Source organism: Marinobacter sp. F3R11 (genome assembly GCF_003318275.1).
Lineage (GTDB): Bacteria > Pseudomonadota > Gammaproteobacteria > Pseudomonadales > Oleiphilaceae > Marinobacter.
Window position 1 is genome coordinate 831,923 of sequence record NZ_QOCH01000015.1, and the last position, 57,671, is coordinate 889,593.

The window sequence follows — 57,671 nt, forward strand, 5'->3', positions numbered from 1 at the left end:
ACCAGAAATTCAAATGTACCCAGTCCGGCATAGTTGACGTGTCTGGCCATTCGTAATGCCGCATCCAGCAGGTATTCTCGGGTAGTGGCCGCCAATGTCGGACTGGGAGCAACTTCAACCAGCTTCTGATTACGTCGCTGTAGACTGCACTCCCTCTCCCACAAGTGAATGGCATTACCACGGCCATCACCGAGTACCTGCACCTCAATGTGCCGGGCTTTCCGGACCAGGCGTTCGACGTACAATCCATCGTCTCCGAATGCCGCTGCGGCTTCACGGGCACACGCCTTGTAAGCCTCCTCAAGGTTCTCGCCCGGCAAAACAATCCTCATCCCGCGACCGCCGCCACCGCAAATGGCCTTGATAACTACGGCCACATCACTATCCAGGCTTCCAACAAAATCTCTGGTTTCAGCCAGTGACGTACGACCCTTGGTGCCCAGAACAACTGGAACCTCACAGTGTTCTGCAAGCGTCCTGGCGGCCGCCTTGTCTCCAAGCATTGCAAGTGTTTCCGGATCAGGCCCGATAAAGGTGATGTTGCTGCTGGCACATTGGCGAGCCAGGTCGGCGTTCTCACTCAGGAACCCGTAACCCGGATGCAGAGCGTCCGCCGAAACCTTCCTGGCAACTTCAACAATTGCATCGATATCCAGATATGCACGGGCGCCTATTCCAGGCAGGAGTACCGTCTGATCAGCATAAGCGAGATGGAGGGAGTTTCGGTCATCCTCAGAGTATATGGCCACGGTTTCCAACCCCATCTCGGCAGCAGCCCGGGCAATACGAATAGCAATTTCACCACGATTGGCAATCAGCAACTTATTGAACTTCACAGGATGACCTCTTCAGATTATTGGCTTTGTTATCAGATCGGTAGCAATGATCAAGGAACTGTTCACACGTGTCAGATTCCCTGAAATTTCTGAGCCCGCCTGCTTGACGACCTGCGGAATAGCTACCATCCTATTACTAACTTACACGTCAGTCAGTTTTAGTCAAAAAAAACTAACTTGCAAGTAAGTCGGTAATTGGCAATGATAAGACCCATACCGTTAATCGCTACCGGAGGCACTATGCCTACAACTGAATCAACAACTGTGCGCACCAAAGCCTGTGATACCCGGGTACGCATCCTGGAAGTCGCAAGGCGCCTGTTCATTACGCGGGGGGTCGATGCGGTCAGTTACGGCGATATTGCCAAGGAAGTCGGTTCAACCCGGGCCAACCTGCACTATCACTTCGGCAACAAGGCTGAGTTGGTCAAAGAGGTATTTGCCGACACCTTCGAAGACGTGCGCAAGAAGCTTGAAAGCATATGGCTGAAGCCGGGGCTTTCCTTGGAGGAACGGATTGACCTTCTATTTGAAGATGCACAGGAGCGGTTTCACGAATTCAATCAGGCGGGCGAGCAGAAGACTCCATGGAGCCTGTCCTCCCGTGCGAGGTTTGACTTCAGCTCAGTAGATACCGAAGTGATGGCAGGTATAGGCGAAATGTCCCGCTATTTCGAGGAATGCGTGACACACGGTGTGCAGCTGGCTATTGGTGCCGGTGAATACCGGAGTGACATGCCGGTTAAGGACGTGGTTCTTATGATTACCCCGCTGTGGTATTTCGGTTCACCCATCACCCAGGTCTCCGGGATAAAAAGACTGAAAAACCATTACGCAGCTACAAAGAGAATGATAAAAGCTGCCTACGGTGCCTGAATGCCCTGAACGTTTGCTCGGCACTACTCTACGAAACAAAAACAACAGCCCGAACTTAGTTCGGATGCGTGGAGGAAACATGTTAGTTGCATCAAATAACACGGCTGTGGGCAATAGCACCCGGCTTGCAGAGCGCTCAACGGGCGACGCACAACCTGTCCCTGGCGAAGTAACACCCATCCTCGATGTGCGCAACTTGAGTATTTCCTTCCGGGGCCGTGATGGGGTAACCCATGTTACTCACAACGTCTCGTTTACCGTCGCCCCCGGAGAACGGGTCGGTGTTGTCGGAGAAAGCGGCTGTGGCAAGTCCGTTACTGGCCTTTCCCTCCTGCGTCTGCTGCCAGAGCGCACGGCCATCATCGACGGTGAAATCCGGTTTGATGGACGTGATCTCATGTCCATGCGCCCCAAAGAGATCCGTGCTATCCGGGGGCGAGACATCAGCATGATATTCCAGGAGCCGATGACCGCACTGGACCCGGTTTTCACCGTAGGCCAGCAACTGATTGAGACACTTCGTGCGCACTACCCGGTCTCCCAGGCAGAAGCTAGAGAGCAAGCTGTTCAAGCGCTCAAGGATGTAGGGATTCCTTCTCCGGAAACGCGGGTTGATGAATACCCTCACCAGTTCTCGGGAGGGATGCGCCAGCGTGTCATGATCGCAATGGCCCTGATCTGTAAACCGAAACTGATTATTGCAGATGAGCCCACTACGGCACTGGATGTCACGGTCCAGGCGCAAATTATCGATCTGCTGACAGAACTGAGTGAAAACACTGGTACTGCATTGTTATTCATCACACACGATCTCGGTGTTGTTGCTGAAACCTGCAGCCGGATGATCACCATGTATGCCGGAGAAGTTGTTGAGAGTTCACCGGTAGATGATGCTCTCCGCCGCCCTGGCCACCCCTACACTTCCGGACTGTTGCGTTCGCTACCCCGGCTCAGCGACCGTGGCAGCCGCCTCCCTTTCATTCCTGGCAGAGTACCCTCGCCACACGCCCTGCCTGAAGGATGCAGTTTCCAGGACCGATGCCCGCATTCTGGTGACGGTTGTGAACGGTATCAGGCTGTGGTCGAAATTGATCCGACACGGCATGCCCGCTGCCACAAGGCAAAAGAATTGAACCTGGAGGGGGCAGTCTAATGAGCACTACTGTCAGTCAATCCAAGCAGCAGCACCCACAGAATATTGTGACCGTTGACAACCTGAAGATTCACTTTCCGCTCAAAGGCGGACAAACCGTGAAAGCGGTGGATGGGGTGAGTTTTCAGATACGCGCTGGTGAAACGCTGGGAATCATTGGAGAGTCCGGTTCCGGAAAATCCACAGTGGGGCGGGCACTGGTTGGACTATTAAAGCCTACCGAGGGGACACTTCGGTATGGAGAGACAGACATTTCAGCGCTGTCAGCAGCAGAGTATAAACGGCTGCGCAAGAACTATCAGATTATTTTCCAGGATCCTCACGCGGCTCTGAATCCCCGTATGACCATTCTGCAGAGTCTGGTTGAACCGATGGAGATTCAGAATGAAGGCACCCGTGAATCCAGGCGTAAAACGGCACTGGCATCTCTGGAACGGGCGGGGCTGGCCCCGGAGATAGCTCTGCGCTACCCACATGAGCTTTCAGGGGGACAAAAACAACGCATTAATATCGCACGAGCATTGACCGTCCACCCTCAATTTATCGTTTGCGACGAGGTAGTGGCCGCGCTGGACGTATCGGTGCGCGGCTCAATACTGAACCTCTTTGCGGATCTTCAGGAAGAATTGGGACTGACCTACGCATTTATTACCCACGACATTTCGGTGGTCGCCCATGTCAGTCAACGGGTGGCCGTCATGTACCTCGGCAACATGATGGAACTGGGCCCCACCGACTCTGTCATTGAACAACCTCTACATCCCTACACCCAGGCGTTGCTGTCTGCGGAACCCCGCCCAGTGCCCAGTGATATGCGAGAAGACCGACGCATACAACTCCAGGGAGAAATACCAAGCCCGGCCTCACCACCGAGCGGGTGCCGCTTCCGGACCCGCTGCCCGTACGCCACCGACAGGTGTAAGGCCGATGCCCCTGACTGGCGCGAGGTCGCCCCCGAACATTGGGTTTCCTGCCACTACACGACTCCATCAGGCGTCGAGCAATAGCTGTGACAACCCAAACAGCCCACTAAACCAAAGAACAATCACAAAAAGGAAGTATCCCCTATGCAAAACAAAGATAAATCTGTAGCTGTAAAAGGCAACGGCTTCACTCTTGGCCGCCGGGAATTCCTGAGCCTGATGGCGGGGACCGCAGCCGTCGCAAGTATGGCCGGCCCTTCAGCACTGCTGGCCAGCCTTAAAGATAATGGCGGCATTCTTAACATCGGTGCCCCAGCTAACCCCTCAAGCCTGGACCCCGCAACCGGCGGCGCCGGATCAGACCACATTTTCCTGTTCCCGGTTTACTCCACCTTGGTTGAGTGGGAATACGACACTCTCCGGGCTCTCCCGGGTCTGGCAAAGAGCTGGGAATACCCTGACCCCAAAACGCTCGTCCTGAATATTCGCGAAGGCGTTACCTTCCATGACGGTACAACTCTTGATGGCGAAGCGGTCAAGTTCAATCTGGACCGGAACCGGACCGATCCCCGTTCCAATATTCGCTCTGACCTTTCTTCCGTAGAAAGCGTTGAAGTCAGCGCTCCCTACCAGGTCACACTGAATCTCAAAGCACCCGACACGTCGCTACCCCTGATTCTGTCTGACCGGGCCGGGATGATGGTCTCCCCAAGCGCTATCCGGAAATTCGGGGAAGATTCTGACCGCAATCCTGTCGGTGCGGGACCGATGAAGTTTGTCGAGTGGAACGATGGAGACCGCATTGTCCTTGAACGCAACCCTGACTACTGGAGAGAGGAGCGCCCCTTGGTGGACGGGATAAGCTTCCGGCTCATCACAGACAGCTCCACTCGCCTGCGCTCAGTTATGTCTGGCCAGAACGACTTGGCTTATCACCTCGACGGGCGTCAAAAGCCCCTGATTGAGCGTAGCGGATCCGTCATGGGCGTGTCAGGTTCCACGGTTTATTGCTACCAGATATACCTGAACCAAGCAAAAGGCCTCCTGAAGAATATCAAAGTTCGCCAGGCACTGAACTACGCCATCGACCGTGAAGCTTTGATTCGGGCATCAATGCATGGTGCAGGTGAGCCTGCCTATATGAATCTGCCATCGTCGCACTGGGCCTATGATGCCAACGTGGCCAAGCTTTATGATTATGATCCGGAGAAAGCAAGAAAGCTTCTTGAAGAAGCAGGTTACCCTGACGGGATTGACCTCGATATACGTGCGTACAATGATCAGGGATCGGTACAGCGTCTGGAAATTATTATGGGCATGTTTGCCAAAGCCGGTATTCGTGGCCGATTCAAAACTGGCACCATTTCAGACATGTCCTCTGCTTATTTTGCACGTGGCGAAGGTGACTGCCTCATTTCTGCATGGACTGGCCGTCCAGATCCTTCATTAACCTATGCGCTGCTGTATGCCGGCGATTCGTACTTCAATGCCGGAAAGGTTGAACCACCCGAAGGGTTGATGGACGCCATTCGGGCCTCCCGCAGTACCAACGATACTGAGGAACGGAAGAAAGCCTTCGCCACAGTGCAGCGCATTGTTATGGAAAATGCGCTGGCTGTTCCGCTCGCCTTCCGTCAGGACATCATGGCGCACACGGAGAAGGTCAAGAACCTGCAAACCAACCTGCTTGGCAAGCCCAAGTTCGAACACGTTTATCTGGAAAGCTGAAACGTGTAATCCGTCAGGGCCCGGGGTATCAAGCCCGGAGCCCTGACCGGTGTCGGCCATATTTCACGACGGACTGATTATGATTTCTCGGAGCAAACAGCTTATGTTGCTGAATCGCTTTGTACAGGCGATTCCCATCATGATTCTTGCCACCTTTCTGGTGTTCTCATTACTGCAACTGGTGCCAGGCGACGTTGCAATTACAATTGCTGGTGAAAATGCCAGTGAAGAACGAATTCAGGAGATTCGTGAGCTTTACGGCCTGAATCAGCCGTTTCTGGTCCAGTATGGAAACTGGTTACTGAACGCAATTCAGGGTGATTTCGGTGATTCACTGCTTAGCGGCGAACCCGTACTTGAAACCATTTTCCGGGTATTTCCCAACACACTGTTTGTTGTGGTTTATGCCGTCATCCTCTCCGTTGTTATTGGCGTACCACTGGGCATTATGGCGTCAAGCCGGCCGAACTCGAAACTGGACGGCGCGATCATGGGAGCCTCGTCCCTTGGAGTCGCAGTTCCGAACTTCTGGCTGGGGATGGTCCTGGTTTCGGTATTCGCGCTGACTTGGAACTGGTTTCCCGCAACAGGTTTTACAAGCCCGAGTGACGGCCTCAGCTCGGCTATCTGGTTTGCCACCTTGCCCGCCATTGCTCTCTGCACCAACGGTATCGCAGAAGTCGCCCGCCAGCTGAGGAGCTCCCTGGTTGAAATTCACAGCTCACAATATGTCCGCACGCTACACGCCAAGGGGCTATCGCCGGTTGCCATCCTATGGAAACACGGACTCAAGAACGTCAGCGTAAACCTGCTGACCGTAATCAGCCTGCTATTCAACAAAGCGTTAGCGGCGACTGTAGTCGTTGAGACGGTATTCGCCATTCCAGGGATGGGAAACACCATTGTGAAAGCTGTACTGGAAGGCGATTTCCCCGTGGTTCAGGGTGCGGTTCTGGCAATGGTCGTTTCCGTCATCCTGGTAAACCTCGTGACTGATCTTACCTACACTATTCTGGACCCAAGGATTCAACAGGTATGACAACTCCCACTATGGAAATGGCGATCAGAGAAGATTCTCTTTTCAGCAAGTTCGGTCAATGGTGCCAGCGAGACAAACGTGGAGCAGTCAGTCTGCTGGTACTGATGATCATCATAGGAATCGCAATCTTCGCGCCGTGGATCGCGCCGCATTCACCAACAGAGCAGGATTTCAGCAAGATGCTGATGGCACCCAGCGCAGAACACTGGCTCGGTACCGATGACTTGGGACGAGATGTGCTCAGCCGCCTCATACACGGTACGTCCAAATCCGTTTACGCTGCGTTTCTGGCTGTGGGGGTATCTTTGCTGATTGGCGTACCGATTGGCCTGCTGGCCGGTTTTCTGGGCGGCTGGATCGATATTGGAATCAGCCGCGTGATTGATACGCTGCTTTCCTTTCCCGCGATCGTCTTGGCTGTAGCCGTCACCGGTGCCATGGGCATAGGTTTGACCAACTCGATGATTTCAGTGGGGATCGTATTCTCACCTCACCTTGCGCGCCTGATACGAGCCAGGGCCCTGGTCATCCGGGAAGAACTATATGTAGACGCAGCAAGGTGCTTCGGTGCGTCCACTATCCGATTACTGGTAAAGCACGTGACGCCAAATGCCATTCAGCCAGTTATTGTTCAGTGCACGCTACTTCTGGCGCTCGCTCTGCTCGCCGAAGCAAGTCTCAGTTTCCTCGGACTTGGTGTACAGCCCCCTGACCCCAGCTGGGGGCAGATGCTTGCCCGTGCCTATATGTATATGGAAATAACGCCTGAACAGATGTACGCACCCGGATTGATGATCATGGTTACCGCATTGACCTTCAATACGCTGGGAGAATCGCTGAGAGTTGCCCTCGACCCAACCATGAAAGGCCTTTGATCCGGAATGAGTTCTACAACAACAAGGAGCAGAATGTTATGAGTCTCCCGAACTCTCACTTTGCTGATGCGGCAAAAGACATCAAATACCGCAGTGGTGCCCGGCCAATGCATGATTACCTGCTTCTGAACGCTGAGGAGGCACCAGAACAGGTCGCATATATTTTTTATGGCCGCGAGATCTCCTGGAAAGAGCTGGCAGACTCTAGCAGAAGACTTGCGGGATTCCTGCGGAAGAAGGGAATTGCCAAAGGAGATCAAATCGGCCTCTATCTCCAGAACTGTCCGCAATACGTGATAGCTCATTACGCAATTCAGATGCTGGGGGCTGTCATTACGCCTCTTAATCCCCTATACAAAAGCGCAGAAGTTGAATACCAGCTTGAAAATGCTGGAGCCAGGGCTGTTATCTGTGGAACGGACCTGTACCCCATGGTTGAGGCTGTCAGAGACAAACTGTCCCAGCTGGATCTGGTCGTCACTACAAGCTATGCAGACTACCTCCCCGGTTTGCCGACTTTGCCAGTCCCTGACGACCTCGCCTTGGCACATGCGACCCCTGATAACACCTTTGATCTGGTTTCCGCAATTGATCGGGCCCTACCCATCAACCGGCCCGAGTCCGTCGATTTTGACAACGATATTGCCCTGATGACGTTTACATCCGGCACTACAGGACGCCCGAAAGGTGCGATGTTGCCGGTAGGAGCCGCAACGTTCAAAACAGCCGCCCTGTTCCAGTCCAATGGTCTTGAGCAGGATAGCACTGCACTCGCGATTGCTCCTTTCTGCCATATCGCAGGTATGTGCCTGGGTGTCTATGCAGGGATATATGGGCGTTGGACAACCGTGATCCTGCCAAGGTTCGATCCGGAAACAACTGCTCAGGCCCTTGAAAAATACAAAGTCGACATGTGGTATAGCATCGCCCCGATGAACCGGGCTATCCTCAGTTTGCCAGACATCCAGTCCCGCGACCTGAGTTCCCTGCGATTTAACCCTTCCACCAGCTTCGGCATTCCGGTTACCAAAAGCCTTGCCGATGAATGGAAGGCGCTCACCGGTTGCCAGATGTACGAGGCATCTTACGGCCTGAGCGAAACCCACACCATGGATACCTACATGCCTCGTGACGCTATCGTCTGGGGTAGCTGTGGCAAGCCTATGCCGGGAAATGACATCCGTATCGTCGACATCAAAACCGGAAACGAGCTGCCCCCGGGTCAGTCCGGCGAAATTGCCGTCGGCAACAACTATGTATTCAAGGGCTACAAAAATCGCCGCGATGCGACTAATGAAACTCTGAAAAACGGATGGGTCTACACGGGCGACGTAGGTTACTTGGATGAAAACGGCTACCTGTTCTTCACCGGCCGAATCAAAGAGATGATCAAGTGCTCCGGGTACAGCGTTTTCCCAGAAGACGTTGAAGCACTGATGCTGAACCATCCTGCTATCACCCAGTCTGTGGCGGTAGGTGTACCTGACGAAAACAGGGGTGAAAGCGTGAAGCTCTTCGTGGTCCTCAAGCCTGGCTATGCCAGCGAGGTATCGGAACAGGACATCATCGACTGGGCCAAGGACAACATGGCCGCTTACAAGTACCCTCGCTACGTCGAGTTCCGCGACTCCCTTCCCACGACAAGTGCCGGCAAGGTACTGCGCCGCCTTTTAAAAGATGAATAGGACTCATTATGAACAGAAACACGGAACACACTGATTACTGGCCTCCCGGACTGCCGCGGAAGGTCACCTGGCGCAATGGGGAAAAACCACTTCACGAGTACCTGTTCGATAACGAACGGGATATTCCGGATCGCGCCGCGTACATTTTTTACGGGCGGGAGGTGACTTGGGGGGAATTGGGCCAGTCCGTAAGGAAGTTAGCGGCTTTCCTTAAGGAAAAAGGAGTTGGCAAAGGAGACAGAGTCGGCCTCTATATGCAGAACTGCCCTCAGTTCCCCATCGCACTCTACGCAATTCAGATGGTCGGAGCTATCGTTTCTCCGCTGAACCCTCAGTACAAAGATGCTGAAGTCGAATATCAGCTCAGTAACGCTGAGACCCGCGCCGTTATTGTCACCGAAGACCTGCTTGCCACTATCCAGCGAGTCCAGCCAAACGTGCCCAGCCTTGCTGTTGTCGTATGCACGCCCTTCGCGGACTACCTTCCATTGCATCCCACCCTGGACGTGCCCGAGTTCCTGACAGAACGGTACCCTGTGGCTAACGGCGCCGTTGAGCTCTCCCAGATTCTGGACGATTACCAGCCCCTGGATCAAGCGGAGCCCATCGATCTGTGGAATGACATTTCCCTGATGACGTTCACATCAGGTACAACCGGGCGACCAAAAGGTGCAATGCTGAGCTTTGGAAGTGCACTTTACAAAACCGCCGCATCCATGATGGCAAACAAAGTCGAACCAGATGGCTGTACCCTGGCCGTGGCGCCTTTCTGTCACATTGCTGGTATGAATTCCGGTGTCTACATGCCCGTCTACACACGCAGAACCACCGTTATTCTACCCCGGTTCGATCCGGAAACCGTTGTCAGGGCGTTTGAGGTGTATCGCTGCGACATGTGGTACAGCATTGCCCCCATGCTGCGTGCGATCCTGGATATGCCCGGTATCGAACAACGGAACCTGCGATGCATCTGCAATAACCCGGCAACAAGCTTTGGCATTCCAGTAACAGAGGAACTTGCTGATGAATGGAAAGCATTGACCGGTTGCCAGATCCATGAGGCTTCCTTTGGTTTAAGCGAGACCCACACATCAGACACTTTCATGCCCAAAGAAAAAATCAAATGGGGCAGTTGCGGCATACCAATGCCTGAGAACGAAATCCGTATCCTAGATATCGAGTCGGGAGAGCCTCTGCCCAAAGGACAGAGCGGTCAGATCGTGATTCGTAACAAAGGTGTTTTCAGGGGCTATTGGAAACAACCGGATGCAACGGCCGAAACGCTCCGCGATGGCTGGGTACATACCGGCGATGTCGGCTACTTCGATAAGGACGGTTATCTGTTCTTTACCGGGCGAATCAAGGAAATGATCAAATGCTCTGGGTATAGTGTGTTCCCCGAGGATGTCGAGGCGTTGATGCTACGCCACCCATCCATCACCCAGTGTGCCGCCATCGGAGTCCCTGACATGAAACGGGGAGAAACGGTCAAACTGGTTGCGGTTCTTAACCCGGACTATAAGGGACAGGTAAGCGAACAGGAGCTCATCGACTGGGCCCGGAACAATATGGCTGCCTATAAATACCCGAGGATAGTTGAGTTTCGGGACTCACTTCCGGCTACAGGTGCCGGAAAAGTGTTGAGGCGCCTGTTGAAAGACTGACCTCCTGCCCTTCCTCCGCGCGCCCTACTTTCCCCGTTATTTCAGGGCGCGCCGTTTCAAGCTGAAAATTAGCCAGCCAATGCATGACAGGAATACCTACAATTCCGTCAGGCTGCCCTTCGGCATTAATAAGCCGCGTAATTCCTGAACCAAGGAGCGATACCTTTCGCTGGACAAATCCCTGGAGACCGATGGACATATTCGGAACTGGTTAACTCCGAGTGTACGTTTCCAGACATCATTGGCTATAACTTTAGGGTCCAGCGTTGCCAAATCCGCCTGAAATAAGTTGTCGGTGGCAGTTTCGGAACCAGAAGATTGCTGCCGTGTGTGGCAATGCAGCTGGCCATTCATAGCTTTCAGCTCAATCACGACCGAGCGCTCCGGCCGAGCGGAGCTCAGCCGTTTCATCAACATCGTATTTACTTTGAACCCAGACCCGAAGCTCATCATCAGAACACGATCCCGCTTTTTAGGCCCGTGCATTTCAATTTCCCGTAATACATAGAAAATCGAGGGCGAACTCATGTTTGAGCGCTGATCAAAAACCCTGAAACTGAATGCCAGATTTCCTTGCGCAAGTTTCAGGTTGCGGGCCAGGCCATTCAAAACTGCAGTACCACCAGGGTGCAGCGCCCAGTATTCAAGCCTGTTCTGCCAGTCAGGGATCTTTTTCGTTACCAAAAACCGGAGCTTGTCCCAAGGGGAGACCACTCTGGGAACAAACTGCTGGAGATTGTCTTTAATTGCGCCCGCAGCCACCTGAGGAAGCTCCCGCGACAAACGGATGGAAGGCCCCTTTTCATTCTCAGTGAACCTTATAACCTCATAGGCTTCCTTGTGCGCTGCGATCGTTCGTACCGATTCTTTTATTGCGTATTTAGCGGGTTCACGATGTGTTGACAGCAGTATCGCAGCAGCGCCCTCCCCGAATACCACATTGGGAACAACCCCGTATTCAGACTGGTTAAACAGGTTGGTAACTGCTTCCAGCGCAACGACCAGGCAGCGTTTCGGAGCTCGTTCTGACCGGAGAAAACGCACCCCTGCGTCAACCGCTGCAAGCCCGCTGGAGCATGCCATATCCCCGAGGTTCAAAGTGACGGTTTTGGACGCAAACCCGAACTCACTCGCAATAATGCTTGCGGCGCTGGGCATCGTTTTACCCACGCTGCTGGTGACTACAATAAAGTCAATGTTGTCAGGCCCGACACCGGCCTGTTTAAAAAGCCCGGCCACCGCGTCTACCATCAAACCACGAATGGATTCTTCGTATAGCTTCAGCCGCTCAGAACGGTCAGTTATCGAGGCTATATAGGCAATATCATGGGTAACATGCCGGCTTCGTTCTGGGTTATCCAACAGAAGCTTCTGATATAACTTCCGCGATTCATCGGACAATGTTGGTAACACGGTTTTTTCAATATCCTGGTACAAGTCTGCATTACTGATAGCTTTACCGTGGTCCGAACAATAAAAATCAACTAACTTTACACCCCGTGTAAACATAACAATCTCCATTTGCTCTCTTTTGCGAACACGCTTTACCAGTAGTAACTCAAACTCAGGGTTACGTAGCTTTCCCTCTGGTAAAGAGCCAAGGGTTGATCAATCGTATTATTCGCAATCAAAGCGGCTGCAAGTGAGTCAGTTGTATAGTCTGGTCCATCGGATAAATATGCCTGCCCGGAAAGCCCCAGGGTCACATTCTCGAGGATGCGGGTCTCTGCTTCGATGTCGATCAGCGAATCATCATCGTCAGCGTCTACGACCCACCCCAGCTCTATAAATGACGAATTGACATCGTTCAGATCCAGCCTTGCTCCAACAAAAACATCATTATCAAACAGAGGCTCGATCACGGAGTCCTGAGTATCAAAGAGGTATTCAACATAGAGCGTCACATCTACCCGCGTGTCGATCAGACTGTAAATTCCGTGTTCAAACCCCACATTGCCCCGCCAATACTGAGAATCCGGTAGATCCCTATAGGCCACTTCACCTTTCCACTGGGTATCTCCAACAAAGTAAGTCGCTTCAAACCCCACCTGATTCAACTGGTCGTAGCGGGGCACCAAAGCAACATTATTCCCCTCAGGCAACTCTCCGGTTGTCGCTAACTCTTGTGCTTCCGCGTTACTGATACGCAAATCGAAATCAGGCTCCCGGTTCAAACCGTGGAAATAAGACAGTGCCATTTCGAAGCTGCCCAGAAGCCATTGGCCACGGATAGCGACGTCCCACTGCTCGAACCCGGGCTCTTCTGCATGTCTTGCCTCATCCGAATCTATGACGAGAGGCAGGGATGGCCGCCCGTCCTTCCCCGCAAACTGACGGTCCTGAAAGTCCGTCAGGAGATAGAGATTGATAATGCTGACGCCACTATCGTGCGTCAGGTTGATCATGGGCTGAGTCGTCTTGACCTCCCCATCCAGGCCGTCGTTCATCCGGGACTGGTTGAGAATGTTTACAGGGTTGCTTGCTTCAGTAACCCCCCAAAATGTTTCGATATAACCCGCACGACCAGAGAAACCATTCTGAAACCAGCGTTGCCAGTACGCCTCATCGATCGAGAGGTGTGTACGTTCAGAGTCTCTCTGGTCTACTCGTCCAGTAAGACCAAATACCCAGCTATTGTCTGGAAAGGGATCATCACGAAGCCTGATCGATCCCACCAGGGAAGTGTTATATTGCCAATCGTTGAGCTCACCGGTATCGAAGAAGTAGTCCTGCTCCACCGTAAGAACCGCTGTACCTTCCACTGCCAGTGCGTAAGGAGCGACCAGCAGCAGGAGGAATGCCAGCTTTGAATCACTAGCGGCCATAACGCAGCTGACTTCGGTTGAAGTCCGAGTCCCGGAGGCCTTGACCGAACTGATAGTTTGAGAAGGCCATACGTGTCTTTCGGCCAGTTTCATGGTTTTCCATAAACAGCTCGGAAGGCCGCCAGAATTCGTCGTTGTATAGTTCGTACCCAATCAGGGTCAGAGTTTTGGTGTGCTCATTTTTATGATCATAGAAATGTACTTGCCTGGTCCTGTATTCAGACTGGTCTACCCAAAGCACTTCCTTCGTATACCCGGAGTCCCTGTCCTTGGGACGACGCTCATAAACAAAGCAAAGCTCGCCATTCAATTCCTTTTCTCCCAGGTACTCGTATTCGTAGTCATCAACATCCTGTGGCGACAGGTCCTCGAAAGTGAACTCGCTCCCCATAAAGGCACCTGAGCGATTACTTGACGATATGGCCTTAACCCGTTTAATCGCGGGCAGATAAAGCCACTGAAGATCATCTTCACCTGGAACACTCCAGGTTAGCAGCGCCGTTCCAGCTATATCTCTGGGATGGTTAAAGGACATCAGCGATTTGTCGTTATCGGTCGCTGTACCACCTTCCAATTCCTTAACCGTTAGTGTGCGACGATCCTCGTCGCCGGTTTTATTGATCAGGGTCATAACGACTTCAGCTTCACTATCGCCGTAACCGCTATGGCGCCGGTCTGCTTCCACAGCAATATCGTATCCCTGATTCGCAGAAGCTATCGAAGCCGATGCGGCTAAAGTTGCCACAATAATTTTCCATCTCTTCATGATAATCCTGACTCCCTCCAATCCGGGTTAATGTGCTGTTTGTCTGAACATGGATTCAAACAGTTTGTAAATTCGTATTGCAAAGTGCCGGGGCACATCAAATAAGGGGCATACACATACCATCACAAGCACGCCGTTATCTGCATCTCCACCAATAAACTCCATAAACCGCTGACCTCTCTCATCCAACCGTGCATGGTCAACTTCACTCGATCGGATTCTGAAACCAAGGCCACTGCATCGCCCGGGAATTAGCCCGCCGGCTTCAACCCCATCCAGATGCAACAAATCCGGAAGACGGTTAAATAAAGAGTGATACTTGAACTTCTTTGAGGGCTGCAATACATCAGGATATACATTCGGACCAATTGAATACATATTAAAGTAGCTTCGTGGATTATTTGAAACTGTCACGAATGCACTTTTACGAAGAATGTGCCGAAAACTGAATACATACTTGAAGTACAGATAAGTACCCAGCTTCTTTTGAACGCCTCGGGAAGCCTCATACTTTCCACTTAAACTAAGGTGTAGTATCTGCATACCTTCAAAATCCAATATCTGATAGAAAAGAAAAGCGCTCGCTTCCCCCTTTTCATAATAAACCAGAACTCTTTCTACTGAATTTGTATAACAAAGAAGATGTTCACGGGGAGACGTGGAATCGAATGCCCGCGAAAAAACAAACATCAAATCTTCAAAATCTTTCGATTCAAGATCTTTACAGGCGATATCCTTTATCATGTGAATCCCTTCGACATAAATAAGAAGTTAGAACCAAATTTACTCTTCCAGTACCTTTTTCATAAGCTCGTGACGCTTTTTGAAAATCCGGCGGGTTAAAGGAACGCTGATCAAGCCATCGGCCACATTCCCAAAACCACCAGAAAATTCAAGACGGTCCGTGTAGAGGGTTTTCTCTCCATCTCCTATTGGCTCAAAAATATGTTCATGGCGAAAAAATTTATAAGGCCCTTTGCGCATAACATCCACAAAACGCACGTTCTTTTCGAATTCGATTATTTCAGCCGTATAACGGACGGGTACGCCGAATAACCGAAACGAAAAGTTCAAGATATCCCCAGGGGCAGTCCAGTCGTCCGGACCTCCAATCCATTTGGTAGTGAATGGAAAATGAGCCAAAAACCCTGACTTTGAAGCGCAAAACCGGAACACCCTGTCTACGGGCCGGTTTATCTCGCTCTGAAACTCCAGCTTCATCAGACCTTTCCTCCACTCAGTTCAAGGAGTCGATGTACAGACTAACGGGGTCCGATGTTCTCAATTTGGCTGAAAAGCCAAGGAAAGGAACATCATGATAATCACTCAGATCATTCGTTTCCTGAACCAACTCATACACCCTCGGCAGGTTGTGCCAGGGAACAGTTGGAAAATAGTGATGTTCAGTATGAAAATTAAAATTGTAAGCCAGTGTGATTGAGATCCATTTAGAAAATGCAGATGTTCTGGACACCTGATCCTGCTCATATAGTGGAATCGGGTTTGGGTGGTTATCAGATGTGTAAGGAAAAAGCCCTGAATGATGTGTGAAATTAACCGTTTCAAACCAAAAGAAGTAAAACAGCATGGCTGGAAGTATAAATACCATATAAGTCCAGGGGCCGATAAATAAAATCAGCAATGCATGAGGGAGCACACAAACAATCAAAGCCAGAAGCGCTTCCGGTGCTTCCTTACTACCTGAGGCCATCAACCGGAAAGGATGCAACCAGAACACCGAAAAAATCAGCTGGATAGAAGGAATGGGGATACATAACCACCAGACCCAGCGAAAAGCCTGCCTTTTGATAAACGATGCTTCTTTCAGCTTGATAAGACCGGCCTGTGTGGGATCTTTGTCGATCACACCAACCCAACGGTGATGCTGAAGGTGCAAGTCGCGCCAGCAAGCATATGGAATAAGGCAAAAAGGGCTCATTAAATAACCCACTAATGTATTAGCCCGCTGACTTGTAAACATTGCCCGGTGCCCGCATTCATGTAATAGAGCAAAGCACCTGAAAGCACTGACACCTATAAAAACAATAGCCAGAAAATAACTGATACTCATTGGCTCAGTCGATAGTAACCAGGACACCAAAGCCAGCATTATACTTAGTTCGATAAATACAACGGCGGCAGAGAAGTAGTTATTCTTTTTGAATAACCCTTCACTTCGCACGCGATCACGAAGGGTAGAATAAGTTGCTTTGTTCATCCTGACTGTCCTTGTGTTGGGTGTGAGAGAGCCTCAGCTAAAGCCATATCATCAACAACTTCTCTGTCGAATATATATAAAAAGCAAGGGACAAAAATAAGATCGAAAACCAGCGCAGAAACAATGGTCAATGCCAACAAGTTCCCCAAATGAGAGGTGGGCTCAAATGGTGAGAAACCCAAAACAATAAATCCACTTGCTAAAATTACTGTTGAAATAACCATGGCAACGCCAACCGTGCCATAAGCATATTCCAGAGAACTCTGGACTGATTTTCCCAGCGTCTCCTTTGCGTACCTGTATTTATTCAGGAAGTGAATGGTGTCGTCCACAATGATCCCGATGGCCATAGCTACAACCGCAGAGGTAGCCAGCCCGACTTGATCAACCGTCAACGCCCAGACACCGAAAGCGAGAAATGCTGGCGTGATGTTGGGAAGCAGGCTTATCAAACCATACTTCAATGACTTATTTGCCATAGCGAGAATGAGTGAAATTACTGCGAAAGCCGCAAGGGTTCCCCAAAGCATGCTCTGGGTATTGGAACGAGCTATATTTCCAAAAGCGACGTCGAGACCGATCGCATCAGAAACCTCCACACCTGGAACCTCATTTTTTTCGAGCCAGTCGCTAATGGAATCCGCAATTTTAAGAACCTGCTCAGAAGTGGTTTTGTTGAGCATTACCGTGACTCGCGATGACTTCTTGTCGAAAGCGACCTGATGATTCATATCTAAGCCATATGGCAAGGACATTTCATAAAACAGGAGGTACTGCGCACCCAGGAAATCGTTGTCCGGCGGGCTGTAATAGGCTGGGTCATCGCCATGCATGTTCATATTCAGGCGTGACATAGTGTCGGAAAGGCCGGACACATAGCGAACACCACTCATATCCCGAAGCCAGGAAACAAACCGGTGCGTAAAGGCCAGGTAATCGGGCGAATTAATACTTTTGCCGTCAGTAGCTTTCACCTCAAAATCGAGACGGTGAAGGCCAGTCAAGACTTCATTAATTCGGTCTGAATCTTTTCGTAGCTGGAAAGATTCGTCAAAATAGTTGTTCCAGTTATCATTCAGATCATTGGTTGTCGCGAGCCATCCAAGCGGGGCAGCTACAACGAGGCACCCAATAAAATAGCCGTACCGGTTGCTTAACACATGGCGCCCGAATTTCGGCATCAAACGGCTAAAGCCAGGGCGTCTGACCTTTTTCGGGCGAGGCAGCTTAAATAATATTGCCGGTAACAAAAGAACAGAGAGTCCGTAGGCGAACAGTGTCCCCAAAGCAACCATGTTTCCGAGATCACGGTATGGGGGGGATTCGTTGAAGTTGAGACACAGAAAGCCTGCGATCGACGTGAGACTGGTTAACGTGATCGATTTGAAGTTCTGCGAAAGGCTGGAGGACACTGCGTCAGAGACTGAATCCCCTTCAGCTAACCGACTGTAGTAAGTTGTCAGGATGTGGATGCAGTCTGCAACTGCGATAACCAGAATCGCATTGGGTACAAAACCGATAATGGGTGCCAGTACTGGATCAGTCCAGCCAGTCAGGCCCAGAGCGAATCCATTCGATAAAGTAACAACTCCCATTGTCAGTGCAACGCCCGTGATGCTGCGAAGGAGCAGAAGCATCAATAGGATGATCACGAAATAGCAAACTGGCACCAAATACAGGATATCCTGAACAGCCGCCTCGCCCATAACCTGGTTCATCATTACTGAACCGGCCAAATGCACTTTCAGTTCCGGATAGCGTGTCTGAAACTCGGAGAGAAGTGAGCGAACAAAAAACACAGCTTCAGGAGTTTGCTGCATACGCTCTTCAAGAGAGTCGCTAAGGTGCAGTGTTACCTGAATACCTGCAGCCTGGCCATCCGGCGCGTATAGGAAATGCTCAAGAAAGGGTTCTGAGGCTGCTATATCGTGGATAGTAGCCAGCTCATCTTCGGACAGACTACCAGGGCTGGCAATCAGATCCTCAACCAGGATCTCATCACCTTCTGCGTAGGAATACTGGTAATTAGTCAGCGAGTCGACTCGACGGGAATGGGGGGTATCCCACAATGCCCTGGTTAATTCCGCTACTGCCAATAAAGTGCGCTGGTCCAGCTGGTGGTCAGCCGGTGGTGCAATGGCAATAAAGAGCGTCTCATTCTTTGTGAATTTTTCTTCGAGTCGGTCAATTTCCTGAACATCAGGATGGTTCTCACCCAAATAGACCCTGAAATCAGTACTGAAGCGAAGACTCAGCATTCCCAGAGCAGCTACCAGGAAAGCGGCGATTGAGCAGACAATTATGAGGTTAGCGCGGGCTTTTACCCACGAAGTGTAGCGATCCATCCGGGTACTCCATTACCTTTGAGATCAACCACCATGTTGATCTTTTATATACAAGCCACTCTTGTTTACTCAGACCCATATCCATTGATATGCTTCATTTGTGCAACAGTTCACATTCTCAGACAAAAGATTGCCGAACGTTACTCTGCCAGTCAAGTATATATTTAACATTTTTTTACAATTCGATGCCGGCCAATTCTGGTTACCACCACGACGACGCGGAATACGATTCGTTACCAAAGTTGTCACAGCAACGGATGATAACCGCCCGTAAGCTTGCTATCTTCAGTCCCTATCGCATTTGACTACCCTTTCGCGAAAGCCCCTGCTTTCCCGGAAGGCTATGTTCGCAAGGACCGGGTTATGACCAGCAAAACAAAACAATCCCAGAAACTCCTTCTGTTCCGCTTGTCCGGCACCCGGCTGTTCGGCATAGGCACACTGAAAATCCGTGAAATACTGCCTCTGAAGCCACTTGCCCGGCTGCCTCACAGCCATCAAGCGGTTATCGGAACTACCAGTTTCCGCGGCGCCACCGTCCCGGTAATTGATATGGCAGCGGCGGTCGGTTACCGGCCGTTATCGTCAGAAGAAATGACGGGGGCTTCAATCATCATTACGGATGTTCAGCGTCAGGAAATCGGCTTCTTGGTGAGGGGCGTAGATAAAATCATTGAAGCTGACTGGAAGAAGGTAAAAGCACCACCGGCAGCACTGGGGGACAAAGCATTTATAACCGGCCTGCTGGAGGCAGAAGGCGACATCGTTCAGCTGTTGGATGTTGAACTGCTATTGGCAAATGTATACCCCGACTCTCTGGATTCCGGGGATGTAGCACTTACGGATGTGCAGAGTGAGGTTCTGAAAGCACTCAATATACTGCTGGTGGATGATTCCCGCGTTGCCCGCAAACAACTCTGTGACGTGCTGGATGCAAAGGATATCCCCTACAAGGTTACCACCAATGGTGACGACGCTCTGCAGATACTCCTGAGCGACAATGAGCTCGGACAACCTGTTGATATTCTGGTGAGCGATATTGAGATGCCCGGCCTGGACGGCTACGAGCTGGCATTCGATGTGCGGGACAATAGCGCGCTGAAACAGCCTTACATCATCCTGCACACATCCCTGAACAGTGAAATGAGCCTGAGTTACGCCAATCAGGTAGGTGCCAACGACGCTCTCACCAAGTTTGATGCCGACGAGCTTTTGCATGCCATGTTAAGAGGCACCATGCAACCGGCCTAAAAGGAAGGCCGGCGCGCACCAAGGGTGCGCCCGTACCTTACCGGTTCAGATCAACCGGAACTCTCAGTTCAGCTTCAGGGTAGAGAGCGTTCTTTCACGCACTTTGGTCAAAAGAGCTTCATCGTTCACCAGTGACTGGCCGTATGAAGGCACCATCTGTTTCATGCGTTCCTGCCACTCAGGCGTCTGGATTTTCTTGGGGAAGCAACGCTCAATCACACTGAGCATGGCGTTCGCTGCAGTAGACGCACCAGGTGAGGCCCCGAGCAAAGCAGCCAGAGTGCCATCTTTTGATGCCACTATTTCCGTTCCGAATTCCAGCTTCCCACCGCCGCCTTTGGCCTGTTTGATAATCTGAACTCGCTGACCGGCATTACGCAGCTCCCAGTTACCTTCCCGGGCTTCCGGGAAGAAGTTACGCAGTGCCTCTACACGATCACTGTGTGACTGGAACACTTCACCAATCAGGTAGCGGGTAAGATCCATATTGCTCTTGCTCACTGACAACATAGGCTTCAGGTTGCTGGTGCGCACGGAGCCAAACAGATCGAAGATGGAACCCTGTTTGAGGAAACGGGTGGTAAACCCTGCAAACGGGCCAAACAGAAGGGCCGGTTCACCGTTGATAATACGGGTATCCAGATGAGGCACCGACATGGGTGGCGCGCCAATAGGAGCCTTACCGTATACCTTGGAGTGGTGCTTTTTCACCACTTCCGGGTCACGGCATACCAGCCACTGACCGCTGACGGGAAACCCGCCATAGCCACGGGCTTCATCAATTCCGGATTTCTGCAGCATAGGCAAAGCGCCACCGCCAGCACCCAGAAATACAAATTCCGTTTCCAGCTTGGTGAGCTCACCCGTATGCTGATTTTTAACCCGGACTTTCCAACGACCGTTATCGCGTTGGTCAATGTAATGCACCGGGCAGCCCAGCATCAGTTCGAAGTTAGGCTGGCTTTGCAGATAATCAACCATATTGCGGGTCAAAGAACCAAAATCCACGTCCGAACCATGGCGGATACGGGTAGCAGCAACACGTTGCATAGGATCCCGGCCCTGAACAATCAGAGGCATCCACTCTTCCAGGTCCCGGGGCGACTCAGTGTATTCCATATCACGGAACAGGTGATGGGCACTCAGACGCTCGTAGCGGCGTTTGAGGAATGCCACATCATCTTCACCCCAGACAAAACTCTGATGCGGTGTGCGATTGATAAATTTTGAAGGCTCGGGCAGCATGCCCTGCTCTACCAGATGCGACCAGAACTGCAGGGACACCTCAAATTGCGCATTGATCTGAAGCGCACGCTCAATTGCCACGTCGCCGTCGTCGGTCTCGGGCGTGTAGTTGAGTTCACAGTATCCCGCATGTCCGGTTCCTGCATTATTCCACCCGTCTGTACTCTCATGCGCAACGTGATCAAGACGTTCCAGCATGACAATGTTCAACGACGGGTCCAACTGTCTTAGCATCATGCCGAGGGTAGCGCTCATGACACCACCTCCGACCAACACTACGTCTGCCTGTTTTACGGCCATTGGTTCTTCACCTTAGCTAGTATGAACCTTTCGCCCCTCCACGATCAGCGGAGAGGTCTGTCGGATGCCGGCATATCGCAAGGTAAAAGGCGTTACCGTGAGCATCCGTTCTGAATGTGCGCGTAATTATCCGGATTTTCGCAGAAATATAAATTGCGATTATAAACAATCCCGAACCGGTATATGGGCTGTGCCCTAGTCTAGCGGTTATTGCTTTAGCATACGAACAGCGACTTGTACCGGGTATAGGTAATCATCCGGGTCTGTCGTGAAGTGACAAGCGACTCCAAATTCTCCCTTCTTTAGGAGGCAATATCACCGCAACTTTAGTCTCATGCCCTGCTCTGACTACAATAATACCACTTCATCCGAAAGGGGCTGACCTCAAAGGCCCTTATGCGGTATCTTTCACACCTTCCTGGCGCAGACACCTCCGTTTTTTCCCCTGGGGTGCAGGCGCCTGCTTTGCAGAAGATACCTGACTGAGGTTTATCTATGGTAATGGCTACTGGCGCAATCATCGCCGGCCTTGTATTGCTGGTCTGGAGCGCAGACAAATTCGTGGAAGGGGCGGCTGCAACAGCCAAACACCTGGGAATGCCCACACTCCTGATCGGCATGGTGATTATCGGTTTTGGTACTTCGGCGCCGGAACTTGCTGTTTCAGCCATGGCAGCCGCCGACGGCAATCCCGGGCTCGCACTGGGTAACGGGTATGGCTCCAATATTACCAACATAGCGCTGATTGTAGGCCTGACGGCGGTGATAGCCCCTATCGCCGTTCACTCCCAGGTTATCCGGAAAGAACTTCCCTTGCTTGTGGTGCTTACTCTGATTGCTGGCGCCCAGTTGCTGGATGGTGAGCTCTCACGGATTGATGGCTGGGTATTGCTGGGCGTGTTTACTGCCGTTATGGGCTGGTCAATATTCCAGGGTATGCGAAGTAAAGGTGATTCTCTGACATCTGAAGCCGAAGCCCAGATCGGCCCGGAGCTCATGCCAATGAAAACAGCCATAATATGGCTGATTATTGGCCTTATCCTGCTGGTTGCCAGCTCCCGCCTATTGGTCTGGGGCGCAGTCACTATTGCCCAAAGCCTTGGAGTCAGTGATCTGGTCATAGGTCTGACCATCGTCGCTATTGGCACATCTCTGCCAGAGCTGGCCTCAGCCCTGGCTGCCGTCCGCAAAAATGAACACGATCTGATTCTGGGTAACATTCTCGGTTCAGGCATCTTCAACACCCTTGCAGTTGTCGGCCTCGCCGCTGTTATCCAGCCGCTGTCCGTGGACCCGGAAGTGCTGTACCGGGACTGGACACTGATGCTGGTTCTGACCCTGAGCCTGCTGGTTATGGGTTTTGGAATGACTGGCTGGCGAAAAATCATCAGCCGGTTTGACGGTTCCATTCTGCTGCTGGTTTACGTTGCGTACACCGGGTACCTGCTATCCACAGTTGTTGCCGCCACCACTGGCTGACAACAAAGCCTGTCCCTCAACCTCGTCGATACCGCTTGAACGGGCGTATGAATACGCCCGAAAAAGTGTTGCTCATTATTCAACCATCGCCTATACGTTATAAGGATATAACCTGCGCCTTCCGGAGCAGGCCTGCACCGTCCAACCACAAATCCAATAAGGAGACGGATCATGAAACAGGAAACATCTCTGGAGCAGGGCCCCGATGATCAGGGCCTTGAAAACCCCAATCGCCGAAAACTTCTGATCGGAAGCGCCGGCGCCATGGCAGCCGTGAGCCTGCTGGGCTTTACCCCTCTCGCAAAAGCCGATGAGCCGAAAACACTTCCGGATTATGCTGCCTGGAAAGAACGCAACGCGCTGATTGTACACAGTACCAACACCATGGAAACCCAGCGCGGTGCCATTGGCAACGGGGTTATTACAGCAAGCGACCGCCTGTTCGTTCGCAACAATTTACCCGCCCCTCCCGCCTCGGTTACCGAAAACCCGGATGCGTGGGAGCTACATATCGAAGGCGTCAGGAATCCACGCACGCTGACGGTGCGGGAATTGAAGAATATGGGGGTTACGACTGTTGCCTCCGTGCTCCAGTGCTCGGGTAATGGCCGGGCATTTTTCCCTCACGGTGCCAGCGGAACCCAATGGTCGGTTGGCGCTGCAGGTTGTGTCATGTGGACCGGCGTACCGCTGAAGGATGTTGTCGAAGCCCTCGGAGGCCCCGTCGAAGGAGCCAGGTACATCACCAGTACCGGAGGCGAATCCCTGCCTGAAGGTCTTGACCCCAAAACCATCATGGTGGAGCGATCCGTGCCAACCAGGGCAATGGAAAGCGCGCTTCTAGCCTGGGAAATGAATGACGAACCCCTGCCCCATACCCACGGTGGCCCCCTGCGAATGGTCGTACCAGGTTACTACGGCGTAAATAACGTCAAATACGTGAAAAACATCGCCTTTACCAGGGAACAAACCGACGCAAAAATCCAGGCCTCTGGCTACCGGATACGGGATGTCGGCGTGAAAGGCGCACCAGACCAGCCGTCCATGTGGGAAATGAACGTCAAATCCTGGATAACTGCGCCGCTGGGAAGCGGTCGAAGTGGCAGGAACATGATCTACGGCGTGGCTTTTGGCGGAACAACAGCCCTGGAAAAGGTTGAGGTTTCCGTGGATGGTGGCAAAACCTGGAAACAGGCTCGGTTCCTGGGTCCCGATCTCGGCCCCTATGCCTGGCGCCCCTTCGTTCTGTCCGCAGATCTGCCGGCCGGACAGCATCAAATTGCCAGCCGGGCTACCGACGTTCTGGGCAACAGCCAGCCTGAGGGCCGGACCGAGAACGAGCGTGGTTACGGCCACAATGGCTGGAGCGACCACGGAGTTACGGTCACACTCAGTTAACAACAGGTGGGGCTGCCAGGGAATAACGCAGCCCCACTGTCCGTCCGGAATGCAAAATATGAGAAAAACGGCAGTACTGCTGGCTGTATCTCTGGCTGGCCTATCGTCCCTTGCTCACGCCAGTGATACCGAAAAGGGAAAGCTGGTTTTCACACAGGAAGCCCAGCCCTCCTGCACGCTGTGTCACACACTTGCGGATGCAGGTTCGGCCGGAGAAATCGGCCCTGATCTGGACGAGCTGAAACCATCCCGGGAACAGGTTATCAACGCAGTTACAAGCGGCGTCGGCATCATGCCGCCATTCGGTGAATTGTTGTCTTCAGACCAGATTCAGGCAGTCGCTCGCTACGTAACCAGCGTAACGGGCGGGGAAAACTAGCCGTTTTCCCGAAACACCAGCGCAACAGAGTTCAGGCAATATCGCCGCCCTGTTGGGGGTGGACCGTCCGGAAATACATGCCCCAGATGGCTGTCACAACGTGGGCACCTGACTTCAGTACGGGTCATGCCCAGACTGGTGTCCTCGATATAACGAATATGCTCTGGATCAAAGGGCTGAAAAAAGCTTGGCCAGCCGGTTCCGGAATCAAACTTGGAACTGGAACTGAACAGGGGCAGCTCACAGAGCCGGCAGTGATAAACACCTTCGAGCTTGTTGTCCAGCAAAGTGCCACAGAAAGGATGTTCCGTTCCGTGATCCAGCAGCACCCGGCGCTCTTCCGGTGTAAGACTGGCCGCCTTCTCTTGGACTTGTGCTTCTGTCAGAGGTGTCAGGTCATAACCTGCAGCGGAACTACCCATTTTGTTATCTCCTCAGGCAAGATTGTCGTCGGGGCCGGAGTACTCGGGCTTTAGCCGGCCACTAAAGTCGTCAATCAACTTTTCCATTTTCGGGGCAGCCACCGCCATGATGTATGGCTGGTATGGGTTACGCGCCGCAAAATTCTGGTGGTGCGCCTCCGCCGGGAAAAACGCCTCCAGCGGCTCCAGTGTAGTAACTATCGGATCTGGATAGACTCCGGCCTCATCCAGCTGGCGAATGTACGACTCCGCAACCTGTTTCTGCTCAGGGGTTTCGTAAAAAATTGCAGAACGGTACTGGGTGCCCCTGTCGTTACCCTGGCGGTTAAGCTGAGTGGGATCGTGAGCTACTGAGAAAAACACCCGAAGTAATTCACCAAAACTGATTTGAGCAGGGTCATAGTGCACGTCCACCACTTCCGCATGGCCGGTTGTGCCTGTGCACACAGCTTCGTAGTTGGCGGTCTCCGGCGCCCCACCGGCATAACCCGACTCTACACGGGTTACACCATCCAGAGCCAGAAACACCGCCTCCACACACCAGAAGCAACCGCCGGCAAGAACGATTCTCTGCTCTGCCTCCTGTGCAGGCAGATCCTGCTTGGGCTCTGGAAAGCGGCTTCGGGCTACTTTCAGGCCCGGGATGCTGCATGATGATGCCATAATGACCTCTACTACGAATATGAATGTCGACAGACTACAGAGTGTGGCCGCAAAACCAGTTTTTTTCCAACCAACGGCGACATGTCGGTGTGAATGGCCCTCCCGGCAGGAGATACGCACAAGTGCCAACCAGGTTGCATCGTTTCTGCCGCCTATCATAATGTGAGAGCAGGCTTGGCAAAACAATGCACCAGACCAGCCTGAAACCAAAGGACAACAGATGACCTCACCGGCCCGAACACCAGAACATCAGGATGAGCTTCTGGAGTATCGCCTGAGTCTGAGACTTGGGCCGGTTCATGCTCGTCAGCGCCTTGGCATTGAGCGAGAGACCGAAGCCAGGGTATTCGGCCGGGATCACGCTTCGTTTCATATGGAGAACCTGACATCCGCGCCCGGTTTTATCCGTTTCTGTCTGAGAATTGCAGGGTTACTCGGGCGTGGGCAGGCTAATAGCCGGCGGCTGAAAACAGCTTACAACAGCTTTCACTTACCGGATCTGCCAGCTTCATTCGAAGGCTTTCGTATCCTCCACCTGACGGATCTCCACGTGGATATGGATGAAGCCAATCTCGAAGCGGTTATAAGGCAGATATCTCCGCTGGATTATGACCTGTGTGTACTTACAGGCGATTACCGCAAGCAGACCTGGGGACCGGTTGAAGCGGCTCTTGGCGGCATGATGCGGCTACGGGAGGCCATTCGCGGGCCAGCCTATGCCGTTCTTGGCAACCACGACAGTGTACGCATGGTGCCTGCACTGGAAGATATGGGCTTCGCCCTGCTGATGAACGAAATGATTCCCATAGAACGGGATGGCGAGTGCCTTTACCTGGCCGGGGTTGATGATCCGCATTTTTACAAGGTTCACAACCTGCAACGGGCCGGAGATGATATTCCCCCCGGAGGCATCAGCCTGCTTCTCAGTCATACACCTGAAATCTGGAGGGAAGCCTCCCACGCCGGCTACGACATGTTCCTGTGTGGCCATACCCACGGTGGCCAGATCTGCCTGCCCGGAGGTATTCCGTTAACACTGGACGCCGACTGCCCGCGCCATCTGGGCCGCGGCTACTGGCAGACAAACGGCATGCAGGGGTATACCTCTCCCGGAGCGGGTACATCAGTTGTTAATGTTCGCCTTAATTGCCCGCCGGAAGTAACCATTCACACCCTGACCCGCGGCCCGTCTCAGTGAGGGTGGCGCCGGATGCCCAGGCGGTATAGCAGAGGCGATACCCACATATTTGACAGCGTAAAAAACACGACAATAAACAAGGCAGTCCAGACTTCAGCAAGACCCCACCCCACGGCCAGCACTACCGGAAATGCCGCCTCGGGCACCTGGTCCAGCCAGGGCATACGCGCGCTGGATTTCAGCCCGAGCCTGCGTTTGATAAAACTGCTGAACAGATCGCCGGCAAGGGCCAGCAAACCAAACAACAGCCCGAAGCCAAACCCGTGCCCGGCAGCCTGGGCAAACAACGCCGAACAAAGGGCACCAAATACAATTCCCCGCCACGTTTTGGTTTTACCCAGTAACGGACGACCATCAAACCAGTTCAGCCCGGCGTCCACCGGCGCTGACCAGTGTTGCCCAAAAACCTTTGCAGCAACTACTGGTGCGCCGTTCGCCAGTACGAGCATCACAAACAATTCCAGGGATATCAGCAAACGCCGGTACTCCTGATTGACTCTGTTATGCGTTCCCGCCCCGGGTCAGCTTCAGCGGGTCCATCAACTGTTCCAGCCGGTCGCGGGGCAAACCGCTTCTTTCCTCGGCAACATCAATAACAGGGCGCCCCGTTTTATATGCTTCCTTTGCAATATCTGAAGCCAGACTGTAGCCAATTTCCGGGTTCAGCGCCGTCACCAGCACCGGGTTGCGACCAACGCTGGCATTCAGTGTGTCAGTATTTACAGTAAAGTCCCGGATGGCCTTGTCCGCCAGCATACCGGTTACATTGCCAAGCAGGTCAATCATATCCAGAAGGTTGGAACCAATAAGCGGCAGCATCACGTTAAGCTGAAAGTTACCCGACTGTCCCGCAATGGCATTGGCGCTATCCAGCCCCATTACCTGTGCGCCTACCATAGCGACAGACTCTGGAATAACCGGGTTAACCTTGCCTGGCATAATGCTGCTGCCCGGCTGCAGTGCCGGCAAACTGATCTCTGCAAGCCCGTGTATCGGGCCGCTGTTCATCCAGCGCAGATCATTGGCGATTTTAGTGAGCACAATACCCAGGCCACGCAATTGTGAGGAGAGCGCAACCGGAGCATCTACTGCACTCTGCCCTGTGAACTTGTGCTCCATGGAACGGAATGGGTGGCCGGTATTGGACTTCAGGAACTTCACAAACTGGCCTGCAAACTCAGGCAATGCGTTTACCCCTGTTCCTACCGCCGTTCCACCCTGAGGCAGTGCAAGCAGGTCATCAGCTGCGGCTTCAAGCCGCTTTTCCGCAGCAAGTATCTGTTCACGCCAGGTGCGCAGTTCCTGGCCGAGGGTAATCGGCATGGCATCCATAAGATGAGTACGGCCAGTTTTGACCTGCCCGGAAAAAGCTGCCTCACGCCCGTATATCACCCCTCGCAAATGGGTCAATGCGGGAATAAGCCTCTCCTTCACGCCAATCACGGAACTTACGTGAATGGCCGTTGGAATCACATCGTTGGAGCTCTGGCTCATATTCACATGATCGTTGGGATGAACCTCTACACCCTTCGTTGCGGCAATAGCGGCAACCACCTCATTTACATTCATGTTAGTGCTGGTTCCCGAGCCGGTCTGGTAACGATCGACTGGAAACTGATCGGCATATTCTCCACGAACAAGCGCCCGACAAGCAGCGGTAATAGCTTCACAACTGCGATTATCCAGAAGCCCAAGGCTGGCATTAGCTTCGGCTGCTGCCTGTTTGACATGTGCCACTGCCGAGATGAAAGCGGGCGGCATAGGCAAGCCACTGACCGGGAAGTTATCGACGGCGCGCTGGGTCTGAGCGCCCCAGAGTGCTCCGGCGGGCACACGAACCTCGCCCAGGCTATCTGTTTCTGTTCTGAACTCGCTCATGATTCCTCCATAAGGTGCACCAATACGCAGCGGAACTTTTCCATGTTGATGGCCCAGTGTAGCTCTTTAAAGTACCGGGATTCATGGCAGATAGGTAGATTCCACAGGCCAGAACCTCATGGAGCACTACCAGCCCACGCCATCCGGTTCAGCTTACGGTCTCAGACTCAGGACAAAAGGCTCGTTAACAGGGCTCGCAGGCGATTGGGCTTCACTGGTTTGTTAAGAACAGGAAGGTGCTGAACCCGCATTTTCTTGCGCGTCTCAGCACTGTGGTCTGCAGTAATCAGAGCAGCAGGCACCTCCTGACCCAGATTTTTCCGGATAGCATGAATGGCATCCGAACCTGTTTGCCCCTGATCAAGATGATAATCTGCCAGAATAGCCGCCGGCGGACGGTCCGCACTCTCCAGATACGCAAGGGCAGCCGTTTCACTCGATGCCGTTGCGACGGAGCAATCCCAGCGTTCAAGTAAAAGTTTCATACTTTCGAGTACCGCCAGGTCGTTATCGACGACCAGTATGCTCGCGCCCGAAAAGCCCTGAGCAAAGGTTTGTGTCACATCTGCCACAGACTGTGCAGCATTCTGTTTGCCTGTCATTTCCATAGGCAGAATCACTGTAAATCGAGACCCTCGCCCCGGGCGTGAAACAACATCTATCTGGCATTCAAGAACCCGCACCATCCGTTCAACAATCGCCAGACCAAGCCCTGCACCCTGGCGGCCACCGGGGCCCTGGGGAATGAGCTGATGAAACTCGGTGAAAATTTCCCGCAATTTGCTTTTTTCAATGCCCGGGCCGGTATCCCATACTTCAATACGCAGAGCATTTTTCCGCGCTCGTAAGGCCAGAAGGATGCGACCATGGGAAGTATAACGAAAGGCATTACTCAGCAGGTTTCTGAGAATGCGGCTGAGCATGCGCTGATCCGTCCTGACCATGGCCGGTACTGTGCGAACACGGAAATTAAGGCCGGCATTCGCGGCCACTGCATCAAACTCCTCACCCAGCCCTTTGGCCAGAGCGGCCACATCCGTCATTACCAGATCCGGCTGCATGGCTTTCTGGTCAAGCTTTGAAATGTCCAGCAGGTCCGCCAGCAAGTCTTCCGCACCTTCAAGCGCACGATGTACCTGCTGAACCATCCGGGTCTCTTCGGGAGGCAACACACTTTCCTGAAGCGCAGAGACCATAAGCCGGGCGGCGTTCAGTGGCTGCAAAAGGTCGTGGCTGGCAGCCGCCAGGTACTTGTCCTTGCTGCGGTTCGCGTCCCTGGCGGCCTTCACCGCAACCACCAGTTCGCGTTTCACCTTCTCACGCTCTTCAATCTGGTAGCGCAGACCAACATTGGCATCCTGCAGTGCCGTTGTGCGGTCTTCGACTCTGCGTTCAAGATCGGCATTCATCTGCATCAGCTTTTCCCGGGACTGCACCCTTTCAGTAATGTCCGCCACAAAAGCTTCCACCACTTCGGGCCCAAGATCCGGGCGGCGCAGCAACGTTATAGCAACATGAACCGGAGCTCCGTCTGCACGCCGCAGCCGGATTTCACGAGCACTGAGGCTGCCATTATCAAGCAATTCCTGGCGCAGACTGTCGAACTCACTGGCACTGCAAAAAAGCTGCTCCCGCAGCCGGATTACACGTTTCTGCAAATCTTCCGGGCCCGGATAACCACAGATTTTCGCCATTGCCGGGTTACACGCCAGGAATCCGCCCCTTAAATTGCCCTGAAAAATGCCATGCAACGCATTTTCAAACAGCCACTTATAGCGGTTGCGTTCCAGTTCAAGCTCTTCAATACGTTCCTGAAGTGCCGGGTAATAGTTTTTCCGGACTGACTGGCTACCAAAACCCAACAGATCGCCGATTCCATAGCTGTCGGCCTGTTCATCAGAGGGCTTCTTCATAAACAACCTGAACGTCCCTTAGTGATGATTTCCGGGGGTTGGTCAGAATGCAGGGATCCTGAAGCGCAAACCCCGAGAGATAAGGAATATCGGATATGCTGACGCCGAGGTTGGCCAGACTGTCAGCCAGACCGACCCGTCGCTTAAGCTGGACAATGCGGTTCAACAGACGCTTCTGGATCTCAGGCTTGCTCATCCCCCGTGTGTCTATATCCATAGCTTCGGCTACACGACGAAAGCGGTCTTCTGCAGACCGGAAATTGTATGCCACCACATGTTCCAGAAGCAGTGCGTTGCAGAGCCCGTGAGGCAGGTCCAGAAAACCACCCAGACTATGGGACATGGCGTGAACAGCGCCCAGTATGGCGTTGGAGAAAGCAAGCCCGGCCTGCATGGAGGCCAGCATAATCTGCTCGCGCAGAAACGGGTCAGCTGTGTTATCAACCAGCGGCTCCAGATTGCGGTTGATCAGCCGGATGGCTTCAAGCGCATGGGAGTCTGTCAGCGGCCCACTGCCCGTAGAAACAAATGCCTCTATCGCGTGCACCAGCGCATCAACACCCGTACAGGCCGTAAGGAACGGACTCATGGTTTCGGTCACTTCCGGATCAATCAACGAAACATCCGGTACCACCGCCTTGCTTATAATGGAAAACTTGAATCGTCGCTTCTGGTCGGAAATGATGGCGAACTGTGAGACATCGGCAGAGGTGCCTGCTGTCGTCGGGATGAAAATCAGGGGAGGCGGAGGGTTAGCAATAGTGTCAACGCCTTCGAAATCAAGGATGTGACGGCCATTGCTGGCAATAATCCCGATGCCCTTGGCACAATCCATGGGGCTACCGCCCCCGATGGAGACAATGACATCGCATTCAGAGGCCTTATAAAGCTCTGCACCGGCCATCACCTCATCCACACGAGGATTGGCTGACACACCGGTAAAAACCGTTGACCGTAAACCTGCATCCGTTAACAAGGTAACGATTTCACCAACCCAGCCTGCGGCGGCAACACCCGGGTCAGATACCAGAAATACGTGCTTTGCACCAAGATTGCTTGCGAAGTTGGCAACAGACCTTCGAGCCCCCGCACCGAAAACAATCTCCGGCGATACGAACTTTCTCAGTTCCGATACGTCATGACTCATGGGAATGCACTCGTCGTTACGTTTTTTTATAGGTATACCCGACAGTTTAACTCAAGTTTTCCGGAGGTTCATGGCTTTAGTCCATGCTTGTTGTAAAACTCATGGAGCGCATCCAGCATTCTTGCCTGGTTTTGTTGCTGAACAAACCCATGCCCCTCCGTCGGAAACCAGTGCAGTTCGGGTGCCTGTCCCAGCATTTCCATAGCCCTGACCATATCTCTGGTCTGCTCAGGTACAACAACCCGGTCCAATCCACCCTGAAAAAAAACAAGAGGTGTGTTTATAGCTGCGGCCTGCAATCTGGGGGTGCGGGCATTCCAGCGCTCAGAATACTGGCGGGGGTCCCCGAGCAACCAATCCAGATACCCGGACTCAAAGCGATGGGTCATACGCCGGAGCTGCATCGGATCGGTAACACCGTACAGACTGGCACCACCGGCGTAGCGACAACTTCCGATCAGAGCCATTAACGCCGTATAACCTCCGGAACTGCGACCCTGAATAAATAACCGGCGATCATCAGCAAGGCCGGCCGCAACCAGATAGTCTGCGGCCTGCGCCATATCCGTTACGTCAGCTTCTCCCCACCGGCCCGCCAGTGAAAGCCTGAAATCCCGGCCAAAACCACTGCTTCCACGATAGTTCACTTCAGCTACTGCAAAGCCCCGCTGGCACCAGAACTGAATGTGCGGGTTAAATACAGGGTAAGCCGCTGACGTTGGTCCACCGTGTGCCACAAGAATAAGGGGCGGCGCCTTTTCAGCATGAACAACCGGAGGATAGTAGAAACCTTCAGAGGGGGAGGTGTCGCCATGGCACGCCGGGATCTGAAATGTCCGGGGCAATGACACCTGATATCCCGGCAGTGCTTCTTCACCTCCGGCGACAACGCGGACACAGCCAGTGTCAGGATCCACCTGCAGCACTGCGTCCAGATGCCCGGGAGATCTGGCAATCACATAAAGATAGCTACCAACCGCACACAGAGAACGGAAATCGCTATAACTTCTGGCGACCCTTACGCTCCCGCCTGCGCCTTGCTCTGAAATCCATAATTCACCGGTACCATTGCGATAACACACCCGGGCCCATCGGGAATGGGGTAAGGGGCAATGATAAGACTCCCCCAGTTGCCAGGGCGCATTTGCATGGTCCAGCGGAGGCACCTGACTGCCAATCAGCCAATGCTCCGACACGTCGTGGTGATCAACCTGCCAGGGTTGCCACCAGCCTTCGTGGTCGGACATCACCCAAAGAGTCTGACCGGCAAAAACAGGCTGCTGAACTGCGCCATCTTTGGGTGCTTCACGAACCCGGCAATGCATCAATTTGCCGTCACGTCCTATGTTCGCTGTCCACAGGCGGGTTCGCACCCAGGGCATGTCAGGCAATCGCCAGCTTACCCAGGCGATGCTGCATCCATCTGCTGAGAGTGCGGGCGCGCTGTAAAAGTCCTCTCCACAATGCAGAACTTCCAGCTCACCCTCCAGGCCAACAGCCACCAGCTCCTGCCGGCCCTGAACCGGGCCTGTTTCAGCTTCGGCCGTCTCCCGGACAGCCAGCACACGATCCCTTAGCGGGTCGGCAACAAGCCCACCATAGGAAGCCTCATCGCTTGTGAGCGCCCGGCCATAACCATCTTCGTGACGCAAGAAATGGATTCGCTGGCGATCACTGACGACAAACGTACCCGTTGATGAGGCCGCGATAGCGCCACCACCATAGCCATTGACGCGGCTACGGATGCTGAGGTCGGCATTATGCAGCTGAGCGGTTCCGTTGCCCCCTTGAGGAAGGTGCCATAACCGGTTAGCACCCGTATGAGGTTCGCTCTGCAACCAGAACAGACCAGACTCGCAGGCAACGAGACTGGCGCGCTGGATGTAGCCTTCACAGGCTTCACTGGCGCTAAGTACCCGGAACTCAGGAACCTCCGGCATGATCAGCTCTTGAAGAACAATCTGGAGTTTTCAGCGTTGCGATAGGTCAGTTCGGCAATACCAGGTGCGGCATGGTCTGCGGCTTTACGGGCAGCCAGAATACGGTCGTGATAAGACGACTTGCTGCAAACCGGATCTGCATTATCTGCATTCCCTGTGAGCAGAAAAGCCTGGCAACGGCAGCCGCCGAAATCCTTATCCTTCTCATCACATGAACGGCAGGGTTCTGGCATCCACGCATCACCACGATAGTGATTAAAGCCGGGGCTCTCGTACCAGATGGATTTCAGGCTTGTGCCCCGAACATTCGGGAAGTCGATTGGCAACAGACGGGCACTGTGACAGGGCAAGGCGGTGCCATCCGGGGCAACCGTCAGAAACAGATTGCCCCATCCGTTCATACAGGCTTTGGGGCGCTCTTCATAATAGTCCGGCGTTACGAAAATAAGCTTCATAGCGGAGCCCGACGCCTCAAGCTCTCCACGGTATTCATTCACCTCAAGCTCTGCCTGTTCGAGTTGCGCTCCGGATGGCATCAGCCCTTCGCGATTTTCGAGTGCCCAGCCGTAATACTGGCAGGTCGCAAGCTCTACAAAGTCGGCACCCAGGCGTTCGCACAACGCCATTATGTCCTTCATCTGGTGGATATTATGGCGATGAATCACAAAGTTGAGCACCATCGGATAACCCGCGTCCTTTACAGCGCGGGCCATTTTCAGCTTCTGCTCAAACGCTTTTCGCGAACCGGCTATGGCATTGTTGAGTTCGGGGTCCGACGCCTGAAAGCTTACCTGAATGTGATCCAGACCTGCTTCCGCAAAGGCCTGTACTTTTGCTTCTGTCAGGCCCAGACCAGAGGTAATCAGGTTGGTGTAATACCCCAGCGACCCGGCCTCAGCGATAAGTTCCTCCAGATCCTGCCGCACCAGCGGTTCGCCGCCGGAAAACCCCAGCTGTGCCGCTCCCATTTCCCGCCCCTGCCGCAGTACCTGAACCCATTCATCCGTAGTGAGCTCGCGTTCTGTCTGGGCAAAGTCCAGTGGATTCGAGCAATAGGGGCACTGAAGCGGGCAACGATAGGTCAACTCCGCCAGCAGCCAAAGCGGTGGTCCGATACTCACATCAGCCTTGCCTGTTGCGACCGGTGAAGAAGGCGTCATGACAGCTCCAGCCAGTGTTGACTAAATGCATGGTCGAGAAACTCGCACACATCATCTTTCAATCCCCCGGCTTCCGGGAATTTCTGTTCGAGCGCCGAAATAAGGTCTGCAACACTGCGCTGGCCATCCACTTCACTGAGAATGGCACCCGCGCTGTCGTTCAGCTTCACCATCCCTTCGGGATACAGGAGGACGTGGCACTGCTGCGCCGGCTCCCACTGAAACCGGAATCCGCGCCTGAACCGAAGTACGCTTATCATGTCGACTCCCATCAAAGCCCCCGGTGCCAGACTTGCTGGTCAGTAACGGTATGAAAGGGTGGTGTTTCATGGCTATACGCCATGGTGAGGGCATCCAGCATGGACCACAGAATGTCCAGCTTGAACTGAAGAATATCGAGAGCCCGGGCCTGCTGGGTTTGCGTAGTAAAGTGGTCCAGTGTGATCGTCAGACCATGTTCTACATCACGCCGCGCTTCTGACAGCCGCTTACGAAAATAGCTGTAGCCTCCCTCTTCTATCCAGGGATAATGCAGGGGCCAGCTATCGAGCCGGGACTGGTGTATTTCGGGCGCAAACAGTTCTGTCAGGGATGAGCAGGCAGCCTCCTGCCAGGTCGCACGGCGGGCAAAGTTCAGATAGGCGTCTACCGCAAACCTTACTCCTGGCAATACATGGCGCTGGTCAATCACCTCGTCCCGACTCAGCCCTACCGACTCAGCGAGGCACAACCAGGCTTCAATGCCACCACAATCCCCATCATGGCCGTCATGGTCAAGAATGCGTTGCAGCCACAGCTGACGAACACCCGCATCCGGGCAGTTAGCCATAATGGCAGCATCCTTCCGGGGGATCATGATCTGGTAGTAGTATCGGTTGGCAACCCAGCCCCGGATCTGTTCCGGGGTGCATTGCCCGCTGTACATGGCTTTATGATACGGGTGATGGATATGGTAGAAACGCCCTTTATCCCGCAAAGCCTGCTCGAAATCCGACCGGTTCATGACAGTATTGGCAATGGCGTTCATGGCTGCTCCACAAGTTCGATCTGCATCCCGTCCCAAGCCACTTCAATACCGTGCTGCGACAATGTCGCACGTTCGGGGGAGTCTTCGTTCAGGATCGGGTTGGTGTTATTTATATGGATCAGGATTTTGCGTCTGGCCGGCATGGCATCAAGCACTTCAATCATGCCCCCCGGCCCACTCTGCGCCAGATGGCCCATATCCTGGCCGGTTTTGGTGCCGACCTTCTGGCGAATCATTTCATCGTCGTGCCACACGGTTCCGTCAACCAGTAATACATCGGCCTTTCGCATCCATGAGAGAATGCGCGAATCCATCTGCCCCAGGCCGGGTGCGTAAAGCACACTCTGTCCGGTTCGGGTGTCTTCGATAAAAATACCAATGTTGTCACCGGGATGCGGGTTATCACGACGTGGAGAATAAGGTGGCGCATTGCTTAGCAGAGGAATTGCTGTCAGGTTCAGTGTCGGCGCACAGGGAATGGTAAACACGGCAGACTCAGAGGCCTGCACTTCCTGCCAGTTAAGCCCTCCGTTCCAGTGTTTCAGCATAGTGAACAGAGGGAAGCCGGAACTCAGATCGTCTTTTACCTGGGCGGTACACCACACGTCCAGTGGCAAGCCTTCTCTCAGGGTCAGCAGACCGGTGGTGTGGTCAACCTGGCTGTCAAACAGTAAAACAGCGTTAATGCCGGTATCCCGCAGTGCCCGGGCCGGTTGCATGGCAGGGCAGGAAGCCAGCTGAGCGCGAATGTCCGGTGAAGCATTAAACAGTATCCAGCGCTCACCATCCTCACTGACAGCAATGGAAGACTGTGTTCGTGCACGGGCATTCAGAGTGCCTTTACGAAAGCCGTCACAGTTAGCGCAATTGCAGTTCCACTGCGGAAAACCGCCTCCAGCAGCAGAACCAAGAATATGGATGTACATGGGCAGAAGCTCCGGAAGTAAAACGGTCAGCGTTATCACACTGACCGTTTCAGCCTTCAGCGGTTGGCGAAGTACATAGTGACTTCGAAACCGATACGCAGATCTTCGTAAGCTGGTTTGGTCCACATAATGCTCACCTCTTTTGTCATGATTATTTGTGCATTAAGAGCGGATCGGCGGCATTGCCGATGCCCCACAATCCATCCTAAAGACAGACACCGGGGGCCCATATGGTACTTTCGCACTGTTTTGGCAAGGCCATAAGTTGTATTGGAGACGAGCCCGATACCAAAGCCAGAATCAGAAGTGGCGACAGGAAAGGCAAAAACAAAAAAAGGCCCGTGAAGGGCCAAAAGAGAGTGATACAACAATCCCGACTCTCAGCAAAGTATTCCCCGGAAGTTCCAGGAAAAAGTGCACGTCCTTTGTGCAAGATCACAGGCCAGCCTGTGTGAAGGAGCCGGCCTGTGACACTTCTGTCAGAAAAAGCCTAGCGGATTGCTGTCATAGCTGGTCAGCAGGCACTTGGTTTGCTGGTAGTGATCCAGGGCAAGCTTGTGGGTTTCCCGGCCAATACCCGACTTTTTGTAGCCGCCAAATGCAGCATGAGCCGGGTACGCGTGATAGCAGTTCATCCATACCCTGCCAGCCTGTATGCTGCGGCCCATACGATAAGCCCGGTTGGTATCGCGGGTCCAGACACCGGCCCCAAGACCAAATTCGGTATCGTTGGCAATCGCCAGAGCTTCTTCCTCGGTTTTGAAAGTGGTCACACCAACAACCGGGCCAAAGATCTCCTCCTGGAATACCCGCATGTTGTTGTCGCCCTTGAACAACGTGGGCTGGATATAGAAGCCGTTGTTGAATTCGTCACCAACGTCTTCGCGGTCACCACCGGTGAGAACAACCGCACCCTCATCCTTACCAATCTGGAGATAGGACATGATCTTGTCGTACTGTTCTTTACTGGCTTGCGCACCAACCTGAACATCGGTATCCAGCGGGTTACCGCGCTTGATTGCCTTGGTCCGTTCAACAACCTTCTGCATGAATTCTTCGAACATATCTTCCTGAACCAGAGCACGGGACGGACATGTGCAGACCTCCCCCTGGTTAAAGAATGCGAGAACCAGACCTTCAACACATTTATCTACGAATTCAGGCTCGGCCTTCATAACATCAGAGAAATAGATGTTCGGGGACTTGCCGCCCAGCTCTACCGTTGAAGGAATAATGTTTTCGGCGGCACATTTGAGAATGTGGGAGCCAACTGGTGTAGAACCTGTAAATGCAATCTTGGCGATACGCTTGCTGGTCGCAAGAGCCTGGCCTGCTTCAATACCGTAACCATTCACAATGTTAAGAACACCCGGCGGCAACAGATCGCCAATGATCTCCATCAGAACCAGAATGCTTGCAGGTGTCTGCTCAGCTGGCTTCAATACGGTGCAGTTACCTGCAGCCAGGCATGGCCCCAGTTTCCAGGCAGCCATCAGAATCGGGAAGTTCCAGGGAATGATCTGACCAACAACGCCCAGTGGCTCGTGGAAGTGATAAGCCACTGTGTTGTGATCAATCTCACCCATATGCCCTTCCTGGGCACGAATGCAGCCGGCAAAATAGCGGAAGTGGTCTGCAGCCAATGGAATATCTGCGTTCAGCGTCTCGCGTACAGCCTTGCCGTTATCCCAGGTCTCTGCAACTGCAAGTGCTTCGAGGTTGGCTTCAATACGATCAGCAATTTTCAGGAGAATGTTGGAGCGTTCTGCTGCTGACGTACGCCCCCACGCCGGAGCTGCCTTGTGCGCCGCATCCAGAGCCAGATCGATATCTTCCGCCGTAGAGCGAGGAATTTCACAGATTACATCACCCGTCACAGGGGTAATATTCTCAAAGTACTGCCCTTTAACCGGGGCAACCCACTCGCCGCCAATATAGTTCCCATAACGGGATTTGAATGAGACGACGGATCCGTCCTTGCCTGGTTGTGCGTAGATCATGAGTTAGACCTCTTGTTGTGTTTGACGCTGAACAACGCATTTCTAGCGTTTACCTGATAACTGTAGACCCGAAAACGCACTCCTGAAATAATTCCTTCGGTGCGTAACACTCGTTATTTGGTATTAGATGAACAACCTCAGCTGTTACGCAAAGAAGGCCGCATGGCGACCCTCTCCGCTGTTTGTCACAATTACCGGCTGACTACCCGGTCCTTAGGCAATTTGAAGGTCCATACCATTCCGCCCTGGTTGAAGTTTTTTACAACCTTGGCAACTTCGCCCCCCCAGAGTGGAACCGCACCGCCCCAGCCGGATGCAACAGAAACGTACTGCTCTCCGTTCATGGTCCAGGTAACCGGCGTACCGACCACACCCGAGCCGGTATTGAACTTGTACAGCTCTTCACCGGTTCTGGCATCAAATGCCTTGAGATAACCCTCCGGTGTACCAGTGAAGACCAGGTTGCCCGCTGTCGTCATCACCCCACCCCAAAGTGGTGCCGGGTTGTTATAACGCCAGACTTCCTTACCGGTTTTCGGGTCCATGGCACGCAAGACACCAATGAACTTGTCATTGGTCGGTTTAATGGTGAAACCCGCGCCCAGGAAGGCAGCGCCTTTCTTATAAGATACAGGTTCGTTCCAGATATCCATGGACCACTCATTGGAAGGCACATAGAACAACCCGGTGTCCTGGCTGTAAGCCATGGGCTGCCAGTTCTTGCCACCAAGGAAAGCGGGCTGGGCAACGACACTTTCGCCTTTGTCACCTTCAGCCTTGGACGGGTCGCCAGGACGGCCATCTTTGGTGTTGTAAACCGGACGTCCGTTTTTATCCAGGCCGGTAGCCCAGGTGATCTTGTCTACAAACGGAAACCCACGAATGAACTTGCCACTGGTACGGTCCAGCACATAGAAAAAACCGTTTCTGTCAGCAGTTGCGGCCGCCTTGACCGTCTTGCCGTTTTCCTTGTAATCGAAAGAAATCAGTTCATTGACACCGTCATAGTCCCAGCCATCATGTGGCGTGGTCTGGAAATGCCACTTGATGCTGCCGTCATCCGGATCAATCGCCAGACGCGAGGAAGAGAAGAGGTTGTCACCGGGGCGCAGATGCGAGTTCCAGGGTGCGGGGTTACCGGTACCGAAGAACAGCGAATCGGTATCGGCGTCATAGGTTCCACCCAGCCAGGTCGCCGCACCACCGTTTTTCCACATATCCCCGGGCCATGTGAGCCCCGCCTTGCCACCGGAAATACCATTTTCTACTGCCTTGCCGTCTTTGTAGACATAGCCCATATGGCCTTCTACGGTAGGTCTTGTCCAGACCAGGTCACCGGTTTTGGCGTCATAGGCTTCAACTTTACCGACAATACCGAATTCACCGCCGGAGACACCGGTGATGATTTTGCCTTTGACGACGATTGGCGCAGCAGTAATCGCGTAACCTGCCTGATAGTCCGCCACTTTTTTGATCCAGACGACCTTGCCTGTGTCTTTGTTCAGAGCAACCAGCTTGGCATCCAGCGTGCCAAAAACCACCAGATCGTCATACAGGGCGACACCCCGGTTGACCACATCGCAACACGGCATGATGCCGTCGGGGAGGCGAGCATCGTACTGCCAGATTTCTTCACCTGTCATCGCATCAATGGCGTAAACCCGGGAATATGAAGCGCTCACATACATGACGCCATCTTTAATCATTGGCTGGGATTCCTGCCCACGCATTTTTTCGCTACCAAACGAAAATGCCCAGGCCGGCTGCAGGCTTTTAACGTTGCTGGTATTCAGCGTATCAATAGGGCTATAGCGCTGCCCCTGCAAACCCATACCGTAGCTGACAACGTCATCAGCTGTGTCCTGGTCATTGAGGATGTCCTGGTCGGTGACTGCCTGGGCACCGAACGAAACAGCCAGGGCAAGTGCACTGGCTGCAAACTGTTTACCGATCCTGTTCGATCTCATGGTTGCGCTCTCCAAAGTCTCTTGTTTTCAGTTTTGGCGGCGAGCCGGGAAATCTTCCCGACCCTGAACCAATTCTTGGACGTCTCGCAGTTTGCAACAATGGCTCCCCCGACCAACTTCTCTCATCACTTGGTAGTAATACTCTTCCGGAACAAAAAAACCCGCAGCTTGCAGACTGCGGGTTTTGACATCACGAAATTGCAGCGACAACTACCTCATCGCGGATTCAAGCGACGCTTTCTCATAATGTGAGTAGAGGTGGGTGACTGTTCGAATCAACTCATACTGGCTTTCCGCAACGGTATCGAAACGTGAAGGCACTGGCTGGCCCATCACTTCGCTGAGGGTCAGCCCCTGACGGGCCGACTCGGTCATCATACTGTCCAGCCAGGTGATGTAGTCTTTCATCTGGGCAAAGGCCGTTCCGTCATAAACAACCGGGCCATGGCCAGGTACAAGCCGGTCAAAATCAAGTGTCTCCAGCTGTTCCAGCTCTGAAGCCCAGACTTTCAGGCCCGGAGATTGGGGGGTTGTGAGTGCACGGTTGAAGAACACCATGTCAGAAGCAAACAGTGTCTTGCTGGTCTCATCAAACACCACCAGATCGGCACCTGTATGTCCGGTAAAGGCCATCAGCTGGAAACGGTGATCGCCTACCACCAACTCGCCCGGAACCGCCTCGCGGGTTGGCAGAACAACCTCTGTTCCACGCATCCAGTCGCCGATCATTCGATACATGTTGTCTGAGAATGCCTCCCCGTCCGACGCCAGCTGTTCACGGGTCGCCGGAAGTGCGTATAGCGTCGAGGGATCAAACGCCTGGTTGCCAAACACATGATCCGGATGGTGGTGGGTCAGCAGCACGTGGGTAACCGGCTGATCGGTATGGGCTGCAATCGCAGCACGCAACTCCTCCCCATACTGGCGGGACGGCCCCGTATCAATGACCACAACGCCGGCACTGGTAATCACAAAAGCCGTATTGACGATATTGCCACCGTTGATACGGGAAAAATTCTCAGTACGACCTTCAACCACCCAGACACCCGGAGCGATTTCCACCGGCTTGAGTCCATATCTGAGCTCTGCCGCCTGGACAGCCGGGAACAGCGGGATGAGGATTAACAGGACAAGAGCAGTGAGCCGGTGCCGGGCATTCATTGGGCACCCCCTGTGTTCTCACCGAGGTTGTGCTCAAAGACATTGCCGTTATTGTCACGCATCCACAGGGTCAGATCCGGGTCGTTGCCTTCCAGTTCAAAAACGAACATAGGGTTCTCGGATGCCGACTCCGACAGGTTCATTGCAAGCAATGGCTCAGCCTTCTCTGCCTGCTTCAACTGCACCTGCTCGATATGGAAAACAGGAATATTCCCGACCATGCCGGAATCCATCGGGTGCATGACATTAACCTTGAAGCGAATGTGGTCCGCCCGGGAAAATGCACCACTGCGAATCTGGCCGAATTCCTTTTCCCAGTCAGGATTACCGGCGGTCATACTGGGTGCCGTACAGCCACCACCGGCAGCATCAACAAAAGCGCCACCGACGTGCCATACCCCGTCGCTGTCGAGCACTGCAGCTCTGACAGTAGTGGCCTGCTGAACCCGAAAATTCAGTGCAATGACCTCCGCCAGGCGTTCACCCGGCTCGTAGGTAAACAGGTGTGGAATCGGGTTCAGGTCAACCCAGGTCACTACCTTGCGGACAGTGCCGGAAAAAGATTCCAGATTCAGGGTCAAAGGTACCTGGGCTGAATCCTCCGCAAAAGGTGGCACTTCAAGGCGCACGTTGGGGTCGATCACAACACTGAGATTGTCACCCAGATACTTGTTGAGGTTGTACGTCCACATGGGTGAGTCGAACGGGTCGTCGGGAATGCCCGCCTGCGAAACTACAGACCAAACCATACCGAGCACTGCAAACAGAGCTGTTCTTGCCGAGAGTTGTGTCATATCAACTTACTCCTCCTGAACACCCAGAATCTCATCATAGTAGGCGGGTATCGTGTATCTCAGGCCATAGCGACCGAACAGAGCCTCCATCTCACCATTGCGAACCATCTGGTCAATAATGGCTTCTATCGCATAACCCAGTTGCCGATGGGTATGTTTGACTGCCACCCCGACATCCCAGACTTGCTTGCCAATGCCGGGAAACCCATTGGATGCCACTTTCAATCCGCTGCCGGTGCGCTGCTGCATTTCAAAATCAATTTCGGCCCGCATTCCCATCACAGCACTAATCTCTCCGGCTTCCAGTTTATCGAACGCGGCCGCCACGTTCGGAAAGTGGTGAACCTGATTTCTTAACCGACCACCAAGGGTCGAGCTGAGATAGAAATCAGGCAGCGTATCGATCTCAACGCCAATCGGGTGGTACTGAAACAGGGCAATGGTCGAGACATCCCCGATCTTTTCCGGGTTGAACCCTATCTGCCACTGCTCCTGCTGGTACGGGCCGAACAGCACCACCTGCTCGTTCATGTACTCTCCGGTGGAATCCTGCATGTAGGCAAATTTTTTGTCGTAGGGCACACGCATCATCACATCTGCCAGACGGCGTTTGGCCAGGTAATGGCCTTTCCACACATTGTTGCGAAGGTCGTCACCCAGAGTTTCGTCCGGCACGATCCAGTGGGGCCGGAACTCGACCCTCAGCTCTTTGGCAATATATCTGCCGATATCCGCATCAATGCCCCTGGCGACACCATCCTGCTCAAATGAATAAGGCGGGAAATTTTCGTACATACCTACTTTCAGGAACCCTGAGGCCACTACGATGTCGTAGGTTCGCTCCGGGGGCCGGTCGAGCACCCCCTCCTGAGCGGCCACAAAGCTGGCGAAAAAAGACAACACCAATGCCATCAAATATCGAGTGATTCTCACTGTAACCCCTTCTGACATTCGCCCTGAGGATTATGTTCCGGCCTGCACCAACGACTGCTTATTCAGGTGCAGGGAGAGATTCCACATAGGTTCTGATGGCCCAGATGGCAGTCTGTCCAAGATTGCTCTTGAAAGAAGGCATACCCCGGTCAGTTCCGTTCATGACCCGACCGATAAAGTACTCATCGTCCCAGGGCGAGAGCTCGCGCAGATCCGGTGTCAGGCCGCCCGACATAGCCTGGATGCCATGACAACCCGCACAGTTCCCTGCATAACCACTCTCACCGATAGCTATAGCCTGGGCATTCAGGTCACCCTCGGTACTGCCCTCCCGAAACGGATTCTCTGCCAGGGGCTCTGTGCCCAGATCCGGCAGGTCCCCGGTATCAACAGGTTGGGGCGTTACATTACCGTGTGCCATTACCAGTCCAGCCATGCTGAACAGCGTGGCTGCCAATAGTGTTTTCACAGAAAAGGACGTTGTCATTGTTAGTACCTCTTTGTTCGAATTCTGACGCTTAGGCATTGGGGTTTATCAAACACCAGCCTGCTTGTCTCAAGTCTAGAAACCCCGCAGCCTGATCCGAATGCCACTTTGGGGGTTTTGGTGTAGTTCCTTGGTAGTAGACGGTCAGAGCAAGGGCTAAAGCATGAGAGCCTGAAGCGCTTGCGAAAAATCCCCTACTTCTCAGCGACAAGCGATACAACCGGGAACTTTTCCCGGTTTTTAGCGGCATTTTCCCGTATTTATCATGATTTTTTCCGTCGCTAACCCTTGGCTGCAACGCTAATACTCATTGCGTCGACGTCAGAAGCAGGACGTTGTGGTCACAACAAAAATCAAGGGGAAACCATGAAAACCACCATAGAAAAACACCCGCTTGTACGCGGAATAGGCCTGGCCCTGATGCTGGGCTCATCAGTCGCATTATCATTACAGGCACAGGCAAAAGACGTTACCTGGGACGATATCGCCAAGGATGCGGAAACAACGGAAAACGTTCTTGGCTATGGCATAGGCCCCAAGGCACAGCGCTACAGCCCGATGACGACTATCAACCGTGACAACGTTGAGCGACTGGTCCCTGCCTGGTCATTCTCGTTCGGTGATGAAAAACAACGTGGCCAGGAATCCCAGGCTCTCATTCACGATGGCATTGTCTATGTGACAGGCTCGTATTCGCGCATCTACGCTCTGGACGCCAAAACCGGCGACAAACTCTGGGAATACAATCACCGCCTGCCGGATGGTATCCGGCCATGCTGCGACGTTGTTAACCGCGGCGCAGCCATCTTCGGAGATAAAGTTTTCTTCGGTACTCTGGATGCGGGCATTGTTGCCCTGAACAAAGACACAGGGAAAGTTGTGTGGCGGGAAAAGTTCGGCGACCACGAAGCTGGCTATACCATGACCGGAGCACCCACCCTGGCTAAAGACCAGAAAACCGGCAAGGTTCTCCTGATTCACGGCTCCTCCGGCGACGAATTCGGCGTTGTGGGCAAGCTGTTTGCCCGTGACCCTGATACCGGCGAAGAGATCTGGATGCGTCCGTTTGTGGAAGGTCATTATGGCCGTCTGAACGGCAAGAAAAGCACTCCGACCGGCGACCCCCGCGCGCCAAGCTGGCCCGATGACCCAAATACTGAAACCGGAAAAGTCGAAGCTTGGAGCCAGGGCGGAGGCGCGCCCTGGCAGAGTGCCAGTTTCGATGCCGAGACCAACACAATCATCGTCGGCGCCGGCAACCCGGCTCCCTGGAATACCTGGAAACGAACGTCACCTGGCGGTGACCCGGCTGACTATGACAACCTCTATACGTCTGGTCAGGTGGGTGTCGACCCCTCTACCGGCGAAGTGAAGTGGTTTTATCAGCACACACCCAATGACGCCTGGGATTTCTCCGGCAACAACGAACTCGTTCTTTTTGAATACGACGAGAACGGGGAGACTGTAAAAGCTACGGCTCACGCTGACCGTAACGGCTTCTTCTACGTAGTTGACCGCACCAGCGGAGAATTCAAAAAGGGCTTTCCGTTCGTGGACAACATCACCTGGGCTAAAGGAATCGGCGAAGACGGGCGCCCCATCGAAGTAGAAGGGCAGCGTCCACCACCAGTAGCCGAGGGTGAGACCCGAGGCGAAACTATTGAGGTTTCACCCCCCTTCCTCGGAGGCAAAAACTGGAACCCCATGGCCTATAGCCAGGACACCGGCCTGTTCTACATTCCAGCCAACCACTGGAAAGAGGACTACTGGACCGAAGAAGTCACTTACAAAAAAGGTGCTGCCTACCTCGGCCAGGGCTTCCGCATCAAGCGCATGTATGACGACCACGTGGGCATACTGCGAGCCATGAATCCGGTCACCGGGGAAATTGAATGGGAGCATAAGGAAAACATGCCTCTGTGGGCGGGCGTTCTCGCCACCAAAGGCGGTCTGGTGTTTACCGGCACAGGTGACGGCTTCCTCAAGGCTTTCGATGCTGAAACCGGTGAAGAACTCTGGAAGTTCCAGACTGGCTCGGGAATCATTTCTCCCCCCATCACCTGGGAACTGGATGGTGAGCAATATATCGGTGTCGCATCCGGTTACGGCGGCGCAGTGCCACTCTGGGGCGGCGACATGGCCGAGCTGACCAAGCCCATTTCTCAGGGCGGGTCATTCTGGGTCTTCAAGATGCCATCCTGGGCACAGGCCTCCAAATAATCAGCCTCCGGCCAGGGCCTGGCATCATGCCAGGCCCTCTTTTCGAACATTCGTTCGGGAGTAAATATCATGAAATCAGTAGTAGCCGCCTCCCTGATTACCCTGTGCTCACCAGTACTCGCCGGTGACTACCTCGCCGGCAAGGATGAAGCGCCGGTCATCAACGGTTGCGTTCTTGAGCAGGAAGCCCGCTGTGCCGGCATGGACCTGCAGGGTGCTGACCTGTCCAACATGGATCTGCGTTCCGCAGACTTCAAAGGGGCCAACCTCTCGGGAGCCAACCTCAGCCATACCAACCTAAGGGGCGCCAATCTGGATGGTGCAAACCTGGACAACGCCACGGGTTACCGTTTGCAGGCATACCGGGCAAGCATGCGGGGAGCATCATTGAGGAACGTGAATTTTCAGGGCATGCAGGCGGAATACCTGTTTGCCCAGGGGTCGGATTTTAGCGGCGCAGACCTTACAGGCGCCAACTTCGGCTTCTCAAGGTTCTCAGGAGCATCCTTGCCGAACGCCAATCTGGCATTCACCAGTTTCGAGATTTCATGGATGCCAAAAGCCAACCTGAAAGGTGCCAGTTTACTCGGAGCCAACCTTCAGGAAGCCAAGCTCGGGCATGCCAACCTGGCGGATGCTGACCTGACCGGAGCCCGGATACACTACGCCACCTTTGTAGGCACCTTCATGGAAGGCTGCACAAACTGCCCCTTTGACTGGTAACCGTTGGCGGGTTTACACCCGCTGACCCTCACCCAGCTGGCCGTAGCGAATCAGCCCCGCATCCACGGCCAGGTGAATCAGCTCTACGGATGAAGATACCTGGAGCTTGTTTTTCAGCACCGCCAGGTGGTTGGAAACCGTTTTGTTACTGACGCACAAGCGGCCGGCAATACCGGGAATACTCTCACCGCGGGCATACATCAACAGAACCTCCATCTCCCTCTGGGTAATATCACGCAGGCGATGATCCACCGGCCGTTCCACATTCATGGCCAGCCGCGTCGCGATAGGGTGTTCGATATAAGGCTGACCCGCGGCTACTCTCTTTACCGCTTCCGCCAGCTCCTCCGGGGCGCAGCTCTTGGATACAAACCCCAGCCCGCCCACATCCAGCGCCTGCCGGACCATAGGCAGTTCATCATGCATGGTGAAAAACAATATCGCGGCTCCACGCCAACGCTGGCGGATCCGACGTCCGGCTTCCAGCCCGGAAATATCCGGTAGTCCCATATCCAGCAGCACCACGTCGGGTTGCAGTTCCCCGTAACGGGCCACAGCATCCTGCCCGGTCTCGACCTCGACAATAGCGATGGCAGGGATCATGGAACGCAACAGGCTGGCAATTCCCTGACGTACAACCTGATGGTCATCAACAAGCAACAATTTCACAATGAACCTCCGGAACCTGAACCAGAATTGGGTAGAGGTACTGCCAGACAGATGCAGGTACCCTCTCCAGCCTTACTGAAAAACTGCACTTTACCGCCAAGACAGCGAGCCCGTTCCCGCATGGAGCGCAGACCAAGACCTGCTTTTTCCGGGAGGTTGTCGTTGCCTTCTCCGTCATCACGGATCTCTACCCGCAAGCCATGGGTGTTTCCGGCTACCGCAAGGGTCGCACAGTTGGCCCTGGCATGGCGGGAGATGTTATTGAGAGCCTCCTGGAGAAAGCGATAGAGATGGGTCTGCTGTTCATCCGTCAATTGGGGTAAACGGTCATCCATATCCAGTCGGCAGTCCAGCCCACTCAGCTGCTGCCACTGTTCGGTAAGGTGACGGATAGCGCTACCCATCCCCAGCTGCTCCATCACCAGCGGGTGCAGATCCTGCAACAAATGACGGAAATGCTGATGCAGGGTTTCGCAATGCCCGGCCATGTCTCTGGCCTGTTGTTTGTGCTGCTCATCAAGTTCCGGGTCATACACCCAGCTCCGCGCCTGGGCGCGGATTCCGGTGAGATACTGGCCCAGATCATCGTGCAAAACACGGGCAATATGAGAGCGCTCACGATCCTGTAACTGGAGTAATTCGTTCAGCAGATGGCTAACGGTTTTCTGTTCGTTTTCCAGAGCTACGGCCATGGCATTGAACCGCCCGGCCAGCGTATCCAGTTCCCGGATATCCTGACGTGGAAGCCTGGAGGTAAGCTTGCCGCCTTCCACAGCCTCCAGACCCGAAGCCAGGGCTTCCAGAGGCCGGAGACCTTGCCGCACAGCACCATAGAGCGCCATAAAGCACAAAATCATACCCACGGTGTATGAAAAAGAGATCAGCAGGAAGCCTTCCCAGATTTCCTCTGTTTCATCAGAAGGATCAATCCGCCAGCCATTGACCGGAGGGAAGGAGACATCCCCCGCAATCATGGATGAAAACCAGTTTGGCACGCCGGCACTGCCCTCGGCGGCGCCAGCAGTTCCAGCCAATGGGCGCATGTGGCGCATGTTCTCAACCACGCGTGCAGGCAGGTTTCCGGGGCTGCCCAGACTATCCGCCAGGCCTTGCACGCCAACGAGTTCACGCTGCACATCATAACGGGCCTGGCCGATGTAAAGTACGGCGCCCAACAGATAGACAATGATGAACACTGCCAGCATTGTCAGGGAAATCTTCCGGTATGCCGTCATGGGTTTCTATCCTGTTCGAGGCATCAGCCACCTGTATAACCATGCTAAAGGCATCATCTTTGACAGGAATAGTTCTTTAGTACCGCCACTTTCCTACTTTCTGAATATTTCCGGGACTTTTTCCCTTCTCTAAGCTGAAGGCACAACAATAAACCGGAGAGTTCCATGTCAGTCTTGTTCAGGGCTGCAGCCGCCATACTGCTAATGCTACTCAACTCGGCACCACTGCAGGCCGAATCGCTGGAGGTCCGCGTCGGCTACGTGCAATGGCATCCAGATCAGGGCCCGGTGCTGTCCAACGTTCTCCCCGAACCGGAGGACGCAGGCCTGAAAGGCGCTGAGCTGGCCATACAGGACAACAGCGCCACCGGTAAATTCCTTGGCCAGACCTACACCCTCCAAAGCATCCTCGCCAGCTCTGAAGCAGAAGCCATAACAGCCTTCGAGACCATGCTCGGGCAGGGTATCGAGCTGTTCGTGATAAATGCTCCGGCACAGACTCTGGAAACAATCATCTCCAGAGGGAAGGAAACAACGCTGTTCTTCAACGCCGGAAGCAGAGACGACAAACTTCGTACCCACGAGTGCAACGTCAACCTGCTACACAACATGCCGAGCTACGCCATGCTGACGGATGCACTGGCTCAGTGGCTGAACCAGCGTCGCTGGGATGAGGTTTTCCTGATCGCCGGGCCGACAGATGCCGACAAAGGCTGGGCCGGTGCTTTCCGCCGCTCGGCCAAACGCTTCGGGCTGAAAATTGTTGAAGACAAACCCTGGACCTTCGATGCAGATCTCCGCAGGACAGCTTCAAAGGAGCTGCCTCTGTTCACCCAGGCCAGCAATTATGACGCCGTCGTAGTGGCCGATGTTCGCGGTGATTTCGGCGAGTACGTCCCCTTCAATACCTGGCTGCCGCGCCCGGTTGTCGGCACACAGGGTATGTCCCCAGTAGCCTGGCACCGGGTAGTGGAGAGCTGGGGAGCTGCACAGCTGCAGAGCCGCTTCCGCAAGCTCGCCAGCCGCGATATGAACAGTGAGGACTACGCTGCCTGGGCCGCCATCCGCTCGATTGGCACAGCGGTGACAGGCATCAACAGCGGGGATCCGGCCAAAATCCGGAGCTTCCTGTATAGCGACAGGTTCCAGCTGGCTGCTTTCAAAGGTCGCAAGCTCAACTACCGCGACTGGAACGGGCAACTCAGACAGCCAGTACCTCTGGTACATCCCCGGGGTCTGGTAGCCCGGGCACCGTTTGAGGGGTTTCTGCACCCAAACTCAGATATGGACACGCTCGGCTTCGACAAGCCCGAGAGCAACTGTCGCATTAACGGCTGACAGCCTTGACTGCAGTTACTTGAAACAAGAAGGAGTTATCCCATGAAATCCTTACTCAAAAAGACAGCCCTGGCCGCTATGATCGGGCTGTCTGCGCCAGCGCTGGCCAGCCTTGCATATGTGTCCAACGAGAAAGACAACACGCTGTCGGTTATTGATATCGAATCCATGGAGGTAATCGACACTATTGATGTCGGTGCACGACCCCGGGGGATTCTGCTTTCCAAGGATCACACCAGACTTTACATCTGCGCCAGCGACGACGACACAGTGCAGGTACTGGACCTGGCCACCCGCAAGATCATCGATGATCTGCCATCCGGTGAAGACCCGGAGCAGTTCTCCCTGCACCCAAATAACAAGCACCTGTACATCGCTAACGAAGACGATGCGATCGTGACGGTAGTGGATGTAACCAACAAAGATGTGCTGGCCCAGATTGATGTAGGCATTGAACCGGAAGGTATGGCTGTGAGCCCGGACGGTAAATGGGCAGTAAATACGTCCGAAACCACCAGCATGCTGCACTGGATCAATACAGAAACCTTCGAGATAGAGAAGAACATCGTGATCGGGCAGCGCCCCCGCCATGTGGAATTCAGCAAAGACAGCAAGATTGCCTGGGCCTCCTCGGAAATCGGCGGCACCGTGCACATCATTGATGTGGACAGTCTGGAGCAGATCCATGAGATGTCCTTCAAGGTGCGCGGCGTTAACCAGGACCGTGTTCAGCCCGTAGGTATCAAGCTGACGTCCGACGGCAAATATGCGTTCGTGGCCCTGGGACCAGCCAACCATGTTGCAGTAGTGGATGCCCAAACCTATGAGGTGCTTGATTACCTGCTTGTTGGCAGCCGGGTCTGGCAACTGGACCTGGACAAGGATGAAAAGCGCCTGTTCACGACCAATGGTGTATCCGGAGATGTATCCGTTGTTGACGTGGACGCCATGAAGGTGATCAAAACCATCAAGGTAGGCCGCTACCCCTGGGGTGTGGTCATAGATCCGTCTTCGTGACAATTCAGGCGAACCGCATAAGCTTTCGCTATGGCGACAAGCTTGTGCTCAGGGATGTCAGCTTCGGCCTGACCCCGGGGTGCTTCCACGCTCTCCTCGGCCCCAATGGAGCGGGTAAATCCACGTTGTTCGGGCTGTTGACGAGACTTCTGGCACTGCAGCAGGGCGATATCCAGCTGGCCGGCAAATCCCTGAAAAAACAACCGGCCGAAGCCATGCGCAGGCTCGGTGTCGTGTTTCAGCACAACGCCCTTGATCTGGACCTGACCGTGCGTCAGAACCTGCAGTATCACGCTGCGCTGCACGGTCTATCCCGCGGGGAGGCACGTGCACGGGGCGATCGCGAGCTGGAGCGGTTTGAGTTGCTGGATCGCGCAAACGATGCTGTGCGCAACCTCAATGGCGGTCACCGCCGGCGGGTGGAAATAGCCCGCGCCCTGCTCCATGAACCCTCACTGCTTTTGTTGGATGAGCCCACGGCGGGCCTGGATGTTGCCAGCCGCCAGGCCCTCAACAGGCATGTGCGGGCCCTGTGTGAGAACGAAGGGCTGGCCGTACTCTGGGCCACACACCTGATTGAGGAAGTACATGAGGATGATCGGGTGCTTATCCTGCACAAGGGTCAGTTACTGGCTGACGGCGCAGGGCGCGCCATCTGCGAAGCTGAGGGTACGCGTGATCTGGCAGAAACCTTCCACTCTCTGACCGGAGCCGGATCAACATGAAAGTCGCGCATTACTGGCACTGCTTTGTGGGTATACAGGCCCGGGAATGGCTGCGTTTCTGGCAGCAAAGAACCCGGTTCTTCAGCGCGCTGATCAGGCCGCTGTTATGGCTGGTGGTCTTTGCTGCGGGTTTTCGGGCGGTTCTGGGGGTATCCATTATCCCGCCCTACCAGACCTACATCACCTATGAGACCTATATCGCCCCCGGGCTATGCGGCATGATCGTTCTGTTCAACAGTATGCAGGGTGCGCTATCCATGGTCTACGACCGCGAACTGGGCAGCATGCGGGTGTTACTGATGAGTCCGTTGCCACGGCCCTTTCTGCTGATCACCAAACTGCTCTCCATGGGCATCGTATCGATCGGACAGGTGTATCTGTTCCTTCTGGTAGCCCGGCTTCTGGACGTTGAACCGCCCGCATGGGGTTACCTCGCGGTGCTGCCCGCGGTGCTGCTGGTTTCGCTGATGCTGGGCGCATTCGGCCTGCTGATTGCGACCTGGGTAAAGCAGCTCGAAAATTTCGCTGGTGTGATGAATTTTGTCATTTTCCCGATGTTCTTCTTGTCCTCGGCTCTGTATCCGCTCTGGAAAATGCAGGAAGCCAGCCCCTGGTTGTACTGGCTATGCCAGTTCAACCCCTTTACCCATGCCGTCGAAGCGATCCGGTTTGCCCTCTACCTGCAATGGAACCCAGCGGCATTCGGTATTACCGCAACAGTCACTCTGGTGCTTGCCACGCTGGCAACGGCTGGATTCCGGCCTCAGCGAACCCGGATCCTTGCCTCTCGTCCATCATCGCCGCAAGCACAAGAATAGTACTTTAGTGCTTCTTTTTTGGTGCGATGGTCTCATTCACCTGACCCGCGACATACCGTGTAATGGCAGCATCACAATAATAAATCGAGGTTTAATCCAGTGTTCAGGCCCTTAGCCAAGCCAGCATTGTCTATTCCGCTCGCGCTGCTCCTGCTGTCGCTTATCGCCGGGAATACCGCTGCAAGTACTGATCCGCAATCTGCCGGGCTGTTTTCCGATGCGGGTTATCGTGTAGACCGATACCGGAGCCCGACGCCCGGGCAGGCCACCGGAGCCACTACTGTCAACACCAGCACCATGCAGACTCTGATCAGGGACGAGCCGGCTCTGGTGATCATCGATGTTATCAATCTTGAGTTCCGCCACAACCGTTTCCTGCAAACGGAACCCCACCAGTCCTTACCCTCAGCTCACTGGTTACCCAACACCGGACAAGGTGAACTGAACAAGGACTGGCACGATTACCTGATCAACAATGTTCGCCAGCTCACGGACAACAACCAGGATCAGCCGGTCGCAGTCTTGTGCAAGTCCGACTGCTGGCTCTCCTGGAACGCGGTGAAACGCCTTTCCGAAGCTGGATTTAAAACACTGTATTGGTATAAAGATGGCGTCGACAGCTGGCAAAATGCAGGCCTTCCGACACAACCGGCCGACCCGATACAGCCTGAATTCACTACTCAGCACCAAAATAACAAATGAGGGATATATATGCTGACTGCAACTATCGACTCAAAAAAAAGCTATGCTGACAGTGACAACCAACCACCGGCGCAAAGCGAATCACAGATGATGGAAACTCCGGAAACAACCTACAAAATCCTTATCGCGGACGATCATCCGTTGTTCCGGGAAGCGATTACCAGCGTAATCGAATCCGGCTTTGCCGGCAGTGACGTAATCGAAACCGCAGATCTTGAAAGTGCGATTGAGCTGACCCGGGAACACGACGATCTGGACCTGATTCTGCTCGACCTGAACATGCCCGGCATGCATGGCCTGAACGGCCTGATCGCCCTGCGCAATGAAGCACCCACGATTCCGGTGGTGATTGTATCCGCTGAAGAAGACAAACAGGTGGTATTGCAGGCCATCACCTACGGGGCCATAGGGTTCATTACCAAATCCTCACCTCGCGCCCAGATGACCGAGGCGATACAGCAGATCCTCAACGGCAACGTCTACCTGCCATCCGACATTATCCGGACCGGCAAGGAAAGCCAGCGCCGCCATCGCAGTGACAGCAATCCGATCTCTCCGGAACTTCTGAATTCCCTCACACGGCGCCAACTGCTCGTGCTTGAACGCATGTCCAAAGGCGAGTCCAACAAACAGATTGCCTATAACCTCAACATTGCCGAAACCACAGTCAAGGCCCACGTTTCTGCGATTCTGCGCAAGCTATCGGTTCACAATCGGGTACAGGCCATTCTTGCCGCCGGTGATGTTGACTTCAGCCAGTATCTCAAGCGTTGACAGATTTCATGCCCACAGGTTGCTTACTGGCCACGGAGCAGATGATTGAGGGCACTTCGCAGTTTTAGGGGCCTTACCGGCTTGTTCATCAGCAGGTAGCCCAACTCCCGGATATGCTGCTTCAGCTCATTGGTGTAATTGGCAGTAATCATCACAACCGGCGCGGGCTTCTCACGTCGGCTGTTTATAGCTGACACGGCATCAACGCCGTTTTCTTCGTTATCCAGATGGTAGTCTGCCAGTATCACATCTACCTGGGCCCGGGCCGGATTCAACTGCCCTTCCAGATCTTCCAGAGAAACCGCCGTGGTGACCTGACAATCCCAGCCTTCAAGCAAGGTCTTCATTCCCTCACAAATTGCACGGTCATTGTCGATCACCCAGATTCTGGCGCCGCCAAGCCCTTGCTCATTCGTTGCCGTTTGGTTTTTTTCCACTGATTCAAGCCGGGGTTTCAATTGACCCATTGGCACCCGGACACTGAACACCGAACCCCGGCCTTCTACCGATGACACGCTGACCTCATGGCCCAGCATGCGGGAAATCTTGTCTACAATGGCCAGCCCCAAACCAAGGCCTTTATCCGAATGAGCGCCCGATGGCTGGATACGCTTGAATTCCTGGAATATTTCATTGAGTTTGTCTGCAGGAATGCCTGGGCCTGTGTCCCACACCTGCAACAGTATTGAGTCTTTTTCTCGCCTGCACCCCAGCAGGACCCTGCCTGCCTCTGTGTAGCGAAGAGCATTGGTCAGGAAATTCCGGAGAATCCGGGCAAGCAACTGGGAATCCGACTCAATAATGGCCGAACTGGCTACAAAATCGAGCTGAAGCCCTTCTGCCAGAGCCATCTGGCGAAACTCACGAGCAATATTATTGAGCAGGTCCCGCAAATCAAACGCCGTTACATCTGGCTGAATCACTCCCGCATCAAGTTTGGAAATATCCACCAGAGTGCCAAGAAGGTTTTCAACATCATCAAGTGACGTGCTTACCGAACGAACCAGCCCTTCGGCTTTGGGACCAAAAGACTGCTCCAGCAAAGCACTGGTAAAGAGCCTGGCCGCGTTCAGGGGCTGCAAAAGATCATGGCTGACAGCTGCGAGAAACTTGGTTTTGGAGAGGTTTGCCTGTTCCGCTTCGCGCTTTGCATCACGCAGGCGAGCTTCCGCTGCAGCCCGCTCTTCAATTTCCGTACGCAGCTGGCTGTTGGCATCCGTCAGTGCGGCTGTACGCTCTTTAACACGACGTTCCAGACTGCCATATGCCTGCTCCAGTGCCAGCGCAGTCTTGCGCCTGTCTGTGATATCGCGGATCAATACAAAAAATCCGACAATGTCTCCCTGCTCATTAAAATTGGGCACATAGGAACGCAGCATATAGCGCTCCTGCCCCATCTCTCCGGTTTCTCCGAATTCAAAGGTAACATTGCGCCCCGACAGCACCTCAAGAATATGGGGCAGAAGACGTTTGTAGAGTTCAGGCGGGTGCACTCTATCCAGACTCTTGCCCAGCGGTGACTCACCATTGCGACCATACCAGGTTGCATAAACCTGATTACAAAACTGGATACTGAGGTCTGCTCCCACATAGGCAATCAGGGCCGGAACGTGATCGGTAACAACGCGAATCCAGCGTTCGCTTTCCTCTAGCGCGCGAATACGCCGCGCCATCTCGCTGTTTTTAACGTCTGTAATATCAGAGTACAGCACCACCAGACCACCTTCACGGGTAGGCCTTTCAGTCATCTGTACCCAACGGTTATTGGACAGCAGGAACACTTCTCCCTCGGAACCCGGCTCACTGTGCTCTTCAACAATCAGACCGGAAGCCACCGCCAGCGCTCGCACTTCACTGATATGCGCGCCCGGGGCCGGCATAGGGGCACCAGCATGACGCCAGTAACTTCGAAAACGACTATTGCTCTGGATTAACTCATGCTGACGATCAAAAAGCACAAATCCATCAGCAATACTCTCAATAGCATCGTTGAGTCGCTGACGGGAGGTCTCCGCTTCTTCGCGGGCACGACTCAGGGCTTTGTTGCTGGTTTTCAGCTCATCCATTGTCAGGCTGAGAGCTTCTGTACGCTCTCGCACCTGCTCCGCCAGAACAACAGAATGCTCGAAAGCCGCATAGGGTTCAGGTTTGTGCGCATCACCAGACTCAACCCGGACAATCAGTGCATCACGAATCTTCCGAAGGCGATCATTTTCTGCCTCCAGCTCTGCAACCCGTTGCTCAAGGCAAGAGTTCGCCAGGGGCTTGTCACTACCCGGAACAGGCATCAGGCTGTCCAATGACGACCCCCGTAAACGTCTGGTTGATATGCATTCCGTTAAACTGCTCCCCGTAGCTATTGAACCCGACAACCTTGTGATAGCGAAGGAACTCTGACACCGAGTCTGACTCCCCGATAAGCTCGGCCTCCAGGCGACGCAGGAAACAGTCACAGCCAATGGTAACAAGAGGCCGTCCTACAACACGCTCCGAAGCCTCAAGCTGGGTGCGCACGGTATCAAGCAATGATCCGGGCTCCATTCCCGTCATGACAATTCCGGTTTCTACCGCACAATAGAAGGTCAGGCTTTTATCCGGATTAACACGCTGTATCGAGCGAATGAAATAATGATCACCTATCTTTACGCCCAGGGGCCGGAGTGCAAATATCTCCCTGTCCAGCGCCTCAACCGTTGAACCGACAGCCCGGGCATAGGCTTCAGCAGCAGGTTCTGCATTGAGTTCGTATACGGTCCGGGTGTCTGCACAGGCTTTGGTGACAACCAGCTTCTCGTTGCCTTCGGCCATGTGGTGCGTGGAAAAAACACGGAAATCCAGAGGGGTGTTTA

Annotated in this window: 52 protein-coding genes (2 of these 52 running past the window's edge); 21 read left to right on the top strand and 31 right to left on the bottom strand. The window is 53.7% G+C overall.

The window, feature by feature from the left end; translation table 11 throughout:
* Nucleotides 1–836: the beginning of a carboxyl transferase domain-containing protein gene (locus DS878_RS12240; RefSeq protein ID WP_113816213.1), read on the bottom strand. Its footprint begins 2,464 nt before the window's first position; the window shows 836 of its 3,300 coding nt (coding positions 1–836); it begins with the start codon at nucleotides 834–836; the stop codon falls past the left edge of the window.
* 240 nt (nucleotides 837–1,076) lie between these two features.
* Between DS878_RS12240 and DS878_RS12245 the strand changes: the two genes are divergently transcribed.
* The 8 genes from DS878_RS12245 (at nucleotide 1,077) to DS878_RS12280 (ending at nucleotide 10,779) form a co-directional block, all read left to right on the top strand.
* Complete coding sequence (locus DS878_RS12245; RefSeq protein ID WP_187298784.1) at nucleotides 1,077–1,712, top strand: TetR/AcrR family transcriptional regulator; 636 nt, start codon at nucleotides 1,077–1,079, stop codon at nucleotides 1,710–1,712.
* 79 nt (nucleotides 1,713–1,791) lie between these two features.
* Nucleotides 1,792–2,865, top strand: a complete 1,074-nt coding sequence (locus tag DS878_RS12250) for an ABC transporter ATP-binding protein (protein WP_113816215.1) — start codon at nucleotides 1,792–1,794, stop codon at nucleotides 2,863–2,865.
* Entirely contained in the window at nucleotides 2,865–3,872 is a 1,008-nt protein-coding gene (locus tag DS878_RS12255) for an ABC transporter ATP-binding protein (RefSeq protein ID WP_113816216.1), read from the top strand. Before DS878_RS12250 ends, DS878_RS12255 begins: the two co-directional genes overlap by 1 nt.
* A gap of 60 nt (nucleotides 3,873–3,932) precedes the next feature.
* On the top strand, nucleotides 3,933–5,516 hold the full coding sequence (locus DS878_RS12260) for an ABC transporter substrate-binding protein (RefSeq protein ID WP_113816217.1): 1,584 nt from the start codon (nucleotides 3,933–3,935) through the stop codon (nucleotides 5,514–5,516).
* Between the two features lie 103 nt (nucleotides 5,517–5,619).
* Nucleotides 5,620–6,555, top strand: coding sequence for an ABC transporter permease (locus DS878_RS12265; RefSeq protein WP_222837467.1), 936 nt, complete (start codon nucleotides 5,620–5,622; stop codon nucleotides 6,553–6,555).
* Nucleotides 6,552–7,430 (top strand): ABC transporter permease, encoded by an 879-nt coding sequence (locus tag DS878_RS12270; RefSeq protein WP_113816218.1) that lies wholly within the window; start codon nucleotides 6,552–6,554, stop codon nucleotides 7,428–7,430. Before DS878_RS12265 ends, DS878_RS12270 begins: the two co-directional genes overlap by 4 nt.
* A gap of 38 nt (nucleotides 7,431–7,468) precedes the next feature.
* Entirely contained in the window at nucleotides 7,469–9,115 is a 1,647-nt protein-coding gene (locus DS878_RS12275) for an AMP-binding protein (protein ID WP_113816696.1), read from the top strand.
* Nucleotides 9,116–9,123: 8 nt separating this feature from the next.
* Nucleotides 9,124–10,779 carry an AMP-binding protein gene (locus tag DS878_RS12280; RefSeq protein ID WP_113816219.1) on the top strand — a complete coding sequence of 552 codons (1,656 nt, stop codon included), beginning with the start codon at nucleotides 9,124–9,126 and terminating at the stop codon, nucleotides 10,777–10,779.
* A gap of 96 nt (nucleotides 10,780–10,875) precedes the next feature.
* Here DS878_RS12280 and DS878_RS12285 read toward each other — a convergent pair whose 3' ends face one another.
* The 7 genes from DS878_RS12285 to DS878_RS12315 are packed head-to-tail and all read right to left on the bottom strand — an operon-like array spanning nucleotide 10,876 to nucleotide 18,933.
* The gene (locus DS878_RS12285; protein WP_113816220.1) at nucleotides 10,876–12,300 is read right to left on the bottom strand and encodes a hypothetical protein; all 1,425 of its coding nucleotides are present in this window, start codon (nucleotides 12,298–12,300) and stop codon (nucleotides 10,876–10,878) included.
* 23 nt (nucleotides 12,301–12,323) lie between these two features.
* Nucleotides 12,324–13,604 carry a hypothetical protein gene (locus DS878_RS12290; protein WP_113816221.1) on the bottom strand — a complete coding sequence of 427 codons (1,281 nt, stop codon included), beginning with the start codon at nucleotides 13,602–13,604 and terminating at the stop codon, nucleotides 12,324–12,326.
* Nucleotides 13,594–14,370, bottom strand: a complete 777-nt coding sequence (locus DS878_RS12295) for an outer membrane lipoprotein-sorting protein (RefSeq protein ID WP_113816222.1) — start codon at nucleotides 14,368–14,370, stop codon at nucleotides 13,594–13,596. Before DS878_RS12295 ends, DS878_RS12290 begins: the two co-directional genes overlap by 11 nt.
* A gap of 27 nt (nucleotides 14,371–14,397) precedes the next feature.
* Nucleotides 14,398–15,114, bottom strand: a complete 717-nt coding sequence (locus DS878_RS12300; RefSeq protein ID WP_113816223.1) for a hypothetical protein — start codon at nucleotides 15,112–15,114, stop codon at nucleotides 14,398–14,400.
* Between the two features lie 39 nt (nucleotides 15,115–15,153).
* Nucleotides 15,154–15,591 carry an SRPBCC family protein gene (locus DS878_RS12305; RefSeq protein ID WP_113816224.1) on the bottom strand — a complete coding sequence of 146 codons (438 nt, stop codon included), beginning with the start codon at nucleotides 15,589–15,591 and terminating at the stop codon, nucleotides 15,154–15,156.
* Nucleotides 15,592–15,607: 16 nt separating this feature from the next.
* The gene (locus DS878_RS12310) at nucleotides 15,608–16,588 is read right to left on the bottom strand and encodes a fatty acid desaturase family protein (protein WP_113816225.1); all 981 of its coding nucleotides are present in this window, start codon (nucleotides 16,586–16,588) and stop codon (nucleotides 15,608–15,610) included.
* Nucleotides 16,585–18,933 carry an efflux RND transporter permease subunit gene (locus DS878_RS12315; protein WP_113816226.1) on the bottom strand — a complete coding sequence of 783 codons (2,349 nt, stop codon included), beginning with the start codon at nucleotides 18,931–18,933 and terminating at the stop codon, nucleotides 16,585–16,587. Before DS878_RS12315 ends, DS878_RS12310 begins: the two co-directional genes overlap by 4 nt.
* Nucleotides 18,934–19,296: 363 nt before the next feature.
* Between DS878_RS12315 and DS878_RS12320 the strand changes: the two genes are divergently transcribed.
* Complete coding sequence (locus DS878_RS12320) at nucleotides 19,297–20,184, top strand: chemotaxis protein (protein ID WP_113816227.1); 888 nt, start codon at nucleotides 19,297–19,299, stop codon at nucleotides 20,182–20,184.
* Between the two features lie 63 nt (nucleotides 20,185–20,247).
* Here the strand turns inward: DS878_RS12320 and mqo are convergent, their stop codons facing one another.
* Nucleotides 20,248–21,729, bottom strand: a complete 1,482-nt coding sequence (mqo, locus tag DS878_RS12325; protein WP_113816228.1) for a malate dehydrogenase (quinone) — start codon at nucleotides 21,727–21,729, stop codon at nucleotides 20,248–20,250.
* A gap of 495 nt (nucleotides 21,730–22,224) precedes the next feature.
* Here mqo and DS878_RS12330 point away from each other — a divergent pair, with 495 nt between their 5' ends.
* The 3 genes from DS878_RS12330 to DS878_RS12340 all read left to right on the top strand — a co-directional run bounded on the left by DS878_RS12330 (nucleotide 22,225) and on the right by DS878_RS12340 (nucleotide 24,985).
* A complete protein-coding gene (locus tag DS878_RS12330) occupies nucleotides 22,225–23,208 on the top strand; it encodes a calcium/sodium antiporter (RefSeq protein WP_187298787.1) in 984 nt (327 codons plus the stop codon).
* Nucleotides 23,209–23,379: 171 nt separating this feature from the next.
* A complete protein-coding gene (locus DS878_RS12335) occupies nucleotides 23,380–24,606 on the top strand; it encodes a sulfite oxidase (RefSeq protein WP_113816229.1) in 1,227 nt (408 codons plus the stop codon).
* A gap of 58 nt (nucleotides 24,607–24,664) precedes the next feature.
* The gene (locus tag DS878_RS12340) at nucleotides 24,665–24,985 is read left to right on the top strand and encodes a c-type cytochrome (RefSeq protein ID WP_113816230.1); all 321 of its coding nucleotides are present in this window, start codon (nucleotides 24,665–24,667) and stop codon (nucleotides 24,983–24,985) included.
* Here the strand turns inward: DS878_RS12340 and msrB are convergent.
* Together msrB and msrA are read right to left on the bottom strand one after the other, a co-directional pair.
* Complete coding sequence (gene msrB, locus DS878_RS12345) at nucleotides 24,982–25,407, bottom strand: peptide-methionine (R)-S-oxide reductase MsrB (RefSeq protein WP_113816231.1); 426 nt, start codon at nucleotides 25,405–25,407, stop codon at nucleotides 24,982–24,984. The two genes, DS878_RS12340 and msrB, sit on opposite strands and share 4 nt — an antisense overlap.
* A 12-nt stretch (nucleotides 25,408–25,419) precedes the next feature.
* Nucleotides 25,420–26,070, bottom strand: coding sequence for a peptide-methionine (S)-S-oxide reductase MsrA (msrA, locus tag DS878_RS12350; protein ID WP_113816698.1), 651 nt, complete (start codon nucleotides 26,068–26,070; stop codon nucleotides 25,420–25,422).
* A gap of 220 nt (nucleotides 26,071–26,290) precedes the next feature.
* Between msrA and DS878_RS12355 the strand changes: the two genes are divergently transcribed.
* The gene (locus DS878_RS12355) at nucleotides 26,291–27,268 is read left to right on the top strand and encodes a metallophosphoesterase (protein ID WP_113816232.1); all 978 of its coding nucleotides are present in this window, start codon (nucleotides 26,291–26,293) and stop codon (nucleotides 27,266–27,268) included.
* Here DS878_RS12355 and DS878_RS12360 read toward each other — a convergent pair.
* From DS878_RS12360 to pedF, 16 genes are all read right to left on the bottom strand, one after another.
* Entirely contained in the window at nucleotides 27,262–27,744 is a 483-nt protein-coding gene (locus DS878_RS12360; protein WP_113816233.1) for a CDP-archaeol synthase, read from the bottom strand. The two genes, DS878_RS12355 and DS878_RS12360, sit on opposite strands and share 7 nt — an antisense overlap.
* Nucleotides 27,745–27,769: 25 nt before the next feature.
* Nucleotides 27,770–29,146 (bottom strand): class II fumarate hydratase, encoded by a 1,377-nt coding sequence (locus DS878_RS12365; protein ID WP_113816234.1) that lies wholly within the window; start codon nucleotides 29,144–29,146, stop codon nucleotides 27,770–27,772.
* A 167-nt stretch (nucleotides 29,147–29,313) separates the two neighbouring features.
* The gene (locus DS878_RS12370; RefSeq protein ID WP_113816235.1) at nucleotides 29,314–31,059 is read right to left on the bottom strand and encodes a NahK/ErcS family hybrid sensor histidine kinase/response regulator; all 1,746 of its coding nucleotides are present in this window, start codon (nucleotides 31,057–31,059) and stop codon (nucleotides 29,314–29,316) included.
* The gene (gene ercA, locus DS878_RS12375; protein WP_113816236.1) at nucleotides 31,043–32,206 is read right to left on the bottom strand and encodes an alcohol dehydrogenase-like regulatory protein ErcA; all 1,164 of its coding nucleotides are present in this window, start codon (nucleotides 32,204–32,206) and stop codon (nucleotides 31,043–31,045) included. Before ercA ends, DS878_RS12370 begins: the two co-directional genes overlap by 17 nt.
* Nucleotides 32,207–32,274: 68 nt before the next feature.
* Nucleotides 32,275–34,146 (bottom strand): alpha/beta hydrolase family protein, encoded by a 1,872-nt coding sequence (locus tag DS878_RS12380; protein WP_113816237.1) that lies wholly within the window; start codon nucleotides 34,144–34,146, stop codon nucleotides 32,275–32,277.
* Nucleotides 34,147–34,148: 2 nt separating this feature from the next.
* A complete protein-coding gene (gene pqqE / locus DS878_RS12385) occupies nucleotides 34,149–35,306 on the bottom strand; it encodes a pyrroloquinoline quinone biosynthesis protein PqqE (RefSeq protein WP_113816238.1) in 1,158 nt (385 codons plus the stop codon).
* The gene (gene pqqD, locus DS878_RS12390) at nucleotides 35,303–35,578 is read right to left on the bottom strand and encodes a pyrroloquinoline quinone biosynthesis peptide chaperone PqqD (RefSeq protein WP_113816239.1); all 276 of its coding nucleotides are present in this window, start codon (nucleotides 35,576–35,578) and stop codon (nucleotides 35,303–35,305) included. Before pqqD ends, pqqE begins: the two co-directional genes overlap by 4 nt.
* Nucleotides 35,578–36,333, bottom strand: a complete 756-nt coding sequence (gene pqqC, locus DS878_RS12395) for a pyrroloquinoline-quinone synthase PqqC (protein WP_113816240.1) — start codon at nucleotides 36,331–36,333, stop codon at nucleotides 35,578–35,580. The genes pqqD and pqqC overlap by 1 nt, the downstream gene beginning before the upstream one ends.
* Nucleotides 36,330–37,259: a pyrroloquinoline quinone biosynthesis protein PqqB gene (gene pqqB / locus DS878_RS12400; RefSeq protein ID WP_113816241.1), complete on the bottom strand. Its 930-nt coding sequence runs from the start codon at nucleotides 37,257–37,259 to the stop codon at nucleotides 36,330–36,332. The genes pqqC and pqqB overlap by 4 nt, the downstream gene beginning before the upstream one ends.
* Nucleotides 37,260–37,315: 56 nt before the next feature.
* Nucleotides 37,316–37,387, bottom strand: coding sequence for a pyrroloquinoline quinone precursor peptide PqqA (gene pqqA / locus DS878_RS12405; RefSeq protein WP_007153157.1), 72 nt, complete (start codon nucleotides 37,385–37,387; stop codon nucleotides 37,316–37,318).
* Nucleotides 37,388–37,738: 351 nt separating this feature from the next.
* Nucleotides 37,739–39,259, bottom strand: a complete 1,521-nt coding sequence (locus tag DS878_RS12410) for an aldehyde dehydrogenase family protein (RefSeq protein ID WP_113816242.1) — start codon at nucleotides 39,257–39,259, stop codon at nucleotides 37,739–37,741.
* Nucleotides 39,260–39,450: 191 nt separating this feature from the next.
* On the bottom strand, nucleotides 39,451–41,226 hold the full coding sequence (locus DS878_RS12415) for a PQQ-dependent methanol/ethanol family dehydrogenase (protein ID WP_113816243.1): 1,776 nt from the start codon (nucleotides 41,224–41,226) through the stop codon (nucleotides 39,451–39,453).
* Between the two features lie 210 nt (nucleotides 41,227–41,436).
* Nucleotides 41,437–42,387: a quinoprotein relay system zinc metallohydrolase 1 gene (locus DS878_RS12420; protein ID WP_113816244.1), complete on the bottom strand. Its 951-nt coding sequence runs from the start codon at nucleotides 42,385–42,387 to the stop codon at nucleotides 41,437–41,439.
* Nucleotides 42,384–43,181 carry a quinoprotein dehydrogenase-associated SoxYZ-like carrier gene (locus DS878_RS12425; protein ID WP_113816245.1) on the bottom strand — a complete coding sequence of 266 codons (798 nt, stop codon included), beginning with the start codon at nucleotides 43,179–43,181 and terminating at the stop codon, nucleotides 42,384–42,386. The genes DS878_RS12420 and DS878_RS12425 overlap by 4 nt, the downstream gene beginning before the upstream one ends.
* Nucleotides 43,182–43,187: 6 nt before the next feature.
* Entirely contained in the window at nucleotides 43,188–44,114 is a 927-nt protein-coding gene (locus DS878_RS12430) for a substrate-binding periplasmic protein (protein ID WP_315971925.1), read from the bottom strand.
* A 58-nt stretch (nucleotides 44,115–44,172) separates the two neighbouring features.
* Nucleotides 44,173–44,601: a cytochrome c-550 PedF gene (gene pedF, locus DS878_RS12435; RefSeq protein WP_113816247.1), complete on the bottom strand. Its 429-nt coding sequence runs from the start codon at nucleotides 44,599–44,601 to the stop codon at nucleotides 44,173–44,175.
* A gap of 366 nt (nucleotides 44,602–44,967) precedes the next feature.
* On the opposite strand from pedF, the gene DS878_RS12440 reads away from it, so the two are divergent.
* Together DS878_RS12440 and DS878_RS12445 are read left to right on the top strand one after the other, a co-directional pair.
* A complete protein-coding gene (locus tag DS878_RS12440) occupies nucleotides 44,968–46,821 on the top strand; it encodes a methanol/ethanol family PQQ-dependent dehydrogenase (RefSeq protein WP_261977807.1) in 1,854 nt (617 codons plus the stop codon).
* A 69-nt stretch (nucleotides 46,822–46,890) separates the two neighbouring features.
* The gene (locus tag DS878_RS12445; RefSeq protein WP_113816248.1) at nucleotides 46,891–47,544 is read left to right on the top strand and encodes a pentapeptide repeat-containing protein; all 654 of its coding nucleotides are present in this window, start codon (nucleotides 46,891–46,893) and stop codon (nucleotides 47,542–47,544) included.
* Between the two features lie 12 nt (nucleotides 47,545–47,556).
* Here DS878_RS12445 and DS878_RS12450 read toward each other — a convergent pair whose 3' ends face one another.
* Nucleotides 47,557–48,213: a response regulator transcription factor gene (locus DS878_RS12450; RefSeq protein ID WP_113816249.1), complete on the bottom strand. Its 657-nt coding sequence runs from the start codon at nucleotides 48,211–48,213 to the stop codon at nucleotides 47,557–47,559.
* The gene (locus DS878_RS12455; RefSeq protein WP_113816250.1) at nucleotides 48,210–49,448 is read right to left on the bottom strand and encodes a histidine kinase; all 1,239 of its coding nucleotides are present in this window, start codon (nucleotides 49,446–49,448) and stop codon (nucleotides 48,210–48,212) included. Before DS878_RS12455 ends, DS878_RS12450 begins: the two co-directional genes overlap by 4 nt.
* Nucleotides 49,449–49,613: 165 nt before the next feature.
* Here DS878_RS12455 and DS878_RS12460 point away from each other — a divergent pair, with 165 nt between their 5' ends.
* The 6 genes from DS878_RS12460 to DS878_RS12485 all read left to right on the top strand — a co-directional run bounded on the left by DS878_RS12460 (nucleotide 49,614) and on the right by DS878_RS12485 (nucleotide 54,822).
* Nucleotides 49,614–50,786, top strand: a complete 1,173-nt coding sequence (locus DS878_RS12460; protein WP_113816251.1) for an ABC transporter substrate-binding protein — start codon at nucleotides 49,614–49,616, stop codon at nucleotides 50,784–50,786.
* A 42-nt stretch (nucleotides 50,787–50,828) separates the two neighbouring features.
* Entirely contained in the window at nucleotides 50,829–51,803 is a 975-nt protein-coding gene (locus DS878_RS12465; protein ID WP_113816252.1) for a PQQ-dependent catabolism-associated beta-propeller protein, read from the top strand.
* The gene (locus DS878_RS12470; RefSeq protein ID WP_113816253.1) at nucleotides 51,800–52,528 is read left to right on the top strand and encodes an ATP-binding cassette domain-containing protein; all 729 of its coding nucleotides are present in this window, start codon (nucleotides 51,800–51,802) and stop codon (nucleotides 52,526–52,528) included. The genes DS878_RS12465 and DS878_RS12470 overlap by 4 nt, the downstream gene beginning before the upstream one ends.
* Nucleotides 52,525–53,346 carry an ABC transporter permease gene (locus tag DS878_RS12475; RefSeq protein ID WP_113816254.1) on the top strand — a complete coding sequence of 274 codons (822 nt, stop codon included), beginning with the start codon at nucleotides 52,525–52,527 and terminating at the stop codon, nucleotides 53,344–53,346. Before DS878_RS12470 ends, DS878_RS12475 begins: the two co-directional genes overlap by 4 nt.
* Nucleotides 53,347–53,445: 99 nt before the next feature.
* Complete coding sequence (locus tag DS878_RS12480; RefSeq protein ID WP_113816255.1) at nucleotides 53,446–54,048, top strand: rhodanese-like domain-containing protein; 603 nt, start codon at nucleotides 53,446–53,448, stop codon at nucleotides 54,046–54,048.
* Nucleotides 54,049–54,138: 90 nt separating this feature from the next.
* The gene (locus DS878_RS12485) at nucleotides 54,139–54,822 is read left to right on the top strand and encodes a response regulator (RefSeq protein ID WP_113816700.1); all 684 of its coding nucleotides are present in this window, start codon (nucleotides 54,139–54,141) and stop codon (nucleotides 54,820–54,822) included.
* Between the two features lie 23 nt (nucleotides 54,823–54,845).
* Here DS878_RS12485 and DS878_RS12490 read toward each other — a convergent pair whose 3' ends face one another.
* Complete coding sequence (locus DS878_RS12490; RefSeq protein ID WP_113816701.1) at nucleotides 54,846–57,110, bottom strand: NahK/ErcS family hybrid sensor histidine kinase/response regulator; 2,265 nt, start codon at nucleotides 57,108–57,110, stop codon at nucleotides 54,846–54,848.
* A protein-coding gene (gene nosP / locus DS878_RS12495) for a nitric oxide-sensing protein NosP (RefSeq protein ID WP_113816256.1) crosses the window boundary here: on the bottom strand, nucleotides 57,094–57,671 show its end. 697 nt of this gene lie beyond the right edge of the window; only the last 578 of its 1,275 coding nucleotides appear in the window; its start codon lies beyond the right edge, outside the window; its stop codon occupies nucleotides 57,094–57,096. Before nosP ends, DS878_RS12490 begins: the two co-directional genes overlap by 17 nt.

Coding starts and splice junctions, on each gene's coding strand:
- DS878_RS12300 (WP_113816223.1), bottom strand. CDS start 15,114: ATGATAAAGGATATCGCCTGTAAAGATCTTGAATCGAAAGATTTTGAA.
- DS878_RS12330 (WP_187298787.1), top strand. CDS start 22,225: ATGGTAATGGCTACTGGCGCAATCATCGCCGGCCTTGTATTGCTGGTC.
- DS878_RS12245 (WP_187298784.1), top strand. CDS start 1,077: ATGCCTACAACTGAATCAACAACTGTGCGCACCAAAGCCTGTGATACC.
- DS878_RS12355 (WP_113816232.1), top strand. CDS start 26,291: ATGACCTCACCGGCCCGAACACCAGAACATCAGGATGAGCTTCTGGAG.
- DS878_RS12310 (WP_113816225.1), bottom strand. CDS start 16,588: ATGAACAAAGCAACTTATTCTACCCTTCGTGATCGCGTGCGAAGTGAA.
- DS878_RS12260 (WP_113816217.1), top strand. CDS start 3,933: ATGCAAAACAAAGATAAATCTGTAGCTGTAAAAGGCAACGGCTTCACT.
- DS878_RS12365 (WP_113816234.1), bottom strand. CDS start 29,146: ATGAGCGAGTTCAGAACAGAAACAGATAGCCTGGGCGAGGTTCGTGTG.
- pedF (WP_113816247.1), bottom strand. CDS start 44,601: ATGACAACGTCCTTTTCTGTGAAAACACTATTGGCAGCCACGCTGTTC.
- DS878_RS12340 (WP_113816230.1), top strand. CDS start 24,665: ATGAGAAAAACGGCAGTACTGCTGGCTGTATCTCTGGCTGGCCTATCG.
- DS878_RS12455 (WP_113816250.1), bottom strand. CDS start 49,448: ATGACGGCATACCGGAAGATTTCCCTGACAATGCTGGCAGTGTTCATC.
- DS878_RS12275 (WP_113816696.1), top strand. CDS start 7,469: ATGAGTCTCCCGAACTCTCACTTTGCTGATGCGGCAAAAGACATCAAA.
- DS878_RS12335 (WP_113816229.1), top strand. CDS start 23,380: ATGAAACAGGAAACATCTCTGGAGCAGGGCCCCGATGATCAGGGCCTT.
- DS878_RS12265 (WP_222837467.1), top strand. CDS start 5,620: ATGTTGCTGAATCGCTTTGTACAGGCGATTCCCATCATGATTCTTGCC.
- DS878_RS12250 (WP_113816215.1), top strand. CDS start 1,792: ATGTTAGTTGCATCAAATAACACGGCTGTGGGCAATAGCACCCGGCTT.
- DS878_RS12440 (WP_261977807.1), top strand. CDS start 44,968: ATGAAAACCACCATAGAAAAACACCCGCTTGTACGCGGAATAGGCCTG.
- pqqC (WP_113816240.1), bottom strand. CDS start 36,333: ATGAACGCCATTGCCAATACTGTCATGAACCGGTCGGATTTCGAGCAG.
- DS878_RS12320 (WP_113816227.1), top strand. CDS start 19,297: ATGACCAGCAAAACAAAACAATCCCAGAAACTCCTTCTGTTCCGCTTG.
- DS878_RS12380 (WP_113816237.1), bottom strand. CDS start 34,146: ATGCCGGAGGTTCCTGAGTTCCGGGTACTTAGCGCCAGTGAAGCCTGT.
- DS878_RS12295 (WP_113816222.1), bottom strand. CDS start 14,370: ATGAAGAGATGGAAAATTATTGTGGCAACTTTAGCCGCATCGGCTTCG.
- msrB (WP_113816231.1), bottom strand. CDS start 25,407: ATGGGTAGTTCCGCTGCAGGTTATGACCTGACACCTCTGACAGAAGCA.
- mqo (WP_113816228.1), bottom strand. CDS start 21,729: ATGGCCGTAAAACAGGCAGACGTAGTGTTGGTCGGAGGTGGTGTCATG.
- DS878_RS12280 (WP_113816219.1), top strand. CDS start 9,124: ATGAACAGAAACACGGAACACACTGATTACTGGCCTCCCGGACTGCCG.
- DS878_RS12370 (WP_113816235.1), bottom strand. CDS start 31,059: ATGAAGAAGCCCTCTGATGAACAGGCCGACAGCTATGGAATCGGCGAT.
- pqqD (WP_113816239.1), bottom strand. CDS start 35,578: ATGGGAGTCGACATGATAAGCGTACTTCGGTTCAGGCGCGGATTCCGG.
- DS878_RS12290 (WP_113816221.1), bottom strand. CDS start 13,604: ATGGCCGCTAGTGATTCAAAGCTGGCATTCCTCCTGCTGCTGGTCGCT.
- ercA (WP_113816236.1), bottom strand. CDS start 32,206: ATGAGTCATGACGTATCGGAACTGAGAAAGTTCGTATCGCCGGAGATT.
- DS878_RS12270 (WP_113816218.1), top strand. CDS start 6,552: ATGACAACTCCCACTATGGAAATGGCGATCAGAGAAGATTCTCTTTTC.
- DS878_RS12445 (WP_113816248.1), top strand. CDS start 46,891: ATGAAATCAGTAGTAGCCGCCTCCCTGATTACCCTGTGCTCACCAGTA.
- pqqE (WP_113816238.1), bottom strand. CDS start 35,306: ATGACGCCTTCTTCACCGGTCGCAACAGGCAAGGCTGATGTGAGTATC.
- DS878_RS12305 (WP_113816224.1), bottom strand. CDS start 15,591: ATGAAGCTGGAGTTTCAGAGCGAGATAAACCGGCCCGTAGACAGGGTG.
- DS878_RS12410 (WP_113816242.1), bottom strand. CDS start 39,259: ATGATCTACGCACAACCAGGCAAGGACGGATCCGTCGTCTCATTCAAA.
- DS878_RS12490 (WP_113816701.1), bottom strand. CDS start 57,110: ATGCCTGTTCCGGGTAGTGACAAGCCCCTGGCGAACTCTTGCCTTGAG.
- msrA (WP_113816698.1), bottom strand. CDS start 26,070: ATGGCATCATCATGCAGCATCCCGGGCCTGAAAGTAGCCCGAAGCCGC.
- DS878_RS12475 (WP_113816254.1), top strand. CDS start 52,525: ATGAAAGTCGCGCATTACTGGCACTGCTTTGTGGGTATACAGGCCCGG.
- pqqB (WP_113816241.1), bottom strand. CDS start 37,259: ATGTACATCCATATTCTTGGTTCTGCTGCTGGAGGCGGTTTTCCGCAG.
- DS878_RS12415 (WP_113816243.1), bottom strand. CDS start 41,226: ATGAGATCGAACAGGATCGGTAAACAGTTTGCAGCCAGTGCACTTGCC.
- DS878_RS12315 (WP_113816226.1), bottom strand. CDS start 18,933: ATGGATCGCTACACTTCGTGGGTAAAAGCCCGCGCTAACCTCATAATT.
- DS878_RS12425 (WP_113816245.1), bottom strand. CDS start 43,181: ATGACACAACTCTCGGCAAGAACAGCTCTGTTTGCAGTGCTCGGTATG.
- DS878_RS12465 (WP_113816252.1), top strand. CDS start 50,829: ATGAAATCCTTACTCAAAAAGACAGCCCTGGCCGCTATGATCGGGCTG.
- DS878_RS12460 (WP_113816251.1), top strand. CDS start 49,614: ATGTCAGTCTTGTTCAGGGCTGCAGCCGCCATACTGCTAATGCTACTC.
- DS878_RS12255 (WP_113816216.1), top strand. CDS start 2,865: ATGAGCACTACTGTCAGTCAATCCAAGCAGCAGCACCCACAGAATATT.
- DS878_RS12485 (WP_113816700.1), top strand. CDS start 54,139: ATGGAAACTCCGGAAACAACCTACAAAATCCTTATCGCGGACGATCAT.
- DS878_RS12285 (WP_113816220.1), bottom strand. CDS start 12,300: ATGGAGATTGTTATGTTTACACGGGGTGTAAAGTTAGTTGATTTTTAT.
- DS878_RS12420 (WP_113816244.1), bottom strand. CDS start 42,387: ATGAATGCCCGGCACCGGCTCACTGCTCTTGTCCTGTTAATCCTCATC.